At 73.2% G+C, this 45645-nt stretch carries 40 protein-coding genes and 1 pseudogene; 17 read left to right on the forward strand and 24 right to left on the reverse strand.

Features of this window, described 5'->3' with window-relative positions:
- Positions 1-29 precede the first annotated feature (29 nt).
- The 3 genes from ACFC09_RS39955 to ACFC09_RS39965 all read right to left on the reverse strand — a co-directional run bounded on the left by ACFC09_RS39955 (position 30) and on the right by ACFC09_RS39965 (position 4899).
- Positions 30-368: a hypothetical protein gene (locus ACFC09_RS39955; RefSeq protein WP_376536961.1), complete on the reverse strand. Its 339-nt coding sequence runs from the start codon at positions 366-368 to the stop codon at positions 30-32.
- Positions 369-433: 65 nt separating this feature from the next.
- A complete protein-coding gene (locus ACFC09_RS39960) occupies positions 434-1450 on the reverse strand; it encodes a helix-hairpin-helix domain-containing protein (RefSeq protein ID WP_376536963.1) in 1017 nt (338 codons plus the stop codon).
- Positions 1447-4899, reverse strand: a complete 3453-nt coding sequence (locus ACFC09_RS39965) for a DNA polymerase III subunit alpha (RefSeq protein ID WP_376536965.1) — start codon at positions 4897-4899, stop codon at positions 1447-1449. Before ACFC09_RS39965 ends, ACFC09_RS39960 begins: the two co-directional genes overlap by 4 nt.
- Positions 4900-5268: 369 nt before the next feature.
- Between ACFC09_RS39965 and ACFC09_RS39970 the strand changes: the two genes are divergently transcribed.
- Both ACFC09_RS39970 and ACFC09_RS39975 read left to right on the forward strand, forming a co-directional pair.
- A complete protein-coding gene (locus tag ACFC09_RS39970; RefSeq protein ID WP_376536967.1) occupies positions 5269-6153 on the forward strand; it encodes an esterase/lipase family protein in 885 nt (294 codons plus the stop codon).
- 120 nt (positions 6154-6273) lie between these two features.
- A complete protein-coding gene (locus ACFC09_RS39975) occupies positions 6274-6735 on the forward strand; it encodes a GNAT family N-acetyltransferase (RefSeq protein ID WP_376536969.1) in 462 nt (153 codons plus the stop codon).
- 16 nt (positions 6736-6751) lie between these two features.
- On the opposite strand, the gene ACFC09_RS39980 is transcribed toward ACFC09_RS39975, so the two are convergent.
- A complete protein-coding gene (locus ACFC09_RS39980) occupies positions 6752-6886 on the reverse strand; it encodes a hypothetical protein (protein WP_376536971.1) in 135 nt (44 codons plus the stop codon).
- Between the two features lie 138 nt (positions 6887-7024).
- Between ACFC09_RS39980 and ACFC09_RS39985 the strand changes: the two genes are divergently transcribed.
- Positions 7025-7708 carry a class I SAM-dependent methyltransferase gene (locus ACFC09_RS39985; protein WP_376536973.1) on the forward strand — a complete coding sequence of 228 codons (684 nt, stop codon included), beginning with the start codon at positions 7025-7027 and terminating at the stop codon, positions 7706-7708.
- Between the two features lie 155 nt (positions 7709-7863).
- Here ACFC09_RS39985 and ACFC09_RS39990 read toward each other — a convergent pair whose 3' ends face one another.
- Positions 7864-8364, reverse strand: coding sequence for a DUF402 domain-containing protein (locus ACFC09_RS39990; protein WP_376536975.1), 501 nt, complete (start codon positions 8362-8364; stop codon positions 7864-7866).
- Positions 8345-9274 carry a GNAT family N-acetyltransferase gene (locus tag ACFC09_RS39995; RefSeq protein WP_376536977.1) on the reverse strand — a complete coding sequence of 310 codons (930 nt, stop codon included), beginning with the start codon at positions 9272-9274 and terminating at the stop codon, positions 8345-8347. Before ACFC09_RS39995 ends, ACFC09_RS39990 begins: the two co-directional genes overlap by 20 nt.
- A gap of 71 nt (positions 9275-9345) precedes the next feature.
- Between ACFC09_RS39995 and ACFC09_RS40000 the strand changes: the two genes are divergently transcribed.
- Entirely contained in the window at positions 9346-9717 is a 372-nt protein-coding gene (locus ACFC09_RS40000; RefSeq protein ID WP_376536979.1) for a GntR family transcriptional regulator, read from the forward strand.
- 320 nt (positions 9718-10037) lie between these two features.
- On the opposite strand, the gene ACFC09_RS40005 is transcribed toward ACFC09_RS40000, so the two are convergent.
- Together ACFC09_RS40005 and ACFC09_RS40010 are read right to left on the reverse strand one after the other, a co-directional pair.
- Complete coding sequence (locus tag ACFC09_RS40005) at positions 10038-10808, reverse strand: DUF72 domain-containing protein (RefSeq protein WP_376536981.1); 771 nt, start codon at positions 10806-10808, stop codon at positions 10038-10040.
- Positions 10809-11002: 194 nt separating this feature from the next.
- Positions 11003-12097: a DUF5925 domain-containing protein gene (locus ACFC09_RS40010; RefSeq protein WP_376536983.1), complete on the reverse strand. Its 1095-nt coding sequence runs from the start codon at positions 12095-12097 to the stop codon at positions 11003-11005.
- A 174-nt stretch (positions 12098-12271) separates the two neighbouring features.
- Between ACFC09_RS40010 and ACFC09_RS40015 the strand changes: the two genes are divergently transcribed.
- Positions 12272-13702: a xylan 1,4-beta-xylosidase gene (locus ACFC09_RS40015; protein ID WP_376536985.1), complete on the forward strand. Its 1431-nt coding sequence runs from the start codon at positions 12272-12274 to the stop codon at positions 13700-13702.
- A 199-nt stretch (positions 13703-13901) separates the two neighbouring features.
- On the opposite strand, the gene ACFC09_RS40020 is transcribed toward ACFC09_RS40015, so the two are convergent.
- The 6 genes from ACFC09_RS40020 to ACFC09_RS40045 form a co-directional block, all read right to left on the reverse strand.
- Entirely contained in the window at positions 13902-18026 is a 4125-nt protein-coding gene (locus ACFC09_RS40020) for a lipopolysaccharide biosynthesis protein (RefSeq protein ID WP_376536987.1), read from the reverse strand.
- A complete protein-coding gene (locus tag ACFC09_RS40025; RefSeq protein ID WP_376536989.1) occupies positions 18019-18819 on the reverse strand; it encodes a polysaccharide deacetylase family protein in 801 nt (266 codons plus the stop codon). The genes ACFC09_RS40020 and ACFC09_RS40025 overlap by 8 nt, the downstream gene beginning before the upstream one ends.
- A complete protein-coding gene (locus ACFC09_RS40030) occupies positions 18812-19879 on the reverse strand; it encodes a glycosyltransferase family 2 protein (RefSeq protein ID WP_376536991.1) in 1068 nt (355 codons plus the stop codon). Before ACFC09_RS40030 ends, ACFC09_RS40025 begins: the two co-directional genes overlap by 8 nt.
- Entirely contained in the window at positions 19876-20757 is an 882-nt protein-coding gene (locus ACFC09_RS40035) for a glycosyltransferase family 2 protein (protein WP_376536994.1), read from the reverse strand. Before ACFC09_RS40035 ends, ACFC09_RS40030 begins: the two co-directional genes overlap by 4 nt.
- Before the next feature lie 369 nt (positions 20758-21126).
- Entirely contained in the window at positions 21127-21570 is a 444-nt protein-coding gene (locus ACFC09_RS40040) for a hypothetical protein (RefSeq protein ID WP_376536996.1), read from the reverse strand.
- 175 nt (positions 21571-21745) lie between these two features.
- Positions 21746-22954 (reverse strand): S8 family peptidase, encoded by a 1209-nt coding sequence (locus tag ACFC09_RS40045; RefSeq protein WP_376536998.1) that lies wholly within the window; start codon positions 22952-22954, stop codon positions 21746-21748.
- Positions 22955-23269: 315 nt separating this feature from the next.
- Here ACFC09_RS40045 and ACFC09_RS40050 point away from each other — a divergent pair, with 315 nt between their 5' ends.
- Positions 23270-24076 carry an SGNH/GDSL hydrolase family protein gene (locus tag ACFC09_RS40050; RefSeq protein ID WP_376537000.1) on the forward strand — a complete coding sequence of 269 codons (807 nt, stop codon included), beginning with the start codon at positions 23270-23272 and terminating at the stop codon, positions 24074-24076.
- A gap of 673 nt (positions 24077-24749) precedes the next feature.
- Positions 24750-25025, forward strand: a complete 276-nt coding sequence (locus ACFC09_RS40055; RefSeq protein ID WP_376537002.1) for a hypothetical protein — start codon at positions 24750-24752, stop codon at positions 25023-25025.
- Positions 25026-25306: 281 nt separating this feature from the next.
- Here the strand turns inward: ACFC09_RS40055 and ACFC09_RS40060 are convergent, their stop codons facing one another.
- Together ACFC09_RS40060 and ACFC09_RS40065 are read right to left on the reverse strand one after the other, a co-directional pair.
- Positions 25307-26089 (reverse strand): ABC transporter permease, encoded by a 783-nt coding sequence (locus ACFC09_RS40060; protein WP_376537004.1) that lies wholly within the window; start codon positions 26087-26089, stop codon positions 25307-25309.
- Complete coding sequence (locus ACFC09_RS40065; protein WP_376537006.1) at positions 26086-27153, reverse strand: ATP-binding cassette domain-containing protein; 1068 nt, start codon at positions 27151-27153, stop codon at positions 26086-26088. Before ACFC09_RS40065 ends, ACFC09_RS40060 begins: the two co-directional genes overlap by 4 nt.
- A 64-nt stretch (positions 27154-27217) precedes the next feature.
- On the opposite strand from ACFC09_RS40065, the gene ACFC09_RS40070 reads away from it, so the two are divergent.
- The gene (locus tag ACFC09_RS40070) at positions 27218-27931 is read left to right on the forward strand and encodes a TetR/AcrR family transcriptional regulator (RefSeq protein ID WP_376537009.1); all 714 of its coding nucleotides are present in this window, start codon (positions 27218-27220) and stop codon (positions 27929-27931) included.
- Between the two features lie 80 nt (positions 27932-28011).
- Here ACFC09_RS40070 and ACFC09_RS40075 read toward each other — a convergent pair whose 3' ends face one another.
- The 3 genes from ACFC09_RS40075 to hmgA are packed head-to-tail and all read right to left on the reverse strand — an operon-like array spanning position 28012 to position 31308.
- Positions 28012-29172 carry a type ISP restriction/modification enzyme gene (locus ACFC09_RS40075; RefSeq protein WP_376537011.1) on the reverse strand — a complete coding sequence of 387 codons (1161 nt, stop codon included), beginning with the start codon at positions 29170-29172 and terminating at the stop codon, positions 28012-28014.
- A gap of 42 nt (positions 29173-29214) precedes the next feature.
- Positions 29215-29964 carry a GntR family transcriptional regulator gene (locus tag ACFC09_RS40080; RefSeq protein ID WP_376537013.1) on the reverse strand — a complete coding sequence of 250 codons (750 nt, stop codon included), beginning with the start codon at positions 29962-29964 and terminating at the stop codon, positions 29215-29217.
- Between the two features lie 27 nt (positions 29965-29991).
- The gene (hmgA, locus tag ACFC09_RS40085; protein ID WP_376537015.1) at positions 29992-31308 is read right to left on the reverse strand and encodes a homogentisate 1,2-dioxygenase; all 1317 of its coding nucleotides are present in this window, start codon (positions 31306-31308) and stop codon (positions 29992-29994) included.
- A gap of 203 nt (positions 31309-31511) precedes the next feature.
- Between hmgA and ACFC09_RS40090 the strand changes: the two genes are divergently transcribed.
- The 4 genes from ACFC09_RS40090 (at position 31512) to ACFC09_RS40105 (ending at position 35704) form a co-directional block, all read left to right on the forward strand.
- Positions 31512-32135, forward strand: a complete 624-nt coding sequence (locus tag ACFC09_RS40090; RefSeq protein WP_376537017.1) for a hypothetical protein — start codon at positions 31512-31514, stop codon at positions 32133-32135.
- Positions 32136-32434: 299 nt separating this feature from the next.
- The gene (locus tag ACFC09_RS40095; RefSeq protein ID WP_376537019.1) at positions 32435-33052 is read left to right on the forward strand and encodes a TetR family transcriptional regulator; all 618 of its coding nucleotides are present in this window, start codon (positions 32435-32437) and stop codon (positions 33050-33052) included.
- Positions 33053-33217: 165 nt separating this feature from the next.
- Positions 33218-34606, forward strand: coding sequence for an aldehyde dehydrogenase family protein (locus ACFC09_RS40100; protein WP_376537021.1), 1389 nt, complete (start codon positions 33218-33220; stop codon positions 34604-34606).
- Positions 34607-34621: 15 nt separating this feature from the next.
- Positions 34622-35704 carry a Zn-dependent alcohol dehydrogenase gene (locus tag ACFC09_RS40105; RefSeq protein WP_376537023.1) on the forward strand — a complete coding sequence of 361 codons (1083 nt, stop codon included), beginning with the start codon at positions 34622-34624 and terminating at the stop codon, positions 35702-35704.
- A 126-nt stretch (positions 35705-35830) separates the two neighbouring features.
- On the opposite strand, the gene ACFC09_RS40110 is transcribed toward ACFC09_RS40105, so the two are convergent.
- Together ACFC09_RS40110 and ACFC09_RS40115 are read right to left on the reverse strand one after the other, a co-directional pair.
- Positions 35831-36625, reverse strand: coding sequence for an ArsR/SmtB family transcription factor (locus tag ACFC09_RS40110; RefSeq protein WP_376537025.1), 795 nt, complete (start codon positions 36623-36625; stop codon positions 35831-35833).
- A gap of 296 nt (positions 36626-36921) precedes the next feature.
- The gene (locus tag ACFC09_RS40115) at positions 36922-37566 is read right to left on the reverse strand and encodes a TetR/AcrR family transcriptional regulator (protein ID WP_376537028.1); all 645 of its coding nucleotides are present in this window, start codon (positions 37564-37566) and stop codon (positions 36922-36924) included.
- 112 nt (positions 37567-37678) lie between these two features.
- Here ACFC09_RS40115 and ACFC09_RS40120 point away from each other — a divergent pair, with 112 nt between their 5' ends.
- The 3 genes from ACFC09_RS40120 to ACFC09_RS40130 all read left to right on the forward strand — a co-directional run bounded on the left by ACFC09_RS40120 (position 37679) and on the right by ACFC09_RS40130 (position 39993).
- Entirely contained in the window at positions 37679-38830 is a 1152-nt protein-coding gene (locus ACFC09_RS40120; protein ID WP_376537043.1) for an acyl-CoA dehydrogenase family protein, read from the forward strand.
- A gap of 177 nt (positions 38831-39007) precedes the next feature.
- The gene (locus ACFC09_RS40125) at positions 39008-39295 is read left to right on the forward strand and encodes a YiaA/YiaB family inner membrane protein (protein WP_376537030.1); all 288 of its coding nucleotides are present in this window, start codon (positions 39008-39010) and stop codon (positions 39293-39295) included.
- Between the two features lie 74 nt (positions 39296-39369).
- Positions 39370-39993 (forward strand): TetR/AcrR family transcriptional regulator, encoded by a 624-nt coding sequence (locus ACFC09_RS40130; RefSeq protein ID WP_376537032.1) that lies wholly within the window; start codon positions 39370-39372, stop codon positions 39991-39993.
- A 55-nt stretch (positions 39994-40048) separates the two neighbouring features.
- On the opposite strand, the gene ACFC09_RS40135 is transcribed toward ACFC09_RS40130, so the two are convergent.
- Positions 40049-40510, reverse strand: a complete 462-nt coding sequence (locus ACFC09_RS40135; RefSeq protein ID WP_376537035.1) for a MaoC family dehydratase — start codon at positions 40508-40510, stop codon at positions 40049-40051.
- 189 nt (positions 40511-40699) lie between these two features.
- On the opposite strand from ACFC09_RS40135, the gene soxR reads away from it, so the two are divergent.
- Positions 40700-41161 (forward strand): redox-sensitive transcriptional activator SoxR, encoded by a 462-nt coding sequence (soxR, locus tag ACFC09_RS40140; protein ID WP_376537037.1) that lies wholly within the window; start codon positions 40700-40702, stop codon positions 41159-41161.
- Between the two features lie 125 nt (positions 41162-41286).
- On the opposite strand, the pseudogene ACFC09_RS40145 reads toward soxR, so the two are convergent.
- Both ACFC09_RS40145 and ACFC09_RS40150 read right to left on the reverse strand, forming a co-directional pair.
- A pseudogene (locus ACFC09_RS40145) lies at positions 41287-41739 on the reverse strand (hypothetical protein); the annotation flags it as partial.
- Positions 41740-41962: 223 nt separating this feature from the next.
- The gene (locus ACFC09_RS40150) at positions 41963-42565 is read right to left on the reverse strand and encodes a hypothetical protein (protein WP_376537039.1); all 603 of its coding nucleotides are present in this window, start codon (positions 42563-42565) and stop codon (positions 41963-41965) included.
- A 253-nt stretch (positions 42566-42818) separates the two neighbouring features.
- Here ACFC09_RS40150 and ACFC09_RS40155 point away from each other — a divergent pair, with 253 nt between their 5' ends.
- Complete coding sequence (locus ACFC09_RS40155) at positions 42819-45623, forward strand: penicillin acylase family protein (protein WP_376537041.1); 2805 nt, start codon at positions 42819-42821, stop codon at positions 45621-45623.
- The last annotated feature ends 22 nt before the right edge of the window (positions 45624-45645 follow it).

The raw sequence follows: 45645 nt of genomic DNA on the forward strand, positions 1-45645 counted from the left end.
GCGGCCCGTGGGATGGGCCGCCGGGAGATTCAGATGGTCGTGCAGACCCCGTCCTCGATGGAGCGGCCGTCGCGTTCCAGCCCGGCGCAGACGAGTTTCGCGTTCGGCTGGTCGCGGTTGACCACCCAGCGGTGGCTCGCGGCGTTGACCCGGGGGGAGCGGAACTCGCCCCAGTAGGCGCGCAGCGTCCCGGGCAGCCCGTCCTTGGTCCTGACGGTGATGTCCTGCACGAACCGCTCGTGGTGGGCGGTCATGACGCAGACGTAGTTCCCGCAGATGCTGTGGACCTCGGCGTGCGCGGGAGCCGCGGCGAGCAGCGGAAGCACACAGGCCGTGGCGAGTGCGGTGATCTTCTTGAGGTGGTTCATGTCCCGTGAACGACCGCCCTGCCCGAAATGTCACGGACCCCGGGCGCGGGACGGCCGCGGCGGGATCAGCGCTCCGCCGGGGTGGGACGCCGCGCCCGGCCGCGGCCGGCCAGCGTCGCGGGACCCGCGGCCGCCGCCCCGAAACGCCGCCGGGCCCGGTCCGCGGCGGCCTCGGCCGCGCGGGCTCGGGCGTCACCGGGGTCGAGGGAGAGCTGTCGGTGGGCACTGCCGGCCGGCCGCAGGTCGTCGGCGCGCAGCGCGTAGCCGCGGACCCGTGCGCGTTGCAGGCCCAGGGAGTCCAGCAGCGCCAGGGCGGCCGCGGCGAGGGCGGGCGAATGGTCGGTGGGCTCCGGGAGCGAGCGCGTGCGGGTGGTCGAACTGCGGTCGGCGTACCGCACGGTGAGGGTGAGACGGCCGGTGACCTGGTGTTCGTCGCGCAGACGTCGGCCGACGCGGTTGGCGAGCCCGAGGACGGACCGGTGGTGCCCCGCCGGGTCGAGGCAGTCCCGGTCGAGCACGAGATCGGCGGTCAGCCGGGCCGCCGGTTCGGCCGGGGCGACCGGACGGGGGTCGTGGCCGCGGGCGCGTTCGGCCAGCAACCGGGCCTGGCCGGCGCCGAGGAGGCGTTGCAGGGTCGACGGGGGCAGGTCGGCGAGCTGGCCGATGGTGTGCAGGCCGTACCGGGCGAGGGCGGTCGCCGTGGCACGGCCGATCCCGGGCAGCGCGGTGAGCGGACGGGGGCGGAGCCACTCGGCGGCCCGGTCGGCGGGCACCCGGGTGACCTCGCCGGGCGCGGAGGCGTCGGCCGCCATGGCGGCCAGCATGCGGTTGCCGGCGAGCCCGGCGCTGCTGTCGATGCCGTACAGGCCCTTCAGCCTGAGCATCACCATCTGGACGGCGGCGTAGGGGGACTTGTCGAAGTAGCGGAGCGCCGACGTCAGATCCAGTTGGACGGCGTCCGGCGGGACGGCCTGCACATGGGGCGTGACGCCGGACATCAGCTCGATCACGTCGGCGTACCGGGCCTCGGCCGGTGAGCCGTGCAGGTGGAGGTGGGCGATGTGCCGCTGACGGGTGGTCATCCTGCGCTCCCGGGGCTGGTGTAGCCGAACTTCTTCAGGTCCGCGGAGCGGGTGCCGGCGGGTTGCAGATCGGCGTACGGGTGCAGGCGGGCGCCGGCGGTGCCGTCGGCCAGGGTGCGCTGCGACTGGGCGGGGGTCGGGTGCGGACGGCTCCGGCCGAGCAGGGCGAGGGCGGCCTCGGGGCCGTTGTCCCGGCGGGCGGTGGCGATCTCGTCCAGGTCCCAGGCCATGGAGCCGACGACGGTACGGCGGGTGCCCCGGACCTGGACCGTGCCACGCACCAGCAGCAGGCCGCTGTGGAAGACGGTGTACGCGCAGGCCGGGTGGGAATCCTCGAAGAAGGCCAGGTCGACCAGGCCGGAGCCGTCCTCCAGGGTGACGAAGATGACGCGCTTGCCGCTGGCGATCGGCGGGGTCTGGGTGGCGGCCCGTACCCCGGCGACGAGAACCTGCTGACCGGCGCGCAGCCCGGCCAGATGGGCCGCGTCACTCGCGCCGATCTCCCGCAGCAGCCGGTGGTGGTGTTCCATCAGGTGCTTGGAGACGTCGATGCCGAGGGTGCCCAGCTCCGCGCTCAGGGCTTCGCGGCCGGTCATCTCCGGCAGGCCGCTCGGCTCCGCCCCGCCCACGGCGTTCGCGTCGATGGGCAGCTGGCCGCTGCCCGCGGCCCTGGTCCGGGCGGCCCGGTGCAACTCCGTTATCTGGAGCAGCAGGTCGCGCCGGGTGAGGCGGCCGTCGTGCAACGGATCCAGGGCGCCGATCCCGGCGAGGCGTTCGGCGGTCGGCCTGCTGGGGCGGGCCCGCTGCCAGAAGTCCGACAGTGATCCGTACGGCTGCCCGTCCTCGATCCGGGCGCATTCCTCCGCGCCGATGCCGTGCACCGCGGACAGCGCGAGGCGTACGCCCCACCGTTCTCCGTCGGTCCTCTCCACGGTGTGCCGCACCCTGGACCGGTTGACGTCGACGGGCAGGACGGGCACCCCGCGGCGGCGGGCGTCGGAGACGAGGACGCGCTTGGGCCACATGCCGGGGTCGTGTTCGAGCAGGCCGGCCAGCAGGAACGCCGGGTGGTGCGCCTTGAGCCAGGCGCTCTGCAACGCGGGTACGGCGAACGCGACCGCGTGGGCGCGGCAGAAGCCGTAGGCGCCGAACGCCTCGACGGTCTTCCACACCTCGTCCCGTACGGCCGCGCTGTAGCCACGCGCGCCCGCCAGGCGGTGGAACCAGTCCCTGATCCCCGGCAGCCGGTCCTTGTCGCCGAGCGCGCGCCGGGCCAGCTCCGCGAGGGCTCGGTCGCAGCCGGTCAGCACGTGCAGCGTCTCGATGATCTGCTCGTGCCAGATGGTCACGCCGTAGGTGTCGGCGAGCACCGGCTCCAGGTCCGGGTGGGCGTACGCGGGCGCACCGCCGTGGCGGGCGGCGATGTAGCGCTCGGGCATGCCGCCGGCGACCGGTCCGGGCCGGAAGAGGCTGATGTCGGCGATGACGTCCTGTGGATCGCGCGGCTGCAACCGGGACAGCAGGTCCTGCTGGCCGGGTGATTCGAGCTGGAACAGGCCGAGGGTCTGGCTCTCCTGGATGAGCTTGAAGGCGAAGACGTCGTCGAGCGGCACCTGCTCGGGGTCGTCGAGGTCGATGCGGTCGCCGGTGGTCCGTTCGATCTCGGCGACGGCGTGGGCCATCGCGGACTGCATCCGGACGCCCAGGACGTCGAGTTTGATGTTGCCCAGTGCCTCGATCTCCTCCTTCGCGGCCATCGCCATGGGGTAGTCGCCCTGCGGGGTGGGCTGCACCGGCAGCCGGTCCAGGAGGGTGGCGTCGCTGATGACCACACCGCAGGGGTGCATGGCCATGCCGTGGACCAGCGAGTCGAGACCTTCGGCGAGTTCCCACAGGGGCCCGTACCGGTCCGCTTCGGCCGCCAGCTGCCGCAGCTCGGGCAGTTCGGCGAGGGCGCCGGTGATGTCGCAGGCACGCAGGTGCGGAAAGCTCTTGGCGATCCGGTCGACGTCCGCGGGGGCGATGCCGAGGGCGAGCCCGGTGTCGCGCAGGGCGCGGCGGGCGCGGTAGGTCTCGGGCATGGCGGTGACCGCCACCCGCTCCTTGCCGAACCGGTCGAAGATCGTGTCGTAGCACTCCAGGCGCCGGGCCGACTCCACGTCGATGTCGATGTCGGGCAGCGACCTGCGGCGCGCGCTCAGGAAGCGCTCGAACAGCAGACGGTGGTCGAGCGGATTGGCCGTGGCGATGCCGAGCGCGTGGCAGACCATGGACCCGGCGCCCGAGCCGCGGGCCGCGACCCGGATGCCCTTCGCCCGGATGTCGGCCACGACCTGGCCCACGGCGAGGAAGTACGAGTCGTAGTCCAGCCGGGAGATCACCGCGAGTTCTTCGTCCAGCCGGTCGAGCGCCGCCCGGTCACGGTCGAGGCCGCGGCGGGCCAGACCTTCTTCGCACCGCAGACGCAGCAGGCGCGCGGCTCCGCCCGCGTCCGGCTCGGCACCGAACAGGGACGGCTCCGGGAAGTGGGGCGTGCCGAGCCCGAGGTCCGTCACCGGGTCGACGGCGCACTCGGCCGCCGTGGCGGCGGTGTCCGCCAGCAGCCGACGGGCCCGCCGGACGTCCGCTCCGGCGCACTCGGCGACCAGCCGGGCCACGCCCGCCATCTCCCTCTCGCCCTTGAGCCAGCGCTGCCCGCTGTCCAGGCGGCGCCGGTCGATCGGGCGCAGCAGCCGGGCGGCGTCCAGGACGTCGGCGAGGCGGTGCTGGTCGGGGTCGGCGTAGCGGACGGCGTTGGAAAGGACGGCGGTGGTCCCGGTGCGGTCGGCCAGCGCCAGCGTCCGAGCGGCCAGCCGAAGGGATCCCGGACCGACGCCGAAACGTTTCTGCGCGACGATCTCCAGCCGGACACCCCTTCCGAAGGTCTCCTTCCAGGGCGCCAGCAGCTTCGCCGCGACATCCTCCCGTCCCGCCGACAGCGCCCGCGCCGGCTCCGAGAGCGGTCCGAGCAGCACGGTCAGACCTGGGCCGCCGTACTCGCGCAGCGCCTCCCACGGCACCACCGGCGCCGTGCCGTGGAGGGCGCCGGCGTGGGCGGCCGAGGTGATGCGGCACAGCCGGGCCCAGCCCGCCCGGTCCTGTGCGAGCAGCACGAACCGCAGCGGCGGCTCGCTCACGTGCGCGCCGCCGCGTGCCGGGGTGCGGCGGCGCTGCGCCGGGGGAGGAGGCGCGACGGCCTCCACCGCGAAGTCGACGCCGAAGACCGGCCGGACCCCTTCCTTCGCGCATGCCTGCGCGAACCGCACGGCACCGGTGACCGTGTCCCGGTCGGTCAGCGCGAGCGCCGGCAGGCCGCGCTCGGCCGCGCGCCGGACGAGTTGTTCGGGGTGGGCGGCGCCGTAGCGGACGGAGTAACCGGACGCGGCGTGCAGATGGGCGAACCCCGCCATGCCGCACCTCCATCCATTCACCCCTTTTTAACGATATGCCCGATACATTCATCGTACGCTCGTTCGATTACCTTAACTCCGCCATGCGGAGTCGGCTGGCTGGATTCGAACGCATGGGTGAGTCCCCGATGGGGGCGGAATGGGGGTGGGGCAGGGATGGGGCGGGGCGGGGTGTTTCGGGTCCGCTCGACGGTGACGGTCCGTCAGCAGGTCCGGGCGTGGCGGCAGTTACCGCTGGAAGTTTTTACTGACGCGTAACTTCACAGTTGTGCTACTCGCCCGTAACTTGACGGGTGAACAGCATCCTCGTGATCCGGATCACAGGGCTGAGGCCGTCGTACCTCCCTTGAGCCGCAAGGAGATCACCCGATGCTGCCCTGGAAGCGCGTGTTCAGGCCCCTCGCCGCGCTGCTCCTGATCACCGCCGTCGCCGCCGTTCCCGCCGCCACGGCCCAAGCCGCCACCGCCCGGCCCGCGGACGTCCAGGCCGCGGGCGCGGGAGGCTGGAACGACTACTCGTGCAAGCCGTCCGCCGCCCACCCCCGCCCGGTCGTCCTGGTCCACGGCACCCTGGGCAACTCCATCGACAACTGGCTGTCCCTCGCGCCGTACCTGAAGGACCGCGGATACTGCGTCTACTCCCTCGACTACGGTCAGCTGCCCGGCGTCCCGGTCTTCTACGGCCTCGGCCCCATCGACACCTCGGCGGAGCAGCTCTCCGCCTTCGTCGACAAGGTGCTCGCCGCGACCGGCGCCGCCAAGGCCGACCTCGTCGGTCACTCGCAGGGCGGCATGATGCCCCGCTACTACCTCAAGTTCCTCGGCGGAGCCGCCAAGGTGAACGCCCTCGTCGGCCTCGCCCCCGACAACCACGGCACCGACCTGGACGGCCTCACCAACCTGCTGCCGTACTTCCCCGGCGCCGCCGACCTGATCAAGGCCACCACCCCCGGCCTCGCCGACCAGATCGTCGGATCCGACTTCCTCACCAAGCTCAACGCGGGCGGCGACACCGTCCCCGGAGTCCACTACACGGTCATCGCCACCAAGTACGACGAGGTGGTCACGCCCTGGCGCACCCAGTACCTGAGCGGTCCGGACGTCCGCAACGTCCTGCTCCAGGACCTGTGCCCGCTCGACCTCTCCGAGCACCTGGCGATCGCGCTCTTCGACCGCATCGCCTTCCACGAGGTGGCGGGCGCGCTCGACCCGGCGCACGCCACCGCCACCACCTGCGCGTCGGCGCTCAGCTGAGCCCGGCCCGGGGCCGGCCGGCCGCCCGGCTGCGGTCGGGCCGCTTGGGCCGGCCGGTCGCCCGGTCGTGGTCGGGGCACACGGTCCGTTGCGGTGGAGCGCTCGGGTACCGTGCGCGTCATGTCAGACGACGCCGTCCGTCCCGCCCGCGCCGCCGACGTACCGGCGGTGCGAGCCGTGACCGACGCGGCCTACCGCCCCTACGTCGCACGCATCGGCGTGCTGCCGCAGCCCATGGCGGCCGACCACGCGGCCGACGTGGCCGCGGGGAAGGTGTTCGTGACCGGCGATCCCGTGATCGGCCTGGTCGTGGTCGAGGCACGCCCCGGCCACCTCTTCCTCGACAGCGTCGCCGTCCACCCCGCCGCGCACGGCAGGGGCGTCGGGGGCCGGCTGCTGCGGTTCGTGGACGCACGCGCGCGTGCGCTGGAGCTGACCGAGATCAGGCTCTACACGAACGCCTTGATGGCGGAGAACCGCAGGATCTACCCGAAGTACGGATACGAGGTGGTCGAGCGGCGGGTGGAAGGTCCCTACGACCGCATCCACTACCGCAAGCGGCTGGACCCGGGGCCGGACTGACCGGGTTGCGGCCCGGTCAGGCGTCCGGCCACCAGGTGCGGGCGATGTCCTCGCGGATCTCCGGGCGTCTCGCGGGGCGCTCCTCGGCTTCCTCGCGGACTCTTCGGGTGTCCGTCTTCTTCAGGGGCTTCTGCACGGTTGTGCGGCGCATGGCTGCCTCCTTCGGTGCCTACCGGAATCCGCGATTCCGCGGAGGCAGACCCTTTCGGTGAGAGTTCCGCATCTGTGGTGGTCTGTCAGTGGCGGCTGTCACGATCGCAGTGTCAGTGGCGGGTGTCACTCTGGGGGCATGACGAACGAGAGTGACCGCACGACTGCGGTACGTGTCGACTGGGACGCCGCCGCCGCGACCTTCGACGACGAGCCGGACCACGGGCTGCGCGCCCCCGAGGTGCGCGCGGCCTGGGCCGCCAGACTCCGGGCCTGGCTGCCCGAACACCCCGTCGACGTGCTCGATCTCGGCTGCGGCACCGGCAGCCTGGCGCTCCTTGCCGCCGAGCAGGGACACCGTGTCACCGGAGTCGACCTGTCCCCGGCGATGGTGGAGCGGGCCCGCGCCAAGACGGCCGGGCGCGACGTGGTGTTCCTGCTCGGCGACGCGGCGGCACCGCCGGTCGGGGAGCGGCGCTTCGACGCCGTCCTGGTGCGCCACGTGCTGTGGACGCTGCCCGAGCCCGACCGCGCGCTGCGGCACTGGGCCGGACTGCTGCGGCCCGGGGGCGGGCCGGGAGGAGGCTCCTCCCGTGCCTCCGGCAGCGCGCAGGGCCATGCCTTCGGCGCCGGGGGAGGGCGGCTCGTGCTGGTCGAGGGCGTGTGGGGGACCAGCTCCCCGGTCGGCATACCCGCCGGCCGGCTGACCGCCCTCCTGGAACCGATCGCCTCCCAGGTGCGGGTGGAGCCGCTGTCGGACGACCCCGTGCTGTGGGGCGGACCCGTGACCGACGAGCGGTACGCGGTGGTCGCGACGGTGTGACGGCGGGACGTACGCGGCGGCGAGGCGCGAGCGGTGAGGGGTGAGCGGCGAGGGGCGAGCGGTGAGTGGCGAGGGGTGAGCGGCGAGGGGTGAGCGGCGAGGGGCGCGGGCCTGGACGGCCCGGATGCCGCCACCTCCCCCGGTCCGGCGGCGGCTCAGGCCAGCAGCGCCGCGAAGCGTTCCGTGCGGGCGAGCGCCTCCAGTTCGTCGAGCGCGGCCACGGCGGCGGCCGCCGCCGGCGGATCCGTCCGCGTCAGCCCGCTCTCGGCGAACTCGTCCTCGTCCAGCCGCCGTACGTCCGTGCCGTCCGCGGAGCGCCACAGGTCCAGGTCGAGATCCTCCACGACCAGTTCCGCGCCCATCAGCACGGCCGGCCGGGCGATGTCGCAGTACCAGCCCTTGAGGGCGCCCGCGGGGTCGCGGACCTCCATCACCGCGTACCAGCGGTCCCGCCAGTAGTACTCGGTGAAGACGTCGCCCGGCTCGAAGCGCACGAAGCCGAAGTCACGGACGGCGCCGCCCGCGAACGGGGCACGCACGACGATCCGGGTCCCGTCGTCCTGGAGCAGCTCGGCGGGGTAACGGAGCTTCGTACGGCCCCTCTTGACGAGGACGATGTCCACCAGGCGTTCGGCGTCATCCGAGTTCGCGGACATGGCGCACCTCCGTCGCACAGATCTGGTAGCCGAACCACTTGTTGATCGCGATCATCGGGCCGTTGCCGGTGTCGTTGCCGGTGAGCGCCTCCGTGAACCCGGCGGCGCGGGCGCGGTGCAGGGAGGCGCTCTTGGCGAGCTTGGCGAGACCGCGTCCACGGAAGGCACGCGCGGTGCCCGTCATCACGGTGCCGTAGCGGTGCCCGCCGTCCGTGCGGGCCGCGCTGAACGCGGCGGGGCACCCGTCGACCAGCACGACCGAGGTCAGCTCGGGGCTGAACAAGGGGTGCCGCCAGGTCTCGGCGAGCCAGGCTTCGTAGTCCGTGAACTCGGTGTCGAGGTCGCTCGGCTCGTCCGCCATCGTCTCCGCGTCCAGCGCGAACAGCGGGTGCGGGTCGTCGGCGAAGTCGGCGGCCGTGCGCAGTTCGACGCCCGGCGGCGGGTCCGGCAACGCGGGCAGCGCCGCGTGCGCCAGATCCAGCCGGAGGAAGTACGCGGAGCGCAGCGCCCGGTAGCCGTGCCGTTCCGCGAAAGCCCGGTTTCCCGGCTCGTCCAGCACCCAGCTCAGCAGCCGGCGCGCGCCCCGGGCCACCAGGTGCTCCTCGGCGGCCCGCGTCAGCAGTCCGCCGGCGCCGCGCCCGGTCCGCTCCGGATCGACGTACACGTTGAGGCAGCCCTGGCCCGGTTCCGGGCTGTCGTACGCGATGCTCACCTGCGCGGTGCCGATGATCTCGCCGTCCTCCTCGGCGACGAGCCGGCGCAGCCCGGCGTCCGGGTGGGCATGGGCGATGTCGTGAGCGACGGATTCCGGAGTGAACAGCATGTAGGGCAGGGCACGGTGCCGGACCCGGACGAAGCCGTCGAGGTCCGCACGCGTGCCGGGGCGAAGATCGCGCACGAGCACAGTCATAGCGCCGCAGGCTACGGGGGGCGGGGGCCCTGGTGCCCGCCATTTTCCGCTGGGTGCGGGAGAATCGCGGTGTGACCTTGAAGATCCACATCGACGACAGCGTGCCGCCGTTCGAGCAGGTGCGGGCCCAGATCTCGGAGCAGGCGCGGGCGGGGGTGCTGCCGGTGGGCTACCGGCTGCCGACCGTGCGGGGGCTGGCCGAGTCGCTGGGACTCGCGGCGAACACGGTGGCCAAGGCGTACCGGGCGCTGGAGACGGACGGGGTGATCGAGACGCGGGGCCGCAACGGGACGTTCGTGGCGGCCGTCGGTCCGGCCGCGGCCCGCGAGGCCGCGACCGCCGCGCAGACCTACGCCGAGCGGGCCCGTCGGCTCGGGCTCACGGAGGCGGAGGCGCTGGCGGCGGTGCGCGATGCGCTGCGTGCGGCCTACGGGGCGGACTGAGCGCGCTCGAACGGCGGGGTCGGCGCGGCTGGAACGGCGGGGTCGGCGCCGCCGCGGCGGACCCGGGGAGCGGCTTCCGGCGGACCGCGGCGTGCCGCGGCTCAGAGGTGTGTGGCTCGCGACGCGTGGCTCGCGGCGCGTCGCGCACCGTACGCGGCCCAGGAGCGCGTCGCCCAGGAGCGCGTCGTCCAGAAGCGCGTCGCCCACGAGTGCGCGGCCGAGGAACGAGTGGTCCGGCAGCGCGGCCAAGGAGTGCGTGGTCCAGGAGCGCGTGGTCCGGCACACGCGGCCCAGCAGCGCGTGGCCGGGCAGCGCGTCGCTCAGCGCCGTGCCGCGAGGTCCGGGGTGCGGGTGACCGTCAGGCCCGCCTTCGCCGCCACCCCGGCGAAGGCCGTCGCGTCCGCCACCGCCGCTCCGCCGGGGTCGTTGTTGAAGTACGTGTGGACGTCGTCCGTGTCGGACCAGGTGGTGGCGACGCGGTCGGCCCAGGTCTCCAGGGAACGCCGGCCGTAGCGCGGCCAGGGGAGGGCGCGGCCCTCGTGGAGGCGGACGTAGCCCCAGTCCGTGGTGCGCCACAGCGGGGTGACCGGGTGGGCCTGGACGTCGGCCCAGCACAGCGCGGCGCCCCTGGCCTCCAGGACCGCGCGGACCCGCGGCGTCCACCAGGAGTCGTGCCGCGGCTCGACCGCCACCCGGACGCCGGGCGGGAAGCACCCGAGGCAGCCGTCCAGGAGGTCCGGGTCGGCGCGCAGGGTCGGCGGGAGTTGCAGCAGGACCGGGCCGAGCCGGTCGCCGAGGCCGGCCGCGCAGTCCATCAGCCGCCGCACCGGCTCCCGCGGATCGCGCAGCCGCTTGATGTGGGTGAGGTAGCGGCTGGCCTTCACCGCGACCACGAAGTCCCGGGGCACGCGCTCCCGCCAGCTCTCGAAGTTCGCCCGCGTCGGCAGCCGGTAGAACGCGTTGTTGATCTCCACCGTGGCGAACCGCGCGGCATACTCCTCAAGCCACAGCCGGACCGGCCGGTCGGCCGGATACAGAACGCCCCGCCAGTCCCGGTACTGCCATCCCGACGTCCCGACGAACAGGGTCATATCTCTATGAAAGCATCTCTGCGAAAGCATCGACGGCGACCCCGCACCGGGCCGACCGCGGGCCCGCACGAGCTGCTGTCCGCCCCACCCCTCCGCACGGGCCCGCACGAGCTGCTGTCCGCCACACCCCCCGCACGGGCCCGGACCGCCGTCCGTCATCGCCCTCCCACGGACCGCCGTCCGGGGCGGGCCCCTCACAGGTACAGACCGGCGTCCGCCCCGTCGCGTGCGCCCGGCACCGAGGTCGGTGTCGTGCCGCGGCGCAGTGCGTACAACTCGGCCAGGGTCGCCCCGTTGTGGCCGATCCCCTCCTCCGTGCCCAGCCAGCCCACCGCCTCCCGGCGGGTCAGCGGGCCCACCTCGATCCGGGCCAGGCAGCGCCCGGGACGGACCACGGCGGGGTGCAGCCGCTCCAGGTCCTCGTTGGTGGTGACGCCGACGAGGACGTTGCGGCCCTGGCCCAGCAGTCCGTCGGTCAGGTTCAGCAGCCGTGACAGCGCCTGGCCCGCCGTGTGCTTGGCCTCGCCGCGGATCAGCTCGTCGCAGTCCTCCAGCAGGAGCAGCCGCCAGCGGCCCTTGCCCGCGGCGTCCTCCTCGCCGATCGCGATGTCCATCAGATAGCCGACGTCGCCGAAGAGTCGCTCCGGGTCCAGCACGCAGTCGACCTGGCACCAGTCCCGCCAGGCGCGGGCCAGTGTGCGCAGGGCCGAGGTCTTGCCGGTGCCCGGCGGGCCGTGGAGCAGCAGCAGACGGCCCGCGATGTGCTCCGGGGTCGTCTTCATCAGGCGGTCCATCGCCTCCGCCACCGGTGCCGTGTAGTTGGGCCGCACCTCCTCCCAGGTGCCCGCCGAGATCTGCCGGGTGGTGCGGTGCGGGCCGCGCCTCGGGGACACGTACCAGAAGCCCATGGTCACGTTCTCCGGCTGCGGTTCGGGCTCGTCCGCCGCGCCCTCCGTGGCCAGGTCCAGGACTTCCGCGGCCAGTTCCGCGCTGGTGGCCGTGACCGTGACGTCGGCGCCCCGGTTCCAGCGGGAGACCAGCAGGGTCCAGCCGTCGCCCTCGGCGAGCGTCGCGCTGCGGTCCTCGTCCCGGGCGACGCGCAGCACCCGGGCGTCCCGCGGCAGCAGGGTCGCACCGGAGCGGACCCGCTCGATGTTGACCGCGTGCGAGTACGGCTGCTCGCCCGTCGCGAAGCGGCCGAGGAACAACGCGTCGACGACGTCGGACGGCGAGTCGGAGTCGTCGACGTTGAGCCGGATCGGCAGAGCGTCGTGCGGGTTCGCGGACATGCCGCCATGATCCGGCACGGCGGCCCCGTGCGCACCCGCTTTCCGCGGCGGGCGTGGAGTGTCGGATGCGCGACCGCCTCCCGGAGCGCCCCCGTCACCCCTTCCCTCCTGTGTGGAAGTTGTGGGTCTCCGAACCTGCCGCGCGCCCGTTTCCCGCCGCTACTGTTGTCCTTGATGGGACATCATGGGGGGAATTCGGGGGGTGGGCGGTGGCGGCTCACCGTTCTGCTCGGCGCGGGCGTGGCCGCCCTGGCCCTGCTGCTGACCCTGATCAACACGCTCCCGGACGGCGGCGGCAGCACCGCGGGCACCCCCCGGGACGGCGACGCGGCGCACGGCACGTCCGCCACCCCCTCCGGTCGGCCGCAGCCGGCTGTGGGCTGGGGGTTCACACACACCCAGTACAGCGCCGACCAGGGCGGTGCGGCCACCGAGCGGATCGAGAAGTTGCTCGCCGCGAGCCCCGGACTGCCGCAGAACCAGCACATCATGGGCTGGGGCGCCGACAACCCCGAGCCGGAGCCGGGGCGTTACGACTTCGGGGCACTCGACCGCCGTATCGACTTCATGCGCGCGTCCGGCGCCACCCCGGTCGTCACGCTGTGCTGCGCGCCGGACTGGATGAAGGGCGGCGAGGCGGGCGCCGGCCGTACGGACTGGAGCCGGACGGCCCTGGAGACCGCCCCGGTCCCGGACCACTACCAGGACTTCGCGGACCTCGCCGCGACCGTCGCCAGGCGGTACCCGGAGGTCACCCACTTCGTCGTCTGGAACGAGTTCAAGGGCTTCTGGAACGACGCGGAGGGGCGCTGGGACTACGAGGGGTACACGGCGATGTACAACCTCGTGTACGAGGCGCTGAAGAAGGTCGACAAGGACATCATGGTCGGCGGCCCCTACCTGGCGATGGACAGCGTCGACCCGCGCCGGAGCGAGGACGCCTCGACGACCCTCAAGGGCGCCTGGGGCGCCATGGACCAGCGGGTCCTCGACGCCTTCGACTACTGGAACACCCACCGGGCCGGCGCCGACTTCGTCGTCGTCGACGGCTCCAGCTACACCGAGGACGGCGAACCGCTGCCGGACGAGTTCGCCGCCACCGGCAAGTTCACCGCCGTCGGCGACTGGTTGCGCCGGCGGACCCACGACCTGCCGCTGTGGTGGGCGGAGTACTACGTCGAGCCGGCCGACGCCGCCGACGAGCGCACGGGCTGGTCCGAGGCGCACCGGGTCGCGGTCCAGGCGGCCGGGATGATCGCGATGGTCGACGGCGGCGCCGACTCCGGTTTCTACTGGAATCCGGAGAAGAAGCAGGGCACCGACTGCGCCGGCTGTCTGTGGACGCCCACGGCCACCGCCGCCGGCGGCGTGCGGCTTCCGATGTACGACCTGGTCTCCCGGTTCGGCCGGGCGTTCCCGCCGGGCACCGCGTACCGGACCGTGTCCGTCGCCGCCGACGCCCGGCCCGACCTGCGTGTCCTCGCCACCGACAAGGTGGTCCTGGTGGTGAACACCCTCGACCGGCCGGTCGGCGCGCGGGTCGACGGCGAGCGGCTCGACCTGCGGGCGTACGAGGTGAAGTGGCTCACCAGGCAAGCCAAGTGAGCCACGTGCACCGGACGGGCCGGACGGACTACGTGCACCGGACGGGCCGGACGGACTACGTGCACCGGACGGGCCGGACGGACCACGTGTGCTGGACGGGCCGGGCGGACCACGTGTGCCGGAGGGGCCGGGCGGGGGTGCACCGGACGGACCGGGTGCGCCCGAGGCGCCCGGCCGGTCCGGTCGGTCGCTTCGCGCCTCACTTCAGTGTCAGGAACCGCTGCACCAGCGCGGCGACGAACACCACGAGCAGCGGCAGCGAGAACCAGAAACCGCTCTGCACCAGGCGTTCCCGGCGCGGGCCGGGCCGCATCGCGACCCGGACCGCCTCCCGCGCCGTCAGCAGCACGACGAGCGCGACGGCCGCGAGGGCACCGACCACCGACCACGGTGTCCACGTCACCAGCGGCCCGGCCGGACCGGGGTCGGGCGCGGGCACCGCACCCGCGGGCCGTTCCCGCAGGGCGTAGAGCGTCACGTCCTGGTTGGCCAGGACCTTCGTCAACTCGGGCCGGTCGTCCAGGTGCCGGGTCAGCCGGGACTCCCAGGTCGCCGAGTAGCCCGCGTCCAGTTCCAGATAGGTGACCTGACTCCGGTTGACCATCAGATACGAGTTCGGCCCCGCCTTCCGCAACGCCTCGACCAGGCCCGACACCAGCACCGGGTCGGTCGGCGCGAGCGTCGGCACGTAGTCGACCCGCTCCATGTCCCTGGCCCCCCACGGCATGGCGGGCGTCACGTTGTCGACCGTGTCGTCGCTCAGCCACAGCAGCCGCACGGTCGGCTTGTCATGGGCGTACACATAGTCCATGGCCGCCACCTCGCCCGGCCTGATCCGCTCGAACGGCTCGTTGCCCCAGCGGGCCACCAGGAAACCGCCCATCAGCAGCAGACCGGCCAGGAGGGCGGCGAACGGAGCGAGGCTCCTTCGGTCGCGGGCGCGTTCGGCCACGGTCGCGCCGGTGCGCGGGAACAGCGCCAGGGCGGCCAGCAGGGCCGCGCCGGGCAGCGCGAACATGAAGACGCGCAGCGCCATCTCGCCGCCGTACGACTGCATGCCGAAGCCGAGGAACGGGACGAGGGCCAGCACGGGCAGCGACCGCTCGCGGTACCTGTTCGCGCGCCGCCGCCACCAGCCCACGCAGGCCAGGGCCACTACCCCGCCGGCCAGCAGCACGCGCGCGTACAGCACCAGTCTGTGGCTCGGACTGCCGCCCTGGATACGGCCGGACACCGACGTCGAGACATTGCTGCCGACCCCGCCGATCCCGCCGAACAACTCGTCGAAGTGCCCGGACCAGTACGGCTCGGCCAGGAGACCGACCCAGGCCGCGACCAGCACCGCGCACAGCAGCGGCAGGCCGCGCAGGACCGATCTGCCGGTCAGGACCAGCACGGTGAGGACGCCCAGCATCATGAACGGGGTGAGCTGGTGGGCCGGCACGCTCGCCGCGTACAGGCCGAGCACCACCATCAGCAGCACCGTCCGCTGCCGGCGGTTCGTCGGCGCCACCTCCGCCTCGCCGGGGCGGAACTCGGTCCGGACGCCCCGCGGGGCGCGGAACCAGACGAGCAGGACCGCCACGAAGACGAGGTAGAGGAGGTAGGTGAAACCCTGCGGGGAGAAGTAGTCCTGGCCGACCCAGCCGCTGAGCACGAAGATCCAGATGCCGGTCCACTTGGCCCGCCAGCTCGCCCGGAGCGACCGCACGAGCAGGAACAGCGGTGCCAGGTAGGCGAGTTGGACGGCCGTCGGCCACCAGCGGATGACCTCGGTGAAGTCCGTGACCCCGCATACCTTGGCGACGAACGCGGCGACCGCGAAGAATCCCGGCCAGCTCCAGCGCGCGTCCAGGTCCGGTACGGCCGACCCGGTGCGGTCGATGTAGTCGAGGAACCCGAGATGCTGCCAGGCCGTCGCGAACCGCGGCTCGGCCTCGACGACGGCCGGCAGGGCATGCAGCGACACCACCGTCGCGAGCAGCGTCACCAGCAGCAGCGCACGGTGTTCACGGCGCAGCCTGAGCAGCGAGGCGAACACCGTGACCAGCAGCGCGGCCCCGACGAGCGTCGGCGGTGGCAGCACCGAGACCAGGCCGAGCCCGCCCATCCGGTCCAGGTCGGCCTCGCCGAGCCGCGCCGCCGGCACCCAGTACAGCAGCAGCGCGGCGACCAGCAGACAGCCGAGGACGACACCGGAGCGGGTCGGCGGCAGGATCCGGCGCACGGGCCCCGGCGGCGACCCGGCGGCCGTCTCCCCGCCGAGCACCGCCGGTTCGTCGGCTCCGCCGGGCTCCGCCGGTTCGTCGGGCCCGGCGGGCTCCGGCACTCCGGCTCTCCCCCGCCGCCCGGCCGAGGCCGCCCTCGCCGTCCGGCCCGCCGCCTTCGGTGCGAAGGCCGCTCCGAACGGCGCGTCGGCCGCCGCCTCCTTCAGCGGCGACGCCTCGGCGGGACCGAGCGACGCCTCGGCGCCCGCCTCCCTGCCGCACTCCCGGTTCCGGCCGTACGCCGGTACCGGCGCCGCCACCGCGTCGGCCCGCGTTCCCGCCTCCGCCCACGTCCCCGCGTCGGCCTGCGTTCCCGAGCGGGCCTCGGCCCGCGTTCCCGCGTCTGCCCGCGTTCCCGCGTCTGCCCGCGTTCCCGCGTCTGCCCGCGTTCCCGTGCCGGCCTGCTCTCCCGTGCCGGCCCGCGGCCGACGCGGCTCGGCCGGCCGTGCCCAGGCCGGCCGGTGGCCCGGATCCGCCGCCGGTGTGCCCGAGGGCCAGGTGCCGGGACCGGGACGCACGTCGGGGCGGCGCTCCTGGTGGTCGAAGTCGACGCGCACGCCGAGGGCGAGGGTGTCGCTGTCCGGCGCCCGGTCCGGCCCGCGCCCACGGGACCGGACGGCCTCGGGGTTCCCCCTGCTCGAAAGCCGAAAGAGGGGCAGCATCTCCAGATCGGCCAGGTCCCCGTCCGGCCCGGTCGCCGCGGGCACCTGCGCGGCCGGCTCGATTCGGACCGTCCGCCACAGCCGGGGCGCGGCGATCACCACGATCACCGCGAGGCTGGAGATCTCCGCGACCCCCGCCCCGGTCAGGCCCATCCGGGGGAGCAGCAGCAGCGTCAGCCCGAGCACCAGCACGCACAACAGGCCCTGCAACCAGGCGAGTTGGGCGGTCCGGCTCCGCGCGCGCAGTGTCGCGAAGTACGTCTCCATCACGACCCGCAGCAGGGCGCCCACGGCGAACCAGCGCAGCAGCGGGGTCGCCGCGTCCGCGTAGCCCGCACCGAACACGCCCAGGATCCATGGCGCCCCGACGAACAGCAGCCCGCAGACCGGCAGCATGATCCGGGCCATCCGGCGCAGCGCGGCCCGGGTGTCGGCGGCCAGCCGCGCGGGGTCGTGCGAGCCCTCGACGGTCAGCGACGCGCCCATGTTGACGGCGAGCAGGTTGACGGTGCCGCCGATGGTGGTGGTGATGTAGAAGTAGGCGTTGTCCTCGGCGCTGACCCGCGCCGCGATGATCACCGGGACGAGGTAGACCACGGCGAGCGAGAACAGCGAGCCGGTGCAGTCCCCGGCGAGGAACCTGCCCATCTCCCCGGGCGTCGGCGGCCGTGCCCGCTCCCGCGTCGCCCGCACGTGCCGGGGCACCAGCCGGCGGAACACCAGCCAGCCCAGCGGCAGCACGGAGGTGGCGATCGCCGCGACCCAGGACACGAAGACCCCGGCCGTCGGGACCGCCGCGGCGAACGCGACCAGCAGGCCCAGCTTCACCGCCGAGAACACGGTGTTGCCCACCGGCACCCAGAGCGCGCTGCGCAGCCCGGTCAGCACACCGTCCTGGAGGGTGAGCAGATTCCAGGCGGCGACGGCCAGCACGAAGCCGAGGCCGGTCACCGGCCCGTGCAGGAACCGGTACGACGGCCCCCACCCGTCCAGCGTCATCAGGAAGACGCCCGCGGCCGGCGCCACCACCAGCGAACTGCCCGCGTACGTACGCAGGACCAGCCGTCCCGTGGCCCGCCCGGACACCGGGATGAAGCGGGCCAGGGCGCCGGTCAGGGTGACCGCGGTGAGCCCCGCGAGGAGCTTCATCGCGGCGATCGCGGCGGACCCCTGGCCCACCGCGGACTCGGAGTAGTAGCGGGCCGCCGCGAGCCAGAAGCCCACGCCGAGGACGGCGGAGACGCCGGTGTTCAGCATCAGGGCGTAGGCGTTGCGCAGCAGTTGGCCACCGCCGGCCGACCGGCCCCGTCCGGGCCGCCGCGGCCGGTGTCCCGGCTGCTCGGCAGCCCGGCCGCCGGGCGCCGCGGTCCCGGTGCTGGTCGGCGTGTCAGCCACGGGAACGGCTTGCCTTCCGACGGACCCGGCGGGCTTTGCGGACCAGCGCGTACCCCTGGGTGAGGACACGGTCCCTGGCGAAGACGCGGGCGATCGAGCGGCCGAGGAGCAGCCGCTCGAACTCCTCCGCGTCCGTGCCGCGCCGCACGGTGAGCCGGCGCAGGGCGTACGGACCCTGGCGGCGGCGGGCCTGGGCGTTGCCGACGGCGAGCGCCTGCGCGTACCCGGCCGCCCGCACCGCCCGGCGCACCCGGCGGTCGGAGTAGCCGTACGGATAGGCGAACGAGACCGGGGCGCCGCCCAGTTCGTCGGCCACGATCCGCGTGCACCGGACCAGCTCGTGGCGCAGCGGCCCGTCGTCGAGCTGGTCGAGCTGCGGGTGGGTGTGGCTGTGCCCGCCGATCTCGACACCGGCGGCGGCGAGTTCGCGCACCTGGCGCCAGTCGAGCATGGTGTCCGGACCGCCTCCGGTGTCGTGGGCGCCCTTGATCCAGCCGGTGGAGACGAACAGCGTGGCCGGGAAGGAGTGCTCGGCGAGGACCGGCAGGGCGTGCCGGTGCACGCCCTCGTAGCCGTCGTCGAAGGTGATCAGGACCGGGCGGGCGGGCAGCGGCCGGTCCGAGCGCCAGCGTGCCGCGAGGTCGGCCGTGCCGAGCGGGGTCAGGCCCAGCTCGCCGATCAGCGCCATCTGCTCGGCGAACGCCTCCGGGGCCACCGACAGGACACGGGTGGCGTCGTTCGGCGCGGTGGCGACCGAGTGGTACATCAGGATCGGCACGGGTGCCTCAGTCATGTCCCTCCCCCCGGACGCGCTCGTCCGTCCGAGCGTTCACCGGTACGCCATTCACCGGCACGACCGGGGCCGCCGGGAACGGGGTCCCGCTCCGGCGCGCCCGAGCGGTGCCCACCAGGTATCCGCCCGCCGCGACGAGTACGCCCGCGACGACTGCGCCCGCCCGCCCGGCGCCGCCCGGCCGGGCCAGCAGGGCGTCCCGCAGGCCGCGGGCCACCGCGGCGGGCAGCACCCGGGTGGTGTACCGGCGTTCCGACTCCAGCCCCTTGGCCGCGCCGACGCTGCGCGCCACCAGGGCCTTGGACAGCCCCTCGGCGTACGCGCGCGTGCGGAAGTACGCGAAGTGCTCGCGCGCCTCGGGAACCCGGTGGTGGATCACGGCCCGGTCGTCGATCAGCAGGACCGCGTCCGGCCGGGCGCGGCCGAGCCGGATGCACAGCTCCGTCTCCTCGCAGCCCAGCGGCCGTCGGTCGCCGTCCCGGCCGATGCCGGTGGCGAAGCCGCCCGCCGCGTCGAACGCCGTGCGCCGGAACGACGCGTTCCCGCCCAGTACGTTGCGGACCCGGACCCGCCCCGGCGGCAGACCCCGGTAGGTGCAGCCCACCACCCAGTCGAACTCCTCGGGGAACCAGGCCGGCCGCCGCCCGGACGCCCAGACCGGCACCGTCCGGCCGCCGACGGCCAGCACCCTCGGATCGGCGTACCCCTCGGCGAAGCGGCGCAGCCAGTGCCGTTCGGCGACGGCGTCGTCGTCGAGGAAGGCGACGACCTCCCCGCGCGACGCCGCGATCCCGGTGTTGCGGCCGGCGGACAGCCCGCGCGGCCCGGCGTTGGCGAGCACCCGCACTCCAGCGCCCCCGCGCTTTTCCGCCTCGGGTGCGTCGGGTGCGTCGTACTCCTCGGCCAGTCGCTCCAGGAGCGCCGGGTTGTGGTCGACGACGAGGAGCGTCTCCAGCGCCGGGTACGACTGCTCGCGCACCGAGTCGACCGCCGCGCGGACGTCCTCCCAGCGGTCCTCGGTGTACGAGCAGATCACGACGGAGATGCCCGGACCGCTCAAGACGCCTCTCCCCGGACCGAGTCGAGCTGGACCGAGTCGAGCTGGACCGAGTCGAGCTGGACCGTGTCGAGGCGCACCGCGTCGGGCGTCGGCGCACGGCGCGCGCGCCGACGCAGGTCACGGCGGTTGGAGCGTTCCTTCAGGATCACCTTGAGCACCCGCAGCCCGTCCCGCACCGCCCGCAGATTGCTGGTGCCGTGGATGCGGAGGTACTCGTGGCTGGGTATCTCCTGCACCCTCAGCCCCGCCTTGACCACTCTGATGTTCATCAGCGTCTCCACCTCGAAGCCCGTGCAGTCGAGGTCGATCGCGTCGAGACAGCGCCGCCAGAACGCGTTGTAGCCGTAGCAGAGGTCGGTGTAGCGGGCGCCGAACTTGCGGTTGACGACCGTGCACAGCGCCCAGTTGCCCAGTTTGCGGACGAAGGTCATGTCGTCGGTGCCGCCGCCGTTGGCGAAGCGCGAGCCCTTGGCGAAGTCGGCGCCCGAGACCAGGGCCGAGACGTACGAGACGATCTCCTGGCCGTCGGCCGAGCCGTCCGCGTCGACCATCACGATGATGTCGCCGGTGCACGCCCCGAACCCGGTGATCAGGGCGTCCCCCTTGCCCCTGCCCCGTTGCTCCACGACCTTGAGCCCGGGTCGCAGCCGCCGGGCCACCTGCACGGTGTCGTCGGTGGAATTCCCGTCCACCAGCACCACTTCATGTATCCACTCGGGCAGGGTCCTGAAGACGTAGGGCAGATTCTCCGCCTCGTTCATGGCCGGAATCACGACGCTCACCGGCGGCGCGATGGCCAGGTGCGAGGAGATCGGACGGTACGTGCCGGGAATCGACGGATCTTGGCCCGAAGCGGTCGGGCGCAGAACGGAACTCACGAGTGTTGTCCCTCTCGTCCGGCGGACCACCCTCCCCCGGGCGGCCCGGCTCTGATTCCGGTTCGAAAGGGGGGTACTCACTCACGGCACGGCGAATCGCTCTCCGCGCACGCGGGTGAGCTGGCAAAAGCTGGCCCGTCCGCCGAAGGCGGCGGACGGCAGCCGGTCGCGCGGCACGGCTCGGCCACCCGTACGGTCACCGAGCACGGCACCCCCCTACCGCGCCCCGCGTCGGAACGCCGCGGTCCTGGCCCTCCCCTGAAGCCGCGTGATGACGGTCCGATGCGGGTGAGACGTCTGACGGTATTGACGATTGAACCCGTATGGCAAGGCCCGGAACGAGACCTCACGTTTGAATTGGTTTGGCCGTTACTTGCTTTTACGAGCCGTTACTCCTCGGCCCGAACGGATCTTTTGCATCCGTTCGAGAATTCCCTCGGCCAGGAACAGCAGCAGACTGAACACGGTCACGGCCAGGATTCCGCCGTCCACCGACCAGCGGTGCACGGCGAGCATGCCCTGGGCCACCAGCATGTCGACGACGACCGCGCCCGCCAGCGAGACGAGCAGCCGGCCGAACGGATCCAGCCCGCGCAACACCGAGGCGATGGCCGTCGCCGGCGCGGCGAGCAGGAAGAACAGGGCGAACGGGCCACGCAGCGGCGACGCCGAACCGGTCAGCGCGAGCAGCGCGCCGACTCCGCCGACGGCCGCCGCGACCCCCGTGAGCAGCGGTGCCAGGTCCCTCCCCGGACCTGGTCGGGTCCGCTCGGAGCCGTCCGCCGAAGGCGCCTTGACGCGAATGGTGCGCATGGCCGACTTTGCCCCCCGAAGCGCCGGATGCCGGGCTTCAATGTCGCGCGGCGCCGCCGGGCCGTCAAGATGCCGTGGCGACCGCGCCGGTGACCGGGCGCCCCCGGAGACACACGTTCCCCGGAGGCGCCGGCTGCCTCCGGGGAACTGGTGGTCGGATGGGTGCGGACCGGTGTTACGGCACGACCTTCAGGAGCTTGTTCGGCGAACCGGTGCCCACGCCGGAGAGCACGTTGGAGGTGGCGGCGTTCACCAGGGCCGTGGCGACCTGGGCCGGGGTGGCCGAGGCGTGGCCCGCGAGGTAGACGGCGGCGGCACCCGCGACGTGCGGGGTGGCCATCGACGTACCGGAGAGGACCGCGGTCGCGGTGTCGCTGGTGTTGTAGCCCGCCGTGATGCTGGAGCCGGGCGCGAACAGGTCGAGCACCGTGCCGTAGTTGGAGTAGCTGGCCTTGGCGTCGGTGTTGGTGGTGGCGCCGACCGTGATCGCCTCGGTCACCCGGGCCGGGGAGTACGAGGAGGCGTTGAGGCCGTTGTTGCCCGCGGCTATCGCGTAGGTGACGCCACTGGCTATGGAGTTGCGCACAGCGGTGTCCAGCGTGGTGGAGGCACCGCCGCCGAGCGAGAGGTTGGCGACCGAGGGTCCGCTGTGGTTGGCGGTCACCCAGTCGATGCCCGCGATGACCCCGGCGGTGGTGCCGGAGCCGCTGTTGTCGAGCACGCGGACCGCGACGATCTTCGCCTTCTTGGCCACGCCGTAGGTGGAGCCCGCGATGGTGGTGGCCACGTGGGTGCCGTGACCGTTGCCGTCGGAGGCCGTGGTGTCGCCGTCCACCGCGTCGTAGCCGTAGGAGGCCCGGCCGCTGATCTGGGTGTGCGTGATGCGCACACCGGTGTCGATGACGTACGCGGTCACCCCGCTGCCCGCGCTGTCCGGGTAGGTGTAGGTGCCGGAGAGCGGGAGCGAGGTCTGGTCGACGCGGTCCAGACCCCAGGGGGCGTTGGACTGCGTCGTGTCGGTCAGGTGGACCGTCCGGTTCTGCTCGACGGAGGCCACCGCCGGGTCGGCGGCGAGTCTCGCGGCCTGGTCCGCCGAGAGGTTCGCGGAGTAGCCGTTCAGCGCGGCGCCGAACGTCTTCCGCACCGTACCGCCGTACTCCTTGACGAGGTCCTTGCCGGTGTTCGACGCGGCCTTGATTCCGGTGCCGGTCTTCAGGGTGACGATGTAGCTGCCGTCCACCGCGTCGGGGGAGTTCGCGGCGAGCACCGTGCCGGTGGCCGGGGCGGCGTGCGCCGGGAGCGCGGTGAGAGCGCCCACGAGGGCGGTGGCGGCCACGCCGGTGAGGGCGGCGAGGCGGAACTTCCTGCTGCGCAACTGTGCCATTACGAGGGGGTCCTCCTCCTGGCGGAGCGCGCCCGGGTCGGCGCGCTCGTGTGGGGGGTGCGGGCGGGATCGCCCGCACGGCCCCGGACCGTCGCGTTCCATTCCGGGGCTGGGTAAAGCCTCGGTCGTCTACGGGCGTAGAACAAGGCTGTTGACGAGCTGTCAACAAAGCTGTCATGAACGCGAAATCACTCGATCGGTGAACGGGCGGAGTCGATCAGGTCCGGACGGGAAAAGAATTGGCATGAACACTTCCAGTCAACACGCGTAGCTGGTACCACAGTTGAGGCAGAGATGCTGCTAAAGGGAGGTTCCATGAGACGTTCCCGACTTACCGCATACCTCATCTCGACCCTCTTCGCCGTCGGTGCCGCCCTCACCGGGGCCGCCAGTGCGCAGGCGTCCGAACTCGCGGCGGCCGGCGGCTACGTGGCGCTCGGCGACTCCTACTCCTCCGGGGTCGGAGCGGGCAGCTACATCAGCTCCAGTGGTGACTGCGACCGCAGCACCAACGCCTACCCCTACCTGTACAACGCGGCCCACGCCCCGTCGTCGTTCGCGTTCAACGCCTGCTCCGGCGCCACCACGGACGACGTCCTCGCGGGCCAGCTGGGATCGCTCAACTCCTCCACCGGCCTCGTGTCCATCACCATCGGCGGCAACGACGCGGGGTTCGCCGACGTGATGACGACCTGTGTGCTCAACTCCGACAGCACCTGCCTGTCCCGGATCAACACCGCCCGGTCCTACGTCGCCTCGACGCTGCCCGGCAAGCTCGACACCACCTACTCGACGATCAGGTCCAAGGCCCCGTCCGCCCGTGTCGTCGTGATCGGCTACCCCCGCTTCTACAAGCTGGGCGCGACGTGCGTGGGTCTCTCCGAGACCAAGCGGTCCGCGATCAACGATGCGGCCGACTACATGAACAGCGTCATCTCCCAGCGCGCCGCCGCCCACGGCTTCGTCTTCGGCGACGTCCGCACCACCTTCACCGGCCATGAGATCTGCTCCGGCGACTCCTGGCTGCACAGCGTGAACTGGCTCGACATCGGCACCTCGTACCACCCCACCGCGGCCGGCCAGTCCGGCGGCTACCTGCCGGTGCTCAACAACAACGACTGATCCGTCAGGGCGCAGGCCGGATCCGACGGAGAGTGCGAAGGCGCAGCGGAGGCCCCGTCCGTCGGGGTCTCCGTAGCCGTAGACGTCACGGAGGGCGCGACCGGGCCGGACCTCGCCCGCACCGGAACGGGTACCTCCACGCCGATCGCGTTCTCGGCCGTCCCGCTCTCGGGGTGCGCCGGCGGTCCGTCGGCCGTCAGGGTCCCCCGCACGGCATCTCACGTGATTTCCCCACGAGGTGGCCCGTCCGGCGGCGATTGCGGCCCCCTTGAGCACCGGTCCGTTTCCGGGGGACGCGACGCCGGGCGGACCCGGCCACGTGAGATCGCCCACGTTCTCGTCGCCCCGATGTCCGTGCGGCCGACGTGGTGCGAGTGCCCCGGTGCGCGTCCCCGTCCCCCTGCTCCCGCCCCCGACGACACGCCCTCGGGGGTAACCGGACGCAGCGGCTCCATGCCGTCACTCGCCGTGACCGTCGGTCGGTCTGTCGCACTCTGTGGCCCACCAGTCAGCCCGTTGCGCAACTCGCCCTGAAATCGGTCGGATTCGGAGAGTAATCGTCAACCTCCTTACGGGGAAGGTGAATACTGTGGGCGTGATACCCGAGTGGCCGCATGGGGCGATAGGGTTACCCTGCCCGCGCCGGGTGGACTCGTTACGGGTGGGGAGTGACATGGAGCAGATAACAGTGCGAAGCAGGGCGAGGGTCCCTGCGATCACCTGCGGGAGCAGCGCGAGCAGTTCGCGCCTCGACCGCCATCTCTCGGTGCTGGCGGGTCCCGCCATACCGCAGCAGAAGGCGGCCGAAGCGACCTCGCTGATGCGTGAGCTGACCGCGCGTGACTCCAGGCAGGAGTGCAGCGACCGGGACACGCGCGTGCGTCGTGTCTCCCTCTTCGCGCCGCTGCGGCGGCTGCGCCGCTCGCTGTTCGGCGGCAACAAGCACTGACCGACGGGCACCTGCCCAGGGCCGCAAGCCGCCTCGGCGTACCGCTGCGATCTCGTCGTCCGTCATCCCCACGGCCACGCAGCGGCGCCGCGGCGCGCTGTCCGAGCGCCCGCACGTCCCCCGTCCGCTCCCCGTCCCCGCCCGGCAGCGAACGACGGGACGGCAGCGACACCACCGACCACATCGACGGTCACACCCCGGCCCGCTCGGCATCCCCGCCTCCCACCACCGCTCCCGGCAGCCGGCGATCGGCCCCTACGACCGGCGAGGGTGTGTGCCGTTCACCGCTCGCCGCGCGCGTACCGGCGTACGGCGAGCGGCAGGAACACCGCGATCAGCACGACGCTCCACAGCAGTGACCCGGCGACCGGATGGGCGACCGGCCAGGCGGCGCTCGCCGGGACCGGAGCATTGCCGAACAGGTCCCGCAGGGCGGTGGTCACCGCGCTGATCGGATTCCACTCGGCGAGCGTACGCAGCACGCCCGGCAGGTTGTCGGTGGGAATGTAGGCGTTGGACAGCAGGGGCAGGACGAAGGTCGCGGCGCCGAGCTGCCCGGCGGCCTCCTCGCTCCGAGTGAGCAGGCCGAGAAGCATCCCGATGCTCGTACAGGCGAACCGGAACAGCAGCAACAGGCCCACCGCCGCCGGCACCCCGGCCGCCGGACCCTCGACCCGCCAGCCGACGGCCAGCCCGACCAGCAGCAGGGGCACCGTGCCGAGCGCGGAGACGGCCAGGTCCGCCACGGCCTGGCCGAGCGGCACGGCGGCCCGGCTCACCGGCATCGTCAGGAAACGGTCGGTCACGCCCCGGTGCCAGTCCTGGGCGGCCTGGAACATCCCCGTCATGATCCCGCCCGCCGCGGTCGCCACCAGCAGCCCCGGGAGCAGGAAGGACCGGTACTCCCGGCCGGGCATGGCGAGCGCGCTGCCGAAGACGTAGCCGAAGAACAGCAGCATGTTCACCGGCATGACCTGGGTCAGGACCGTGACCCCCGGACTGTTGCGGACCCGGCGCAGTTGCCGGCCCGCCATCGCGGCACCGTCGTGCAGCAACGCGCTCATGCCGCACGCTCCTTCCGCCGGTCGCCGCCGGGCGCCGTCCGCTCGCCGCTCCCGGTGTGCTCGCCGTTCCCGGTGTGCTCGCCGTTCCCGGTGTGCTCGCCGTTCCCGGTGCGCTCACCGGCCGGACCCCCCGTCGTCCCGCCGGTCAGCCGGAGGAAGACGTCGTCGAGGGTCGGCGGGCGCAGCCGGGCGTCCAGCAATGGCACGCCCGCCGCGTCGAGTTCGCGCACCAGACGGGGCAGGGTCAGGGTGGCGTCGGTGGTGACCGCGCCCACCGTGTGCCGCTCGTGGTCCAGCGCCGGTTCGTGGCCGGTCAGCCGGTCCAGGACGCCGGCCGCCCGCACCAGCGCGTCGGTGTGCGCGACGACGACCTCGGCGTAGGCCCCGATGACGGCCTTGAGTTCGGCGGGCGAACCGGTGTGCGCGACCCGGCCCCGGTCCAGCAGGGCGACCCGGTCGGCCAGCCGGTCGGCCTCCTCCAGGTACTGCGTGGTCAGCAGCACGGTGGTGCCCTCGGCCGCCAGTTCGCGCACCGCGTCCTGGATCCGGCTCCGGCCGGCCGGGTCGAGACCGGTGGTGGGCTCGTCCAGGAAGATCACGCCGGGGCGGCGGACGAGGCTCGCCGCCAGGTCCAGCCGGCGCCGCATGCCACCCGAGTAGGTGGCCGCCCGCCGGTCGGCGGCCTCGGTCAGTCCGAACCGGTCGAGCAGGTCCGCGGCGCGCTCGGCCGGGCCGCGCACCCGGTGCAGGCGCGCGAACAGCCGCAGGTTCTGCCGTCCGGTGAGGTCGCCGTCGATCGACGCGTACTGCCCGGTGACGGCGATCCGGCGGCGTACCGCCGCGGCCTCCCGTACGAGGTCGTGCCCCGCGACCCGGGCCGAACCCGCGTCCGGCCGCAGCAGCGTGGCGAGCAGCCGCACGGCCGTCGTCTTCCCCGCCCCGTTCGGGCCGAGCAGTCCGCAGACCGTGCCGCGCGCGACGGCCAGATCCAGTCCGCGCAGGGCGTGCACGGTGCCGAACCGCTTCTCCAGTCCTTCACTAAGTACAGCGTACGTAGTATCCATGGGCCGACCATAGCGCACTACGTACGCCGTACGTAACTAGGATGGGAGCGCGAGGTGATGATCCATGGCAGCCCGAGCGGCCGTTCCCGAAGTGATCTGGGCCCGACCCGAGCGCACGGGACGCGGCCCCAGACCGGCGTACACCCGCGCGGACATCGCGGGAGCTGCCGTGCGGATCGCCGACGCGCACGGTCTCGACGCGGTCTCGATGCGGCACGTAGCGGCCCAACTGGACTGCGGCACCATGTCGCTGTACAACTACGTCCCCCGCAAGGAGGACCTGTACGAGCTGATGGTGGACGCGGTCAGCGGCGAGCACGAACTGTGGCGGCCCGACGGGGACTGGCGCGCGGACATGAACCGGGTGGCGCGACAGACGCGCGCCCTGATGCACCGGCACACCTGGCTGCCGCGGCTGATGTCACCCGTCTACGGCTTCAGCCCGAACGCCCTGCGCTATCTCGAACACTGTCTGGCCTGCCTGGAACCGCTCGACGCGGCCTCCGGCACGAAGCTGGAACTGATCGCGATGCTCAACGGCGTCGTCACGACCTACGTCAGGAACGAACTGGAGACCGCGGAGCGCACCCGCTCGCTGCCCTGGACCCAGGAGCAGGAGGACGCGGTCCGCATCGCCTACCTCGGCGGCCGGATCGCCTCGGGCGCCTATCCGCACCTGGCCGCGGCCTTCGCGGAGGATCCCGGGCCGATCGATCTGGAGGCGGTCTTCCAACGCGCCCTGGACCGCGTCCTCGACTCCTTCGACGCGTTCGCCTGAGCACCCCGCCGGCCGGGCGGTGCCTGTGGTCGTCCGTGCCCCGCGGCACCACCGGCCTCCAGGGGCTTCGTCCGGCCCGTTCAGATCAGCGCGAACTGGCCCTCCGGGCCCTCCTCGTGGTGGTCGAGGACCGAGGCCGGCCGGCGGGAGAAGTCCGGCGGCGGGAGCACGGCCGCCGCGCGCAGCTCCGCGGCCGTGATCGGGGAGGTCACCGTCAACTCGGACAGCTCCGAGCGCAGGTCCGCCAGCAGCGCCAGCACCGTGATCAGTTCGAGCAGTTCCGACGTCCAGGTCTGCGGCCAGACCGCCGGGCGGACGGCGGCCAGGGTGCCGGGCGCGGCCGCGGCCGTCCGCGCGGTGAACCACTCCTCCAGCACCCGCACTCCGGACACCTCGAAGTCCCAGGCCCCGGGCGGGACCGGCGCGATGCGGCCCTCGTCGAACCGGAGGCACTCCTCGTCCCGGTCGTAGCCGACGGTTTCGGGGCGCGGTGGAAGCGGGGCGCGGACGTAGGGGCGGCGGCCGCCGGGGAGCTTGGGGCGCTCGCCGTCGCGGCGCATCAGCCACAGCAGGCGACGGCCCAGCGCCACCCCCCGCGACCACAGTCCGGGGTCCTCGGTGAGCGGCACCGCCGGGCCCGGACGGGCCGCCGCCAGCACCCAGGCCAGCACGTCCAGGGGCGTGGGGGACAGGCCCAGGCGGGCGCCCAGGTGGTCCAGCAGGCCGGGCGCCAGATTGGGCTCGTGGCCGCCCGGCCGCCGGTACAGCGGCCGGACGCGCCCCGGGCGCAGGACGGGCAGCAGCGACGTCGCCAGGAGCAGCGGGCCCGGTCCCTCCTCGGCCGTCTCCACGGCGAACACCTGGTGTCCGTCCGTCACCCGCCACAGCTCCGGGCGGGCCGAGTCGATCAGCCGCTGGTCGGGGATCAGCCACTGCTCGTCGAAGGGCGCGGCGAGCACGCGGACCGGCTCGGGGCACGGGCCCGCCGCCCGTGCCAGCCGCTCGGTGCCACCGGGCTGGCCGGGCAACTGGCCGACGGCCGAGTGCAGCGTGCGCGAACGGGTCGGCTCGAACAGGGTCTCCCGGTCCGGACCCGCGGCCTTCACCAGGGCGTCCCAGCGGGCCCGCAGGGAACCGGGGTCGGGGGCCGCCGGCCACCCCCGGCCGATCCGCGGCGGTGCGACGGACCACGGCATGAGGTCCGCGAGCAGCGGAGCGTCGTCGTGCGTCACGCTGGGCATGGTACGACCTTCCGCGCGCGGGCGGGCCCGGAGCCGCCGGGGTCAGGTGGCTTCGAGGGTGACCGTGAAGGAGAAGCGGTCCCCGCGGTAGTGGATGACCGCCACGTCCAGCACCCGGCCCGCCGCGTCGTAGATCACGCCCGTGTAGTGCAGGATCGGGCTGAGCAACGGCACTTGGAGCAGCCGTGCCGTCTCCGGGTCGGCGAGCCGGGCCTCCACGGTGTCCGTGATGCGGCCGATGTCCGCGCCCACGACGTCCCGCAGCACCTTCGTCATCGGCCAGCGGACCAGGTCCTCCGGGGCGAAGCGCCGGGCCAGCGACGGACGGACGTAGTTGCGGGCGTGGTTGGTCGGCTCGCCGCTGCCCTCGTCGCACCGCAGCCGGTGGTACGTCTCCACCTCGGCCAGGTCCGGGAAGTACTCGGCGAGTTCGCCCGGCACCGCCGCCGGACCGCGCTCCAGCAGCTCGGTCGTCATCCCGGACTGCTGGGCGACGATCGCGTCCACCGAGCCGAGCAGCCGCACCGGGGAGCCCCGCCGTGCGCCGGGCTCGATGAACGTGCCGCGCCTGCGGTGCCGGCTGATCAGCCCCTCGCCCTCCAACTCCTTCAGCGCCTGCCGCATGGTCAGCACACTCACCCCGTAGTGCTCCGCGAGCCGCTCCTCGGTGGGCAGCCGCAGCGAGTCCTGGGGTGAGCGGCCGAGTATCGAGGCGCGGAGGGACTGCGACACCTGATACCAGAGCGGCAGCTTGCGGTTCAGGACGATCGAGTCCGGGGCGAATGATGTCACCGGGCTATCCGTACCTGTCGCGACCGTTCAGCGCAACGGGCGGAAGTGTCGTTCGAGGCCCCGCCAGACGCCGTCGTAGTTCTGCTGGAGGTGGTTTGCGCGGGCCGCCTGCGCGGTGAGCGTGACCGGCCAGCGGGTCTCGAACATGAACGCGAGGCCGTCGTCGATCCGCTGCGGCTTCAGCTCGGCGGTGCTCGCCTGGTCGAACGTGGCCCGGTCCGGGCCGTGCGCCGACATCATGTTGTGCAGCGAGCCGCCGCCCGGCACGAAACCCTCCGCCTTGGCGTCGTACGCGCCCTCGATCAGGCCCATGTACTCGCTCATCACGTTCCGGTGGAAGTAGGGCGGCCGGAAGGTGTCCTCGCCCACCAGCCAGCGCGGCGCGAACACCACGAAGTCGACACCGGCGAGCCCGGGGGTGTCGGAGGGCGAGGTGAGCACGGTGAAGATCGACGGGTCCGGGTGGTCGTACGAGATGGTTCCGAGCACATTGAAGCGGCGCAGGTCGTAGACGTACGGGACGTGGTTGCCGTGCCAGGCGACCACGTCGAGCGGCGAGTGGTCGTAGACGGCGGTCCACAGGTTGCCGCAGAACTTGTTCACCACCTCCACCGGTCCCTCGACGTCCTCGAACGCGGCGAGGGGCGCCCGGAAGTCCCGGGCGCCCGCCAGCCCGTTGGCGCCGATCGGACCGAGGTCCGGCAGCTGGAACGGCGAGCCGTAGTTCTCGCACACGTAGCCGCGGGCGGTCTCGTCCAGCAGCTCCGCGCGAAAGCGCACCCCGCGCGGAATCAGCGCCACGTGGCCGGGCTCCGCACGCAGCAGGCCGAGTTCCGTGCGCAGCAGCAGCCCGCCGCGCTCCGGCACGATCAGCAGCTCTCCGTCGGCGTCGCCGAAGACCCGTTCCATCGAGGCGTTGGCGTGGTAGAGGTGCACCGCCATACCGCTGCGGACGGTGGCGTCGCCGTTGCCGCCGAGGGTCCACAGCCCGGCGAGGAAGTCCGTCCCGGCGGGCGGCGCGGGCAGCGGGTTCCAGCGCAGCCGGTTCGGGTCGGGCGCCGTCTCGGCGAACGGGGCCGTGCGCAGCCCGCCGTTGTCGGTGCGGGTGAACGCCGGGTGCGCGGCGGACGGGCGGATGCGGTACAGCCAGGAGCGGCGGTTGCGCGCCCGCGGCTCGGTGAACGCCGTGCCGCTCAACTGCTCCGCGTACAGCCCGAGCGGGGCGCGCTGCGGCGAGTTGCGGCCCTCCGGCAGGGCGCCGGGCACCGCCTCCGAGGTGTGCTCGTTGCCGAAGCCGCAGAGATAGGCCAGTCCCTCGGCGGTCTTGCGCGCGTCCTCGCTCATGATCGCTCCCTCGCGAACCCGGATCCGGTGCCCTCACCATTCCTATTGATCACCATAGGAATACGGTTGCGCGGGCACAAGGGGTTTCGCGTGTCCCGCGGCCGACGGACGGTCCGGCTGCTCCCTGAGAGGGAGGACGCCGGCCGGAACCCCCGACTCCAGGGGGATCCGGGGCCCCGGACCCGTGTTCTACGCTCCCTCGCATGCCGTGGACCCGTGGAACGCTCAGCACGCTCGCCGTCTGCGCCTTGCTGTCGGTCGGCGTGGCGGGATGCGGGACCGGCGCGGCGCACGACGGGGGCGGCGCGAAGCCGTCCGTGCCGGCGGGCCGGCTGCTCGACAAGAGGGACGACCAGGACCGGCGCTACCGCGAGGTGCCCGAGGACGGCGCACCCGGCGTCGGCATCGAGGTGACCCCCGACGCCGTCGGCGGCTGGGACGTACGGCTGACCGTCCACGACTTCCGGTTCTCGGCGGGCGGCGCGACGGAGCGGGCGCGGACCGGTCGCGGTCTCGCCCACCTGTTCGTGGACGGCGAGCAGGTCGCCCGGCTGCGCACCCCGAGCCACCACCTCGCCGCCCGGCTCATCCCGCAGGGCACCCATCAGATCACCGCGCGCCTGTACGCCGACGACGGCACGGTGTGGGCGGTGCACGGCAAGGCGGTCGAGAGCACCGCCGACGTCACCGCGTCGGGGGCGGAGACCGGGTCCGGATCCGGCCCCGGGGCCGGGTCCTTCCCGGCCGGCTCGCCGGGCGTCGGGACCGCCCCGGCCCCGACCGTCCCACCGGGCGCACCGGCGGTGGGGAGCGGCGCCGGCAAGTGAACCCGGCGGACCCGGTGCCCGGCGCACGGCGCGGCCCGGGGGAGCGGGGGCCGGTCCTGAGGAGCGCATCGGCCCGGGGAGCGGGGGCGGCAGCTCCGAGGGGTGGTTCGGCCGGGAGGTCGGGGTGGCCCTGAGGGCGGTTCGGCCGGGGGATCGGCGCCGACCCGGACGGGTGCTGCGTCCCGGGGGAGCGGTGCGGTGCGGCGGTCGCGCGCAAGGGCGCGGGTGCGGGTGGACGCACGGGCCGCCGACCTCCGTACTGTGGGGAGAGGTTCACCGGATTCCGCCCGAAAGGCATCATGAAGCCCGTGCCCGACGCGACATCGCTGCGCCGCGCCCCCGTCCAGCGGCGCAGTGCCGAGCGGCTGACCAGGATCCTGGACGCCTGCGCCGACCTCCTCGACGAGGTCGGCTACGACGCCCTCAGCACCCGGGCCGTCGCGGCGCGCGCCGGCGTGCCCATCGGCTCCGTGTACCGCTTCTTCGGCAACAAACGGCAGATGGCGGACGCCCTCGCCCAGCGCAACCTCGACCGCTACTCCGAGCGCGTCACCCGGCGCCTGAAGGGCGCAAGGCTGGGCGACTGGCGGGCGGCCGTGGACGCCGTGCTGGACGAGTACCTGGCCATGAAGCGCACCGCGCCCGGCTTCTCCCTGGTGGACTTCGGCAACCAGATCCCGGTCGGCGACCGGCCCGCGGAGCCCAACCACCGCGTCGCGGAGAACCTCACCGCCCTGCTCGCCGGCTATCTCGGCCGCGCCCCCGACGCGGAGTTGCGACGGATCTTCCTGGTCGCCGTGGAGACCGCCGACACCCTCGTGCACCTCGCCTTCCGGGTGGCCCCGGAGGGCGACGAGGCGATCATCGCCGAGACCCGGGAACTGCTGCGCGCGTATCTGGCGCGGGTGCTGGACTGACGGCCGGGGCGTGCGGACGGATTCCAGGTCCGTCCCGCCGGCGCCGACCGCCTCCGGCCGTCGTCGGCGCCGGTCCCGTCCCGGGCGACGCCGCGCGACCCCTGGCGCCAGAAAACTAACACCGCTAGTTTGTGATCGGACGACCGCCCGCCAGGAGGACGCACCATGAAGGCACACGACGCCCTGTACATCGACGGCGCCTGGCGCCCCGCCGCGGGCCGGGACGTGATCGAGGTGGTGAACCCCGTCGACGAACAGGTCGTCGGCCGGGTACCGGCGGGCGCCGCCCCGGACGTCGACACCGCCGTGCGCGCCGCGCGGGCCGCCCTCCCCGGGTGGGCGGCGACCGCGCCCGCCGACCGGGCCGCCCGGCTGGCCGCCCTGCGGGACGTCCTGACCGCCCGCAAGGAGGAGATCGCGGAGACGGTCACCGCGGAACTGGGCGCGCCGCTGGAGTTCTCCCGTGCCGTCCACGCGGCCCTGCCGATCTCGGTCGCCGGTTCCTACGCCGAACTGGCCGCGGCCCACGTCTTCGAGGAGCGGGTCGGCAACTCGGTCGTCCACCACGAACCAGTCGGCGTGGTCGGCGCGATCACCCCCTGGAACTACCCCCTCCACCAGATCGTCGCCAAGGTCGCCCCGGCGCTGGCCGCGGGCTGCACGGTGGTCCTCAAGCCGGCCGAGAACACCCCGCTCGTCGCCCAGCTGTTCGCCGAGGCGGTGCACGAGGCGGGCCTGCCCGCCGGCGTGTTCAACCTGGTCACCGGGTTCGGCCCGGTCGCCGGACAGGCCCTCGTCGAGCACCCGGGCGTCGATCTGGTCTCCTTCACCGGCTCCAGCGCCGTGGGCCGGCGGATCGGCGCCGCCGCGGGCGCGGCCGTCAAGAAGGTCGCCCTCGAACTCGGCGGCAAGTCCGCCAACGTCATCCTGCCCGGCGCCGACCTCGCCCGAGCCGTGGCCGTCGGCGTCGCCAACGTGATGGCCAACTCCGGGCAGACGTGCAGCGCCTGGACCCGGATGCTCGTGCACACCGACCAGTACGACGAGGCCGTGGCGCTGGCGAAGACCGCGGCGGCCAAGTACGGCGACCGCATCGGCCCGGTGGTCAGCGCCGAGCAGCGGGCCCGGGTGCGCGGTCACATCGAGCGCGGGCGGGCCGAGGGCGCCCGGCTGGTCGCGGGCGGCGCCGACGCCCCGCGCGAGAAGGGCTACTACGTACGCCCCACGGTGTTCGCGGACGTGACACCGGAGATGAGCATCGCGCAGGAGGAGATCTTCGGCCCGGTCCTCACGATCCTCCGCTACACCGACGAGGAGGACGCGCTGCGCATCGCCAACGGCACGGTCTACGGCCTGGCCGGCGCCGTCTGGGCGGGCGACGAGGCACGGGCGGTGGCCTTCGCGCGGCGCATGGACACCGGGCAGGTCGACATCAACGGCGGCCGGTTCAATCCGCTCGCCCCCTTCGGCGGCCACAAGCAGTCCGGAGTGGGCCGGGAACTGGGCACGCACGGGCTCACCGAGTACCTCCAGACCAAGTCGCTCCAGTTCTGAGGGAGTTCAACAGCCATGGCCGTACGAGCCGCCGTCCTGCCCGCCGTCGGGGCCCCGCTGGAGATCACCGAGATCGACCTGCCGGACCCGGGTCCCGGCCGGGTCCGGGTGCGCCTGGCGGCCGTCGGCGTCTGCCACTCCGACCTGTCCCTCTCCGACGGCACCATGCGGGTGCCGGTCCCGGCCGTCCTCGGCCATGAGGGCGCCGGTACGGTCGCCGCCGTGGGCGAAGGGGTCACCGGGGTCGCGCCCGGCACCCCCGTCGTCCTCAACTGGGCGCCGTCCTGCGGTCGCTGCCACGCCTGTGCGCTCGGTGAGGTGTGGCTGTGCGCCAACGCCCTGAACGGCGCCGCAGACGTGTACGCCCGCACCGTGACCGGCACCGACCTGCATCCCGGCCTCAACGTGGCCGCGTTCGCCGAGGAGACGGTGGTGCCGGCGGCCTGCGTGCTGCCGGTGCCCGACGGCGTGCCGCTCGCCGAGGCCGCCCTCCTCGGCTGCGCCGTGCTGACCGGCTACGGCGCCGTGCACCACGCGGCGCGGGTGCGGCCGGGGGAGACGGTCGCGGTGTTCGGGGCCGGCGGAGTGGGCCTCGCCGCACTCCAGGCGGCGCGGATCGCGGGCGCCGCGCGGATCGTCGCCGTCGACGCCTCCCCGTACAAGGAGGAACTGGCGCGTGGCGCGGGCGCCACCGACTTCCTCCTCGCCGACGCCACCGTTCCGCGCCGGATCCGGGCCCTGACCGACAAGCAGGGCGTCGACGTCGGCATCGAGTGCGTGGGCCGTGCGGCCACCATCCGGGCCGCCTGGGAGTCCACCCGCCGCGGCGGCCGGACCACGGTGGTCGGCATCGGCGGCAAGGACGAGCAGATCACCTTCAACGCCCTGGAGATCTTCCACTGGGGCCGTACCCTGACCGGCTGCGTCTACGGCAACAGCGACCCGGCCCGCGACCTGCCGCTCCTCGCCGAGCACGTACGCGCGGGCCGGCTGGACCTGTCCGGGCTGGTGACGGACCGCATCGCCCTGGCGGACATCCCGGCGGCCTTCGACAACATGCTGACGGGCAGGGGCGGCCGGGCGCTGGTGCTCCTGTGAGCTGCCGAGCCGGTGCCGCGCTGACGGGGCCGCTCGGCGCCGCGCCCGCGCCCGCCGCGCCCGTGCCGGACCGGCTCGGCTCGGCTCGGCGCAGGGTGCCGGGTGCCGGGTGCGGGGCAGTCCGGCTCAGCGCAGTGTGCCGGGGTCGATGCCCAGCAGTCGCGACAGCGCGTGCTCGCCGGCGCCCGTCACCTTCACGGCGCGCCCGGAGCCGATGCGCACGCACCAGCCCGCGTGCAGGGCGTGCCGGCACAGCTCGGCGCCCGCGACGCCCGCCAGGTGGGGGCGGCGCTCGGTCCAGTCGAGGCAGGCGCGGGCCAGCGGCCGGCGGCCGGTGCGCGGCAGCCCGATGCCGACGTCGCCGAACCACTGGAGTCCCGCGTCCGTGAGCGCGAACCCGCTGGTCCGCTCCGCCCGCGCCGGTCGTGGCGCCGCCCCGACCGGTACCGGGAGACCGGCCGCGGCGGCGCCCGCCGGCCCGCCGGTGAGGCCGAGCAGCCCGCGCGCGGTCAGCGCGTCGGTGATCGCGATGCCGAGCCGCCCGGCGAGGTGGTCGTAGCAGGTGCGCCCGCGGGCCAGCGCGGATCCGGCGCCCGCCTCCCGCAGCGTGCGCGGGCGCCGTGCCGCCGCCTCGGGGCCGACCCGGGCGGTCAGCTCCTCGACGAGTTGGGCCACCCGCTCGTCGGCGAGCCGCACATACCGGTGCCGCCCCTGCCGTTCCTCGGCGAGCAGGCCGCCCGCGACCAGCTTGCCCAGGTGCTCGCTGAGCGTGGACGCGGCGACCCCGGCGTGCCGGGCGAGTTCGCCGTTGGTCCAGGCCCTCCCGTCCAGCAGGGCCAGCAGGCAGGCCGCCCGGGTCTCGTCGGCGAGCAGTCCGGCGAGCGCCGCGAGTCCCGGGGCCCGAGGGTCTTCGACGGTCATGTCCCCAGGATCACCCATGGACGGTTCGGCCGCCGCCGAACCGTCACCGCACCGCCGCGCACCCACGTCGCACCGGACCGGCCGCCGTCGCATCGGTCCGTCGGCCCACCGGTCCGCCGCAGACGTACCGGGCGGGCCCTGTCACCGCACCAGTGCTTCTCCACCGGTCGGGTCGCCGTACCGGCCTGCCGCGTCACCGCGCCGGTCGCACCGTCACCGCGCTGGGCTCGCCGTCACCGCAGCACCGGGCCCGCGGTCACCGCACCGGATCGCCGCGGCCTAACCTGGGCGAGCGGTCACCGCTGCGAACGCGCGACCCGCTCGTACTGCTGTGCCAGCCCGTCCAGCAGGGCCGTCAGCCCCGTCTCGAAGGCGCGCTCGTCGATCTTCTCCTGCTGTTCGGCCAGGCGGTGGGCCTGTCCGAGGTGCGGGTAGTCGGCGGGGTCGTAGGCGCTCTCGTCGTCCACGAATCCCCCGGCGAACGAGCCGAGCGCGGAGCCCATGACGAAGTACCGCATCAGCGCGCCGATGGAGGTGGCCTGCGCGGGCGGCCAGCCGGCGTCGACCATCGCGCCGTAGACGGCGTCGGCGAGGCGCAGCGCCGCGGGCCGGCGGCCGGGACCGCGCGCGAAGACGGGTACGAGGTGGGGGTGGTCGCGCAGGGCGGCCCGGTAGGAGACGGCCCAGTCGTGCAGCGCGGCCCGCCAGTCCCGGCCGTCCTCGAACATCGACAGGTCGACCTGGCCGCTGACCGAGTCGGCGACCGCCTCCAGGATCTCGTCCTTGGTGCGGAAGTGGTTGTAGAGCGAGGGCCCGCTCACGCCGAGTTCGGCGGCGAGCCGGCGGGTCGAGACGGCCGCGAGGCCCTCCGCGTCCACGAGTTCCCGTGCCGTCCGGACGATCCGGTCGGTGCTGAGGAGGGGCTTGCGCGGTCGGGCCATGGCGCACATAGTAGGGCTGCGACAAAAAACTAGCAGTGGTAATTTAAAGTCCTGGTGCCCAGGGCAGGGCCGTGGCGTTCAGGAATCCGTCTTCCGCAGGGGTGATCTCGTGGTGAACCTGGGACTCAGCGAGGAGCAGACCGCCGTCCGGCAGCTCGCGCGGGACTTCGTGGAGCGCGAGATCACCCCCCACGCCACCGCCTGGGACCGGGCCGAGGAGGTGGACCGGGGCATCGTGAAGAAGCTCGGCGAGGTCGGCTTCCTCGGCCTCACCGTCGACGAGGAGTACGGCGGCTCGGGCGGCGACCACCTGGCGTACTGCCTGGTCACGGAGGAGCTGGGCCGTGGCGACTCCTCGGTCCGGGGCATCGTGTCCGTCTCCCTCGGGCTGGTCGCGAAGTCGGTGGCGGCCTGGGGGAGCGAGGAGCAGAAGCGCCGCTGGCTGCCGGGGCTGACGTCCGGCGGGTACCTCGGCTGCTTCGGTCTGACCGAACCGGGCACCGGTTCCGACGCGGGCAACCTGACCACCCGGGCGGTGCGCGACGGCGACTGCTACGTCGTCAACGGCACCAAGACCTTCATCACGAACGGCACCTGGGCCGACGTCGTCCTTCTCTTCGCCCGCTCCACGGACGCGCCCGGCCACAAGGGCGTCTCCGCCTTCCTGGTGCCCACCGGCATCCCGGGCCTGACCCGCCGCGCCATCCACGGAAAGCTCGGCCTGCGCGGCCAGGCGACGGCCGAACTGGTCCTGACGGACGTCCGCGTCCCGGCCTCGGCGATGCTCGGCCCGGAGGGCAAGGGCTTCGCGGTCGCGATGTCGGCGCTCGCCAAAGGGCGGATGTCGGTGGCGGCGGGCTGCGTCGGCATAGCCCAGGCCGCGCTGGACGCGGCCGTCGGCTACGCCGGAGAGCGCGAGCAGTTCGGCGTGCCCATCGCCCGCCACCAACTGGTCCAGGAGCTGATCAGCGACATCGCCGTAGACGTGGACGCGGCCCGGCTGCTGACCTGGCGGGTGGCCGACCTGATCGACCGCGGCCTGCCGTTCGCCGTCGAGTCCTCCAAGGCCAAACTCTTCGCCTCCGAGGCGGCCGTCCGCGCCGCCGGCAACGCCCTTCAGGTCTTCGGCGGCTACGGCTACATCGACGAGTTCCCGGCGGGCAAACTGCTGCGCGACGCCCGGGTGATGACCCTCTACGAGGGCACCAGCCAGATCCAGAAACTGCTCATCGGCCGGGCGCTGACGGGGGTTTCGGCGTTCTGAGCGCCGGGGGTGCCGACGAGCCGGGACGCCGACGCGTGCGGGGTGGGGTGCCGGTGGGCCGCGGGCGCCGACGCGTGCGGGGTGGGGTGCCGGTGGGCCGCGGGCGCCGATGCGTGAGTAGCCGTCTGAGTACCCGGACGGATGCGCCGCGCGCCGGGCGTGCCGAAGCTCGTCCCCATGAGCGACACACCGGTCAAGCAGCAGAGCACCACCGCGTTCTACGGCCAGGCCGTGGCCTCCTTCGCCGTGGCCCTGGCGGCGACCTCCGCAGGCATCTACCACCTGCGCACCGACGGCTGGGTGCGCGCCTTCCTCGGGATCGCGGTCCTGTACCTGGTGACCTCCGCCTTCACCCTGGCGAAGGTGATCCGGGACCGCCAGGAGGCCGGGCGGATCGTCAGCCGGGTCGACCAGGCCCGGCTGGAGAAGCTGCTCGCCGAGCACGACCCCTTCGAGAAGCTCTGAGCGGGCATGCTAAGCGCTCGCTCATCCGCGGACGGTATGGTGTAGCTCCTGTCACCGAGAGGGGCGAACGAGCGATGAGTACGGCGGAGGAGACGGCCGGCGGCGAGGCCGAGCCGTGGGACGAGGTCACCCCTGACGCGGCCCGGCGGCTGCTCGTCGCCGCCGTGGACGCCTTCGCCGAGCGGGGCTACCACGCGACGACGACCCGTGACATCGCGGGCCGCGCCGGCATGAGCCCGGCCGCGCTCTACATCCACTACAAGACCAAGGAAGAGCTCCTCCACCGGATCAGCCGCATCGGCCACGACAAGGCGCTGGACATCCTGCGCACGGCCGCGCGGGGCCCGGGCAGCGCCACGGAGCGGCTGGCCGACGCGGTGAGTTCCTTCGTCCGCTGGCACGCCGGACGGCGGACCACCGCGCGGGTCGTGCAGTACGAACTGGACGCGCTCGGCCCGGACGCCCGCGCCGAGATCCTCGCGCTGCGCCGCCAGGTCGACGCCGAGGTGCGCGGGATCGTCCAGGACGGCGTGGCGTCCGGTGAGTTCGACGTCCTCGACGTGCACGGCACGACCCTCGCGGTGCTGTCCCTGTGCATCGACGTGGCCCGCTGGTTCAACGTGGACGGCCCCCGCACCCCCGAGGAGGTCGGCGCGCTCTACGCCGACCTCGTGCTGCGGATGGTCGGGGCCGGGTAAGGCCCCGGTCCGCCGGGCGGTGCCCGACGGCCGCGCCGGTCGCCGAGGCGCGGTCTCAGAGGTAGTAGCGGGAGACCGACTCCGCCACGCACACCGGCTTGTCGCCGCCCTCCCGCTCCACGGTGAAGACGACGGTCAGCTGGACACCGCCGGCGACGTCCTCGGCGCTGGTGATCCGCGCGGTGGCGCGCAGCCGGGACCCGACCGGGACGGGCGCGGGGAACCGCACCTTGTTGGTGCCGTAGTTGACCCCCATCGTCGCGCCGTCCACCCGGAGCAGCTGCGGGCCGAAGAGGGGCAGCAGCGACAGGGTCAGGTACCCGTGCGCGATGGTGCCGCCGAACGGCCCGGCGGCGGCCTTCTCCGGGTCGACGTGGATCCACTGGTGGTCACCGGTGGCCTCCGCGAACAGGTCGATCCGCTTCTGGTCGACCTCCAGCCAGTCGGTGTGTCCCAGCTGCTCGCCCACGGCCGCCTTCAGCTCGTCGGCGGAGGTGAAGATCCTCGGTTCTGCCATGTTCCTCGTCCCGGCCTCTCCTGCTCGACATCGCTCACCGCTAAGCAACTGCTTAGCATGGTCGGGGCGGGGGACAATGTCAACGGCAGCGCCCGGCCGGAGCGGGGGCGATGTCAACGGAACGTCCGGCCGGAGCGGGGGGCAATGTCAACGGAACGCCCGGTTGGAGCGGTGGGTAGGCTCTGCGGGGTGCCCCAGATCACGGAGAAGATCCATGAGCTGAGCGTCGGCCAGTTGTCCGCGCGCAGCGGCGCCGCCGTCTCGGCCCTGCACTTCTACGAGTCCAAGGGGCTCATCAGCAGCCGCCGGACCTCCGGCAACCAGCGCCGCTACACCCGTGACACGCTGCGCCGCGTCGCCTTCGTCCGGGCTGCCCAGCGGGTCGGCATCCCGCTGGCCACGATCCGTCAGGCCCTCGCCGAACTCCCCGAGGAACGCACCCCGACCCGCGAGGACTGGGCCCGGCTCTCGCAGGCGTGGCGCTCCGAACTGGACGAGCGGATCAGCCAGCTGAACCGGCTCCGCGACCACCTCACCGAGTGCATCGGCTGCGGTTGCCTCTCCCTGGAGAGCTGTGTCCTGTCGAACCCGGACGACGCCTTCGGCGCTCGCGGCTCCGGGTCCCGTCTGATGGCGGAACGCGAGCACTGAGCAGGGAGCGCGGGGTGCTGAGCGCCGCGCGGGCCGTGGCCGCCACCTGGCCCGTGCGCCACGACGGCGCCGTGACCGCTCGCTTCTGGTGGCGCGGGCGTGACTGCCTGCTCCCGGGCAGTCAGTCATCCGCCCCGGGCCCGGCTGCGGCGGTACTCGGTGAGGCCGGCCGTGACCAACTCGGCGTCGGAGCGGGCCGGTTGTCCGCCCGGCAGCAGCAGGGTGTCCTCCGGACCGATGCGCGTGGCCCGCCGCAGCCGCCCGGCCGGCCGCAGCACCGGCCATGCGCCCAGGCACTCGCCGTGCAGCAGCACGGGCCCGCCGTCGGCGGAACCCAGGTCGGCGAGGAGCGCACGCGCCGACTCCGGGGCGGTGTCCGGGTCCGGGCCGGTCACCTCGGCCGGCACCCGCAGCACCTTCCGTGCGAGGGGCGAGGCCGCGAAGCGGGCCGCACCGTCCGTCCCCGACCGGATGCCCGCCTCGACGCCGACGCCCCGGTCGATCAGCGGTCCGGCGATCTCCTCCGCGCCGTCCTCGTGCCGGGTGACGCAGCCGTGGTCCGGCAGCGCCGACCACTCAAGGTCGCGTCGACGCCGTGAGATCCCGACGAACTGGCCGGAAAGGCCCGCCGGGAATGAGACTTGGCAAAGCACATGAGAACAAACAGAAGAGTTTAGTGAATTGGGGTGGTGTGAGTCGAATGCTCTGAAATGGGCCGGACATAAAGGTGTGGACAGGACAAGGGTGTTTCGGGTCGGGCCAGGACAGGGGGTGCGGCATCCCCGGCGCACCCCCGGTCGGTCAGGCCGACATGAGCAGCCGCCCACGCCGCGCGTACGCCAGCGCCTCGGGCGTGAGCACGGGTCGCGGTACGAGAATCCCGCACTCCGTGCAGACCGGGCCGGATGAGGGTTCGTGGTCGAGGTCGTACTTCCAGACGAGGCGTTCTCCTGCGCACACCGGGCAGGTCGATCCCGGTGCGCGGTTCAGTGCGGCGATCAGTCGCCGCAGTACTTCGGCCAGTGGTTCACGGGGGTGGACCCGCGGGTCGTCGCACCAGGCGACCCCGAATCCGCCCCAGGTCAGCCGGTGCCAGTCGTCCACGCTGCCCGGTCGGCGCAGCCCGTCCTGCTTCTCCCTCCTGCGGCGCTGGGCGAACTCCCCCTCGTAGCCCAGCCAGACCGCGCGTGCCTCTTCCAGCTCCTCCAGCGCGGCCACCAGACGCGCCGGATCGGGAGATCGGTCCTCCGGGTCGAACCCGGCCCGCGAGCACAGATGGTCCCATGTCGCTCTGTGCCCATAAGGGGCGAAACGCTCAAGGCACTTGCGGAGTGAGTAGCGCCTCAGCGCCAGGTCGCACCGCGGGTCGCCCACCTGTCTCGCCAGACTCCGGAAACCAGCCATCGCTCTGCACCTCCGTCACACCTGCACCTGTTTTTCGGTCGTTTCGGCGTCGTGGTCGGAACTCGCGCGACGTCGCCGAATAGACGTACCGATGCGCGATTCGGCTCCATCCGATTTCCGATGCCCGCCATAAGGCGCCCCCGCTTGACGGCGGACAACGGCTGCGGCGACTCCGAAAAGTGACGCATGTTCATCTTCACTCTCGGGGATACCGGCGGTAACGTCCGGCCAACCCCCGTCGGTAGGAGCTGCCATGGCACGGCGCACCCCACACAACGTGTTGTTCGACAAACTGAGAACTCCCGGCAGACGCACCGGGTTCCTGAAGACGGCGTCCGTATGTGCTCTGATCGCAGGTCTGCTCTCCCCGCTCACCCAGCAGGTGGCGGCGGCGGAGCCGACGGCGACCCGGGCGGCGGCCGCCGCCGACTACTGCGGCGGACGGTGTTCCGACATCCTCCCGCCCGGCCAGAACGGCAACGCGACCCTCGCGCAGATCCTGCTCAACCAGGCATTCGGCACCCAGCCCGACCACGCCGAGGACCAGCTCGGCCCTTACGCCAACCTGGCCACGGGCTACTCCGGGCTCACCGACGCGAAGATCAACACCTTCTTCAACGACGCGTCGTTCGGGGTCGCCGCCGACCAGGTCGCCTCCAGCGAGAAGCCGGCCGGCCGCACCGACGTCACGATCGTCCGGGACAAGAAGACCGGTGTACCGCACATCACCGGCACCACCCGCTACGGCACCGAGTTCGGAGCAGGCTACGCGGCCGCCCAGGACCGGCTGTGGCTGATGGACCTCTTCCGGCACGTCGGCCGCGGCCAGTTGACCTCCTTCGCGGGCGGCGCCGCCGCCAACCAGGGCCTTGAGCAGCAGTTCTACCGCAGCGCCCCCTACACGGAGGCGGACCTCCAGGCCCAGATCGACAGCGCCGTCGCCCAGAACGGCGCCCGCGGGCAGCAGGCCCTCGATGATGTCAACGCCTACATAGCCGGTATCAACGCCTACATCGACGCCTCCGACAGCGGCCGCTACTTCCCCGGCGAGTACGTGCTGACCGGCCACAAGGACGCGATCACCAACGCCGGCACCATCGACCACTTCAAGGTCACCGACCTGGTGGCGCTCGCCTCCGTCGTCGGCTCGCTGTTCGGCGCCGGCGGTGGCGGCGAGGTCGACAACGCGCTCTCCCTGATGGCCGCCCAGTCCAAGTTCGGCGTCGAGGAGGGCACCCGGGTCTGGGAGTCCTTCCGCGAGCGCAACGACCCCGAGGCCGTCCTCACCGTGCACGACGGCGAGAGTTTCCCGTACGCCACCAAACCCGCCGACGCCAAGGGAGAGGCCCTGCCCGACGCGGGCTCGGCCGTCCAGGAACCGCTGGTCTACGACCGCACCGGCAGCGCCGCCTCCGCGAGCGCCGAAGGCACCTCCACCAAGGCCGCCGACACGGCGCTCGGTTCCGCCCGGCGCGGCATGTCCAACGCCCTGGTGGTGAGCGGCAAGCACACGGCGAGCGGAAAGCCGATAGCCGTCTTCGGACCGCAGACCGGCTACTTCGCGCCCCAGCTGCTCATGCTCCAGGAGATCCAGGGCCCCGGCATCAGCGCCCGCGGCGCCTCCTTCGCGGGTCTGAGCATGTACGTCGAGCTGGGCCGCGGCCAGGACTACGCGTGGAGTGCCACGACCTCGGGCCAGGACATCATCGACAGCTACGCGGTCGAACTCTGCCAGGACGACTACCACTACCTGTACCACGGCACCTGCACCGCGATGGAGAAGATCGAGCAGAAGAACTCCTGGACGCCGACCGTCGCCGACGGCACCGCGGCCGGGTCGTACACGATGCGGGTCTGGCGCACGAAGTACGGACCCGTGGAGTACCGGGCGACCGTCGGCGGCAAGAAGGTCGCCTACACCAGCCTGCGCTCCTCCTACCAGCACGAAGTCGACTCGATCATCGGCTTCCAGATGCTGAACGACCCGGACTACGTGAAGGGCCCGGCGGACTTCCAGGCCGCGGCGCAGCACATCAACTACACCTTCAACTGGTTCTACGCCGACGCGCAGCACACCGCTTACTACAACAGCGGCAGCAACCCGGTGCGGGCGAGCGGTGTGGACGGCGAGTTCCCGGTGTGGGCGCAGCCCGCGTACGAGTGGCGGGGCTGGAACCCGGCGGGCAACACCGCCGACTACACACCGCCCGCCCAGCACCCCAACTCCGTCGACCAGGACTACTACATCTCCTGGAACAACAGGCAGGCCAAGGACTACGCGGCCGCGTCCTGGGGCGAGGGCTCGGTGCACCGCGGCAACCTCCTCGACGACCGAGTGAAGAAGCTGGTCCAGGCCGGCGGGGTCACCCGTACGTCGCTGGTGAAGGCGATGGCGGACGCGGCGCTCGCCGATCTGCGCGCCGAGGACGTGCTGCCCGACCTGCTGAAGGTGATCAACAGCTCGCCGGTCACGGACTCCACGGCCGCGGCGGCGGTGAGCAGCCTCCAGACGTGGCTGACGGCGGGCGCCAAGCGCACCGAGACGTCCGCGGGTTCGAAGAAGTACGCGAACGCCGACGCCGTCCGGATCCTGGACGCCTGGTGGCCGCTGCTGGCGAAGGCCGAGTTCGAACCCGGTCTGGGCAGCGAGCTGTACACCGCGTTCACGAACAACCTGTCGGTGGACGAGGCGCCGTCGGCCGGGCACGGCCCGACCGGATCGCACGCGGGCAGCTCCTTCCAGTACGGCTGGTGGAGCTATGTCGACAAGGACATCCGCGCGGTGCTCGGTGAGCCCGTGCAGGGGCCGCTCGCCCAGAAGTACTGCGGCGGCGGCAGCCTCAGCGCCTGCCGGGACGCCCTGATCAGCACGCTCAAGCAGGCGGCCGGCCTGACCGCGGCCCAGGTCTACCCGGGCGACGACCTGTGCTCGGCGGGCGACCAGTGGTGCGCCGACTCGATCAACCAGCGCACCCTGGGCGGCATCAAGCACGGCACCATCAGCTGGCAGAACCGGCCGACCTACCAGCAGGTGGTGGAGTTCGCCTCGCACCGGTGATCCGACGGTGACGGCGGCGGGC

Source organism: Streptomyces sp. NPDC056161 (assembly GCF_042268025.1).
Classification (GTDB): Bacteria; Actinomycetota; Actinomycetes; order Streptomycetales; family Streptomycetaceae; genus Streptomyces.

Excerpts from the sequence above, each read along its gene's own strand:
- ACFC09_RS39955 (WP_376536961.1), bottom strand. The coding sequence starts at position 368 with ATGAACCACCTCAAGAAGATCACCGCACTCGCCACGGCCTGTGTGCTT.
- ACFC09_RS39960 (WP_376536963.1), bottom strand. The coding sequence starts at position 1,450 with ATGACCACCCGTCAGCGGCACATCGCCCACCTCCACCTGCACGGCTCA.
- ACFC09_RS39965 (WP_376536965.1), bottom strand. The coding sequence starts at position 4,899 with ATGGCGGGGTTCGCCCATCTGCACGCCGCGTCCGGTTACTCCGTCCGC.
- ACFC09_RS39970 (WP_376536967.1), top strand. The coding sequence starts at position 5,269 with ATGCTGCCCTGGAAGCGCGTGTTCAGGCCCCTCGCCGCGCTGCTCCTG.
- ACFC09_RS39975 (WP_376536969.1), top strand. The coding sequence starts at position 6,274 with ATGTCAGACGACGCCGTCCGTCCCGCCCGCGCCGCCGACGTACCGGCG.
- ACFC09_RS39980 (WP_376536971.1), bottom strand. The coding sequence starts at position 6,886 with ATGCGCCGCACAACCGTGCAGAAGCCCCTGAAGAAGACGGACACCCGA.
- ACFC09_RS39985 (WP_376536973.1), top strand. The coding sequence starts at position 7,025 with ATGACGAACGAGAGTGACCGCACGACTGCGGTACGTGTCGACTGGGAC.
- ACFC09_RS39990 (WP_376536975.1), bottom strand. The coding sequence starts at position 8,364 with ATGTCCGCGAACTCGGATGACGCCGAACGCCTGGTGGACATCGTCCTC.
- ACFC09_RS39995 (WP_376536977.1), bottom strand. The coding sequence starts at position 9,274 with ATGACTGTGCTCGTGCGCGATCTTCGCCCCGGCACGCGTGCGGACCTC.
- ACFC09_RS40005 (WP_376536981.1), bottom strand. The coding sequence starts at position 10,808 with ATGACCCTGTTCGTCGGGACGTCGGGATGGCAGTACCGGGACTGGCGG.
- ACFC09_RS40010 (WP_376536983.1), bottom strand. The coding sequence starts at position 12,097 with ATGTCCGCGAACCCGCACGACGCTCTGCCGATCCGGCTCAACGTCGAC.
- ACFC09_RS40015 (WP_376536985.1), top strand. The coding sequence starts at position 12,272 with ATGGGACATCATGGGGGGAATTCGGGGGGTGGGCGGTGGCGGCTCACC.
- ACFC09_RS40025 (WP_376536989.1), bottom strand. The coding sequence starts at position 18,819 with ATGACTGAGGCACCCGTGCCGATCCTGATGTACCACTCGGTCGCCACC.
- ACFC09_RS40040 (WP_376536996.1), bottom strand. The coding sequence starts at position 21,570 with ATGCGCACCATTCGCGTCAAGGCGCCTTCGGCGGACGGCTCCGAGCGG.
- ACFC09_RS40045 (WP_376536998.1), bottom strand. The coding sequence starts at position 22,954 with ATGGCACAGTTGCGCAGCAGGAAGTTCCGCCTCGCCGCCCTCACCGGC.
- ACFC09_RS40050 (WP_376537000.1), top strand. The coding sequence starts at position 23,270 with ATGAGACGTTCCCGACTTACCGCATACCTCATCTCGACCCTCTTCGCC.
- ACFC09_RS40055 (WP_376537002.1), top strand. The coding sequence starts at position 24,750 with ATGGAGCAGATAACAGTGCGAAGCAGGGCGAGGGTCCCTGCGATCACC.
- ACFC09_RS40060 (WP_376537004.1), bottom strand. The coding sequence starts at position 26,089 with ATGAGCGCGTTGCTGCACGACGGTGCCGCGATGGCGGGCCGGCAACTG.
- ACFC09_RS40065 (WP_376537006.1), bottom strand. The coding sequence starts at position 27,153 with ATGGATACTACGTACGCTGTACTTAGTGAAGGACTGGAGAAGCGGTTC.
- ACFC09_RS40070 (WP_376537009.1), top strand. The coding sequence starts at position 27,218 with ATGGCAGCCCGAGCGGCCGTTCCCGAAGTGATCTGGGCCCGACCCGAG.
- ACFC09_RS40075 (WP_376537011.1), bottom strand. The coding sequence starts at position 29,172 with ATGCCCAGCGTGACGCACGACGACGCTCCGCTGCTCGCGGACCTCATG.
- hmgA (WP_376537015.1), bottom strand. The coding sequence starts at position 31,308 with ATGAGCGAGGACGCGCGCAAGACCGCCGAGGGACTGGCCTATCTCTGC.
- ACFC09_RS40090 (WP_376537017.1), top strand. The coding sequence starts at position 31,512 with ATGCCGTGGACCCGTGGAACGCTCAGCACGCTCGCCGTCTGCGCCTTG.
- ACFC09_RS40095 (WP_376537019.1), top strand. The coding sequence starts at position 32,435 with ATGAAGCCCGTGCCCGACGCGACATCGCTGCGCCGCGCCCCCGTCCAG.
- ACFC09_RS40100 (WP_376537021.1), top strand. The coding sequence starts at position 33,218 with ATGAAGGCACACGACGCCCTGTACATCGACGGCGCCTGGCGCCCCGCC.
- ACFC09_RS40105 (WP_376537023.1), top strand. The coding sequence starts at position 34,622 with ATGGCCGTACGAGCCGCCGTCCTGCCCGCCGTCGGGGCCCCGCTGGAG.
- ACFC09_RS40110 (WP_376537025.1), bottom strand. The coding sequence starts at position 36,625 with ATGACCGTCGAAGACCCTCGGGCCCCGGGACTCGCGGCGCTCGCCGGA.
- ACFC09_RS40115 (WP_376537028.1), bottom strand. The coding sequence starts at position 37,566 with ATGGCCCGACCGCGCAAGCCCCTCCTCAGCACCGACCGGATCGTCCGG.
- ACFC09_RS40125 (WP_376537030.1), top strand. The coding sequence starts at position 39,008 with ATGAGCGACACACCGGTCAAGCAGCAGAGCACCACCGCGTTCTACGGC.
- ACFC09_RS40130 (WP_376537032.1), top strand. The coding sequence starts at position 39,370 with ATGAGTACGGCGGAGGAGACGGCCGGCGGCGAGGCCGAGCCGTGGGAC.
- ACFC09_RS40135 (WP_376537035.1), bottom strand. The coding sequence starts at position 40,510 with ATGGCAGAACCGAGGATCTTCACCTCCGCCGACGAGCTGAAGGCGGCC.
- ACFC09_RS40150 (WP_376537039.1), bottom strand. The coding sequence starts at position 42,565 with ATGGCTGGTTTCCGGAGTCTGGCGAGACAGGTGGGCGACCCGCGGTGC.
- ACFC09_RS40155 (WP_376537041.1), top strand. The coding sequence starts at position 42,819 with ATGGCACGGCGCACCCCACACAACGTGTTGTTCGACAAACTGAGAACT.